General features: G+C 72.4%; 54 protein-coding genes (1 of these 54 running past the window's edge). 27 read left to right on the top strand and 27 right to left on the bottom strand.

The window, feature by feature from the left end; all coding sequences use genetic code 11:
• Window positions 1-365, top strand: partial view of a Crp/Fnr family transcriptional regulator gene (locus ACFYYR_RS06635; protein WP_388847647.1) — the 3' portion only. Its footprint begins 82 nt before the window's first position; only the last 365 of its 447 coding nucleotides appear in the window; its start codon lies beyond the left edge, outside the window; it ends in the stop codon at window positions 363-365.
• A gap of 93 nt (window positions 366-458) precedes the next feature.
• Here ACFYYR_RS06635 and ACFYYR_RS06630 read toward each other — a convergent pair whose 3' ends face one another.
• Window positions 459-1,448 (bottom strand): Lrp/AsnC family transcriptional regulator, encoded by a 990-nt coding sequence (locus ACFYYR_RS06630; RefSeq protein WP_388847645.1) that lies wholly within the window; start codon window positions 1,446-1,448, stop codon window positions 459-461.
• Window positions 1,449-1,560: 112 nt separating this feature from the next.
• On the opposite strand from ACFYYR_RS06630, the gene ACFYYR_RS06625 reads away from it, so the two are divergent.
• From ACFYYR_RS06625 to ACFYYR_RS06615, 3 genes are all read left to right on the top strand, one after another.
• Entirely contained in the window at window positions 1,561-2,967 is a 1,407-nt protein-coding gene (locus ACFYYR_RS06625; RefSeq protein WP_388847643.1) for an MFS transporter, read from the top strand.
• A gap of 180 nt (window positions 2,968-3,147) precedes the next feature.
• On the top strand, window positions 3,148-3,669 hold the full coding sequence (locus ACFYYR_RS06620) for a DUF402 domain-containing protein (RefSeq protein WP_388847641.1): 522 nt from the start codon (window positions 3,148-3,150) through the stop codon (window positions 3,667-3,669).
• Between the two features lie 129 nt (window positions 3,670-3,798).
• Window positions 3,799-4,680 (top strand): RNA polymerase sigma factor SigF, encoded by an 882-nt coding sequence (locus ACFYYR_RS06615; protein WP_388847639.1) that lies wholly within the window; start codon window positions 3,799-3,801, stop codon window positions 4,678-4,680.
• Between the two features lie 225 nt (window positions 4,681-4,905).
• Here ACFYYR_RS06615 and ACFYYR_RS06610 read toward each other — a convergent pair whose 3' ends face one another.
• From ACFYYR_RS06610 to ligD, 4 genes are all read right to left on the bottom strand, one after another.
• Window positions 4,906-5,274 carry an ATP-binding protein gene (locus ACFYYR_RS06610; protein WP_388847637.1) on the bottom strand — a complete coding sequence of 123 codons (369 nt, stop codon included), beginning with the start codon at window positions 5,272-5,274 and terminating at the stop codon, window positions 4,906-4,908.
• 231 nt (window positions 5,275-5,505) lie between these two features.
• The gene (locus tag ACFYYR_RS06605) at window positions 5,506-7,785 is read right to left on the bottom strand and encodes an MMPL family transporter (protein ID WP_388847635.1); all 2,280 of its coding nucleotides are present in this window, start codon (window positions 7,783-7,785) and stop codon (window positions 5,506-5,508) included.
• Window positions 7,786-8,105: 320 nt separating this feature from the next.
• The gene (locus ACFYYR_RS06600; RefSeq protein WP_388847633.1) at window positions 8,106-9,131 is read right to left on the bottom strand and encodes a PHP domain-containing protein; all 1,026 of its coding nucleotides are present in this window, start codon (window positions 9,129-9,131) and stop codon (window positions 8,106-8,108) included.
• A 108-nt stretch (window positions 9,132-9,239) separates the two neighbouring features.
• Window positions 9,240-10,244 carry a non-homologous end-joining DNA ligase gene (gene ligD, locus ACFYYR_RS06595; protein ID WP_388847631.1) on the bottom strand — a complete coding sequence of 335 codons (1,005 nt, stop codon included), beginning with the start codon at window positions 10,242-10,244 and terminating at the stop codon, window positions 9,240-9,242.
• 78 nt (window positions 10,245-10,322) lie between these two features.
• Between ligD and ACFYYR_RS06590 the strand changes: the two genes are divergently transcribed.
• From ACFYYR_RS06590 to gndA, 3 genes are all read left to right on the top strand, one after another.
• Window positions 10,323-11,384: an ATP-dependent DNA ligase gene (locus ACFYYR_RS06590; RefSeq protein WP_388847629.1), complete on the top strand. Its 1,062-nt coding sequence runs from the start codon at window positions 10,323-10,325 to the stop codon at window positions 11,382-11,384.
• A gap of 183 nt (window positions 11,385-11,567) precedes the next feature.
• A complete protein-coding gene (locus ACFYYR_RS06585) occupies window positions 11,568-12,041 on the top strand; it encodes a DUF5709 domain-containing protein (RefSeq protein ID WP_388847627.1) in 474 nt (157 codons plus the stop codon).
• A 404-nt stretch (window positions 12,042-12,445) separates the two neighbouring features.
• Entirely contained in the window at window positions 12,446-13,888 is a 1,443-nt protein-coding gene (gene gndA / locus ACFYYR_RS06580; RefSeq protein ID WP_388847625.1) for an NADP-dependent phosphogluconate dehydrogenase, read from the top strand.
• A gap of 273 nt (window positions 13,889-14,161) precedes the next feature.
• Here gndA and ACFYYR_RS06575 read toward each other — a convergent pair whose 3' ends face one another.
• On the bottom strand, window positions 14,162-15,127 hold the full coding sequence (locus ACFYYR_RS06575) for an LCP family protein (protein WP_388847623.1): 966 nt from the start codon (window positions 15,125-15,127) through the stop codon (window positions 14,162-14,164).
• 461 nt (window positions 15,128-15,588) lie between these two features.
• Between ACFYYR_RS06575 and ACFYYR_RS06570 the strand changes: the two genes are divergently transcribed.
• The gene (locus ACFYYR_RS06570; protein WP_388847621.1) at window positions 15,589-15,762 is read left to right on the top strand and encodes a CsbD family protein; all 174 of its coding nucleotides are present in this window, start codon (window positions 15,589-15,591) and stop codon (window positions 15,760-15,762) included.
• Window positions 15,763-15,871: 109 nt separating this feature from the next.
• On the opposite strand, the gene ACFYYR_RS06565 is transcribed toward ACFYYR_RS06570, so the two are convergent.
• Together ACFYYR_RS06565 and ACFYYR_RS06560 are read right to left on the bottom strand one after the other, a co-directional pair.
• Window positions 15,872-16,780 carry a helix-turn-helix domain-containing protein gene (locus ACFYYR_RS06565; RefSeq protein WP_388847619.1) on the bottom strand — a complete coding sequence of 303 codons (909 nt, stop codon included), beginning with the start codon at window positions 16,778-16,780 and terminating at the stop codon, window positions 15,872-15,874.
• 93 nt (window positions 16,781-16,873) lie between these two features.
• Window positions 16,874-17,119 (bottom strand): DUF397 domain-containing protein, encoded by a 246-nt coding sequence (locus tag ACFYYR_RS06560; protein WP_388847617.1) that lies wholly within the window; start codon window positions 17,117-17,119, stop codon window positions 16,874-16,876.
• 235 nt (window positions 17,120-17,354) lie between these two features.
• Between ACFYYR_RS06560 and ACFYYR_RS06555 the strand changes: the two genes are divergently transcribed.
• On the top strand, window positions 17,355-17,558 hold the full coding sequence (locus ACFYYR_RS06555; RefSeq protein ID WP_388847615.1) for a hypothetical protein: 204 nt from the start codon (window positions 17,355-17,357) through the stop codon (window positions 17,556-17,558).
• Between the two features lie 396 nt (window positions 17,559-17,954).
• Here the strand turns inward: ACFYYR_RS06555 and ACFYYR_RS06550 are convergent, their stop codons facing one another.
• Window positions 17,955-18,770: an SAM-dependent methyltransferase gene (locus tag ACFYYR_RS06550; protein WP_388847613.1), complete on the bottom strand. Its 816-nt coding sequence runs from the start codon at window positions 18,768-18,770 to the stop codon at window positions 17,955-17,957.
• A gap of 250 nt (window positions 18,771-19,020) precedes the next feature.
• On the opposite strand from ACFYYR_RS06550, the gene ACFYYR_RS06545 reads away from it, so the two are divergent.
• Both ACFYYR_RS06545 and ACFYYR_RS06540 read left to right on the top strand, forming a co-directional pair.
• Complete coding sequence (locus tag ACFYYR_RS06545) at window positions 19,021-21,030, top strand: SpoIIE family protein phosphatase (RefSeq protein ID WP_388847611.1); 2,010 nt, start codon at window positions 19,021-19,023, stop codon at window positions 21,028-21,030.
• A 106-nt stretch (window positions 21,031-21,136) separates the two neighbouring features.
• Entirely contained in the window at window positions 21,137-21,721 is a 585-nt protein-coding gene (locus ACFYYR_RS06540) for a GNAT family N-acetyltransferase (protein ID WP_388847609.1), read from the top strand.
• A gap of 35 nt (window positions 21,722-21,756) precedes the next feature.
• Here the strand turns inward: ACFYYR_RS06540 and ACFYYR_RS06535 are convergent, their stop codons facing one another.
• On the bottom strand, window positions 21,757-22,386 hold the full coding sequence (locus ACFYYR_RS06535; RefSeq protein WP_388847607.1) for a TetR family transcriptional regulator: 630 nt from the start codon (window positions 22,384-22,386) through the stop codon (window positions 21,757-21,759).
• A 116-nt stretch (window positions 22,387-22,502) separates the two neighbouring features.
• Between ACFYYR_RS06535 and ACFYYR_RS06530 the strand changes: the two genes are divergently transcribed.
• Together ACFYYR_RS06530 and ACFYYR_RS06525 are read left to right on the top strand one after the other, a co-directional pair.
• Window positions 22,503-22,658, top strand: a complete 156-nt coding sequence (locus tag ACFYYR_RS06530) for a hypothetical protein (protein ID WP_351504049.1) — start codon at window positions 22,503-22,505, stop codon at window positions 22,656-22,658.
• A 47-nt stretch (window positions 22,659-22,705) separates the two neighbouring features.
• Window positions 22,706-22,984, top strand: coding sequence for a DUF4190 domain-containing protein (locus ACFYYR_RS06525; protein ID WP_388847605.1), 279 nt, complete (start codon window positions 22,706-22,708; stop codon window positions 22,982-22,984).
• 94 nt (window positions 22,985-23,078) lie between these two features.
• On the opposite strand, the gene ACFYYR_RS06520 is transcribed toward ACFYYR_RS06525, so the two are convergent.
• From ACFYYR_RS06520 to ACFYYR_RS06465, 12 genes are all read right to left on the bottom strand, one after another.
• Window positions 23,079-23,480: an SH3 domain-containing protein gene (locus tag ACFYYR_RS06520; protein WP_388847603.1), complete on the bottom strand. Its 402-nt coding sequence runs from the start codon at window positions 23,478-23,480 to the stop codon at window positions 23,079-23,081.
• A 270-nt stretch (window positions 23,481-23,750) separates the two neighbouring features.
• Window positions 23,751-24,503: a beta-glucanase gene (locus ACFYYR_RS06515; protein WP_388847601.1), complete on the bottom strand. Its 753-nt coding sequence runs from the start codon at window positions 24,501-24,503 to the stop codon at window positions 23,751-23,753.
• 295 nt (window positions 24,504-24,798) lie between these two features.
• On the bottom strand, window positions 24,799-25,077 hold the full coding sequence (locus ACFYYR_RS06510) for a gas vesicle protein K (protein ID WP_388847599.1): 279 nt from the start codon (window positions 25,075-25,077) through the stop codon (window positions 24,799-24,801).
• A gap of 143 nt (window positions 25,078-25,220) precedes the next feature.
• Window positions 25,221-25,451 carry a gas vesicle protein gene (locus ACFYYR_RS06505; RefSeq protein ID WP_388847597.1) on the bottom strand — a complete coding sequence of 77 codons (231 nt, stop codon included), beginning with the start codon at window positions 25,449-25,451 and terminating at the stop codon, window positions 25,221-25,223.
• On the bottom strand, window positions 25,448-26,290 hold the full coding sequence (locus tag ACFYYR_RS06500) for a GvpL/GvpF family gas vesicle protein (RefSeq protein ID WP_388847595.1): 843 nt from the start codon (window positions 26,288-26,290) through the stop codon (window positions 25,448-25,450). Before ACFYYR_RS06500 ends, ACFYYR_RS06505 begins: the two co-directional genes overlap by 4 nt.
• Window positions 26,287-26,643, bottom strand: coding sequence for a gas vesicle protein (locus tag ACFYYR_RS06495; protein ID WP_388847593.1), 357 nt, complete (start codon window positions 26,641-26,643; stop codon window positions 26,287-26,289). The genes ACFYYR_RS06500 and ACFYYR_RS06495 overlap by 4 nt, the downstream gene beginning before the upstream one ends.
• A gap of 9 nt (window positions 26,644-26,652) precedes the next feature.
• Entirely contained in the window at window positions 26,653-27,630 is a 978-nt protein-coding gene (locus ACFYYR_RS06490; RefSeq protein ID WP_388847591.1) for an SRPBCC family protein, read from the bottom strand.
• 6 nt (window positions 27,631-27,636) lie between these two features.
• The gene (locus ACFYYR_RS06485; protein WP_388847589.1) at window positions 27,637-28,251 is read right to left on the bottom strand and encodes a hypothetical protein; all 615 of its coding nucleotides are present in this window, start codon (window positions 28,249-28,251) and stop codon (window positions 27,637-27,639) included.
• Between the two features lie 16 nt (window positions 28,252-28,267).
• On the bottom strand, window positions 28,268-28,519 hold the full coding sequence (locus ACFYYR_RS06480; RefSeq protein WP_388847587.1) for a gas vesicle protein GvpG: 252 nt from the start codon (window positions 28,517-28,519) through the stop codon (window positions 28,268-28,270).
• 1 nt (window position 28,520) lies between these two features.
• Window positions 28,521-29,279: a GvpL/GvpF family gas vesicle protein gene (locus tag ACFYYR_RS06475; RefSeq protein ID WP_388847585.1), complete on the bottom strand. Its 759-nt coding sequence runs from the start codon at window positions 29,277-29,279 to the stop codon at window positions 28,521-28,523.
• Between the two features lie 6 nt (window positions 29,280-29,285).
• Window positions 29,286-29,756 carry a gas vesicle protein GvpJ gene (gene gvpJ, locus ACFYYR_RS06470; protein WP_388847583.1) on the bottom strand — a complete coding sequence of 157 codons (471 nt, stop codon included), beginning with the start codon at window positions 29,754-29,756 and terminating at the stop codon, window positions 29,286-29,288.
• A gap of 36 nt (window positions 29,757-29,792) precedes the next feature.
• Window positions 29,793-30,104, bottom strand: coding sequence for a gas vesicle protein (locus tag ACFYYR_RS06465; protein WP_388847581.1), 312 nt, complete (start codon window positions 30,102-30,104; stop codon window positions 29,793-29,795).
• Window positions 30,105-30,317: 213 nt separating this feature from the next.
• Here ACFYYR_RS06465 and ACFYYR_RS06460 point away from each other — a divergent pair, with 213 nt between their 5' ends.
• Complete coding sequence (locus ACFYYR_RS06460; RefSeq protein ID WP_388848132.1) at window positions 30,318-31,124, top strand: polysaccharide deacetylase family protein; 807 nt, start codon at window positions 30,318-30,320, stop codon at window positions 31,122-31,124.
• 112 nt (window positions 31,125-31,236) lie between these two features.
• On the opposite strand, the gene ACFYYR_RS06455 is transcribed toward ACFYYR_RS06460, so the two are convergent.
• Window positions 31,237-32,079 (bottom strand): SDR family NAD(P)-dependent oxidoreductase, encoded by an 843-nt coding sequence (locus tag ACFYYR_RS06455; protein ID WP_388847579.1) that lies wholly within the window; start codon window positions 32,077-32,079, stop codon window positions 31,237-31,239.
• A gap of 117 nt (window positions 32,080-32,196) precedes the next feature.
• Between ACFYYR_RS06455 and ACFYYR_RS06450 the strand changes: the two genes are divergently transcribed.
• Together ACFYYR_RS06450 and ACFYYR_RS06445 are read left to right on the top strand one after the other, a co-directional pair.
• The gene (locus ACFYYR_RS06450) at window positions 32,197-32,658 is read left to right on the top strand and encodes a MarR family winged helix-turn-helix transcriptional regulator (protein WP_388847577.1); all 462 of its coding nucleotides are present in this window, start codon (window positions 32,197-32,199) and stop codon (window positions 32,656-32,658) included.
• A 621-nt stretch (window positions 32,659-33,279) separates the two neighbouring features.
• Window positions 33,280-34,851, top strand: coding sequence for a S1 family peptidase (locus ACFYYR_RS06445; protein WP_388847575.1), 1,572 nt, complete (start codon window positions 33,280-33,282; stop codon window positions 34,849-34,851).
• A 203-nt stretch (window positions 34,852-35,054) separates the two neighbouring features.
• On the opposite strand, the gene ACFYYR_RS06440 is transcribed toward ACFYYR_RS06445, so the two are convergent.
• The gene (locus ACFYYR_RS06440; RefSeq protein WP_388847573.1) at window positions 35,055-35,543 is read right to left on the bottom strand and encodes a glutathione peroxidase; all 489 of its coding nucleotides are present in this window, start codon (window positions 35,541-35,543) and stop codon (window positions 35,055-35,057) included.
• A gap of 321 nt (window positions 35,544-35,864) precedes the next feature.
• On the opposite strand from ACFYYR_RS06440, the gene ACFYYR_RS06435 reads away from it, so the two are divergent.
• From ACFYYR_RS06435 to ACFYYR_RS06400, 8 genes are all read left to right on the top strand, one after another.
• Window positions 35,865-38,738, top strand: a complete 2,874-nt coding sequence (locus ACFYYR_RS06435) for a discoidin domain-containing protein (protein ID WP_388847571.1) — start codon at window positions 35,865-35,867, stop codon at window positions 38,736-38,738.
• A 242-nt stretch (window positions 38,739-38,980) separates the two neighbouring features.
• Window positions 38,981-39,379, top strand: a complete 399-nt coding sequence (locus ACFYYR_RS06430) for a hypothetical protein (RefSeq protein ID WP_388847569.1) — start codon at window positions 38,981-38,983, stop codon at window positions 39,377-39,379.
• Between the two features lie 356 nt (window positions 39,380-39,735).
• Window positions 39,736-41,181: a DUF1996 domain-containing protein gene (locus ACFYYR_RS06425; RefSeq protein ID WP_388847567.1), complete on the top strand. Its 1,446-nt coding sequence runs from the start codon at window positions 39,736-39,738 to the stop codon at window positions 41,179-41,181.
• Between the two features lie 391 nt (window positions 41,182-41,572).
• The gene (locus ACFYYR_RS06420) at window positions 41,573-41,824 is read left to right on the top strand and encodes a DUF6400 family protein (RefSeq protein ID WP_388847565.1); all 252 of its coding nucleotides are present in this window, start codon (window positions 41,573-41,575) and stop codon (window positions 41,822-41,824) included.
• The gene (locus tag ACFYYR_RS06415; protein ID WP_388847563.1) at window positions 41,811-42,038 is read left to right on the top strand and encodes a hypothetical protein; all 228 of its coding nucleotides are present in this window, start codon (window positions 41,811-41,813) and stop codon (window positions 42,036-42,038) included. Before ACFYYR_RS06420 ends, ACFYYR_RS06415 begins: the two co-directional genes overlap by 14 nt.
• Window positions 42,039-42,389: 351 nt before the next feature.
• Window positions 42,390-43,337, top strand: a complete 948-nt coding sequence (locus ACFYYR_RS06410) for a lytic polysaccharide monooxygenase (protein WP_388847561.1) — start codon at window positions 42,390-42,392, stop codon at window positions 43,335-43,337.
• Between the two features lie 118 nt (window positions 43,338-43,455).
• On the top strand, window positions 43,456-44,700 hold the full coding sequence (locus ACFYYR_RS06405; RefSeq protein WP_388847559.1) for a pyridoxal phosphate-dependent aminotransferase: 1,245 nt from the start codon (window positions 43,456-43,458) through the stop codon (window positions 44,698-44,700).
• Window positions 44,701-44,897: 197 nt separating this feature from the next.
• A complete protein-coding gene (locus ACFYYR_RS06400) occupies window positions 44,898-45,908 on the top strand; it encodes a helix-turn-helix transcriptional regulator (protein ID WP_388847557.1) in 1,011 nt (336 codons plus the stop codon).
• A gap of 60 nt (window positions 45,909-45,968) precedes the next feature.
• Here the strand turns inward: ACFYYR_RS06400 and ACFYYR_RS06395 are convergent, their stop codons facing one another.
• Window positions 45,969-46,550 carry a GNAT family N-acetyltransferase gene (locus tag ACFYYR_RS06395; protein ID WP_388847555.1) on the bottom strand — a complete coding sequence of 194 codons (582 nt, stop codon included), beginning with the start codon at window positions 46,548-46,550 and terminating at the stop codon, window positions 45,969-45,971.
• A gap of 159 nt (window positions 46,551-46,709) precedes the next feature.
• Complete coding sequence (locus ACFYYR_RS06390; protein WP_388847553.1) at window positions 46,710-48,668, bottom strand: AMP-dependent synthetase/ligase; 1,959 nt, start codon at window positions 48,666-48,668, stop codon at window positions 46,710-46,712.
• A 373-nt stretch (window positions 48,669-49,041) separates the two neighbouring features.
• Here ACFYYR_RS06390 and ACFYYR_RS06385 point away from each other — a divergent pair, with 373 nt between their 5' ends.
• The 3 genes from ACFYYR_RS06385 to ACFYYR_RS06375 all read left to right on the top strand — a co-directional run bounded on the left by ACFYYR_RS06385 (window position 49,042) and on the right by ACFYYR_RS06375 (window position 52,786).
• Complete coding sequence (locus ACFYYR_RS06385) at window positions 49,042-50,565, top strand: glutamate synthase subunit beta (RefSeq protein WP_388848129.1); 1,524 nt, start codon at window positions 49,042-49,044, stop codon at window positions 50,563-50,565.
• Window positions 50,566-50,650: 85 nt separating this feature from the next.
• Window positions 50,651-51,412, top strand: a complete 762-nt coding sequence (locus tag ACFYYR_RS06380; protein WP_388847551.1) for an IclR family transcriptional regulator — start codon at window positions 50,651-50,653, stop codon at window positions 51,410-51,412.
• 345 nt (window positions 51,413-51,757) lie between these two features.
• A complete protein-coding gene (locus ACFYYR_RS06375; RefSeq protein ID WP_388848126.1) occupies window positions 51,758-52,786 on the top strand; it encodes a PP2C family protein-serine/threonine phosphatase in 1,029 nt (342 codons plus the stop codon).
• Between the two features lie 54 nt (window positions 52,787-52,840).
• Here ACFYYR_RS06375 and ACFYYR_RS06370 read toward each other — a convergent pair whose 3' ends face one another.
• Complete coding sequence (locus tag ACFYYR_RS06370) at window positions 52,841-55,327, bottom strand: SpoIIE family protein phosphatase (RefSeq protein ID WP_388847549.1); 2,487 nt, start codon at window positions 55,325-55,327, stop codon at window positions 52,841-52,843.
• Window positions 55,328-55,435 lie beyond the last annotated feature (108 nt).

Genomic DNA, 55,435 nt, shown 5'->3' with positions numbered 1-55,435 from the left:
TCCCCCAGGACGCCCGGATCTTCGACGAAGGGGCGCGGGCGGAGGGGTTCTGGGTGATCCGCTCCGGTGCGGTCACCCTCGACCTCACGCTGCTGAACGGGCGCCGTGCCACCGTCGCCACGCTGGGCCCCGGAGATCTGCTCGGCTGGTCGTGGCTCTTCCCGCCCTACGAGTGGGACTTCGGGGCCGAGGCGCTGAGCCCGGTCCGTGCCTACGTCTTCGACGGGATGGATGTGCGCCGCCTCTGTGACCGGGACACGGCTCTGGGGGTCGTGCTGATGCGCACCTTCGCGGAGATCCTGGCCCACCGACTGCAAGACGCGCGCGCCCGGCTGCTGGACCTGTCGCCCTACTCGGCGATCTAGCTCCGGATACAGGCAACGTTCGCCCTGTTGACGACGGCGCGCAGGCGTTGGTCGTCGCGCAACTGTTCCGCCCCGGTCCTGGCCTTGGCGGTGCTACGTGGGCAGGAGCAGGGTGCCGGCCCGTTTGAGGGTGCGGATGACGGGTGCCGTCTCGATCGTGCGGATCGCGTCCAGGGACGCGATCCGTTCCGTGAGGTAGCGGGAAAGGTCTTGCGCGGAACGGCAGTTGACGGCGGCGAGCAGGTTGGTCGGACCCGTGGTCATCGCGACCAGAGAGGCCTCCGGGTGACCGGCCATCGCGGCTGCCACGGCGGTGAGCTCCGAAGGCTGAACGGACATCCAGAGCCGGGCCTCGGCACGAAAGCCCAGAGCGGCCGAGGGGATGTCGACCAGGAAGATCAGGACTCCGGCTCGGCGCAGGGTGGCGATGCGCCGCCGGACGGTGGTGTCCGACCAGCCGGTGACAGTGGCGAGTTCGGCGTAGCCGGCCCGGCCGTCCCGGCCGAGGGCCTCGAGAAGGGCTCGGTCCCCTTCCTTCAGATCCATCGGTTCCTCCAGGTCCACCTCCGTGTCGACGGCAGGAGGCGGGGTGAGGAGCGCGGCCTGTTCCGGGGTGAGCCGAGCAGGTCCCGCCCAGTTGTTGGGCAGGGCGTAGTGGTTGAGCAGGAGATGCGCCGAGACCGAGGTGACGCGAGCGGTGCGGGGCAGCTGGTGCAGGAGCAGCGCGTCACTCTCGTCGCTGGAGCGGGTCTGCGTACTGAAGGAGATCTCCGTACCGCCGGACAGCAAATGCACAAAGGAGATGTCGTTGCGCCGGGCCAGTGCCGTGGCCATGGCTCCGGCCGCGTCGGGGGTGCAGCGCAGCCGGATCGTCCAGGCGCTGTAGCCGAGCCGGGCGCCGTTCAGCGTGCCGACCACACGCAGGATGCCGGCGGTACGCAGCCGCCGGTAGCGCCGGGCCACGGTGTTCTCGGAGACGCCGAGGGCCGCGCCGATGGCGCGGAAAGCGGCTCGGCCGTCGATCTGCAGAGCGTGCACCAGCCCTCGATCGACCTCGTCGAGAGTGACGGTATCTGCCTTCATCTGACCAACCTTGCCAGTATCCGGCACTGAATGGGCTATGGCTGGTGGAATCCACGCCTGCCATCGGACCGTGTGAGCGATTCCCCCCCCGCATCCCGTGAGAGGAAAGCTCATGCGCACATGGTGGCCGCTCGTGGCGATCTGCCTCGGCACCTTCATGTTCCTGCTCGACACCACTGTCCTGAACGTCGCCCTGCCCGACATCGGCACCGATCTGAACGCACCGCTGTCCGGGCTGCAGTGGGTGCTGAACATCTACACCCTCGCCCTGGCCGTGCTGACGCTCCCGTTCGGCTCCCTCGCCGACCGGTTCGGCGCCCGCAACGTGTACGTCGCGGGGCTCACGGTTTTCGCCCTCGCCTCCCTGACCTGCGCCCTCGCGCCCAACACCGGGCTGCTGATCGCCTCCCGTGCAGTGCAGGGCATCGGCGGTGCGGCCATGTCCGTGTCGACCTTCGCGCTCATCGGCGCCGTCTACCGCGGCCCCGACAGGGCCCAGGCGATGGGCGTCTTCGGCGCGGTCACCGGTCTGGGCGCCGCGGTCGGCCCGATGCTCGGCGGCGTACTGACCGAATGCCTCAGTTGGCGGGCCGCCTTCTTCCTCAACCTCCCCCTGGTCGCCGGCACCGTCGCCCTCACCCTGCGCGTCCTCGGCAACGACCGCCGACCGGAGGCCCACCGCATCGACCTGCCCGGCACCGCCGTGTTCGCACTGTGCACCGGCGCCCTCGTCTACGGTCTCACCCGGGCCGGTGAGGACGGCTGGACTCCCACGGTGTACGCCCTGATCGCCCTCGCGGCCGCCGCGCTGGTCCTCTTCGTCGTCGTCGAACGCCGCTGCGTGCAGCCGATGTTGGACGTGAGGCTCTTCGGCCGGGCCTCCTTCGCGGCGGTGATGGTGTGCGTCCTGGCCTCCGCTGCCGCTTTCGCGGCGCTCCTGTTCACTTCGGTGTGGCTGCAGTCGGACCTCGGCCTCGGCCCGGTACGCGCCGGGCTGGCCCTGATGCCCCTGGCCCTCGCCTCCTTCGCCACCTCACTGATCGCGGGACGGACCCTGCACGGCACGTCGCCCCGCCTCATCGTCGGCACCGGGCTCCTGCTCAGCGGTATCGGCTGCGCCCTGCAGAGCGGTCTCGACGCCCATTCCACCGCGAGCTCCGTGGCCCTCGGCCTCGCCGTCACCGGCATCGGCGTCGGCATGATGGGCCCGGCCATGGCGGGGGCCGTCTTCGCCGCCGTTCCCGCCGAGCGCAGCGGCATGGCGGCCGGTGCGATGACGACCTTTCGCCAGCTCGGTCCGACCCTGGGCATCGCGGTCTTCGGCGTCCTCTTCCGGACGGGTTCCGGCGCCGCACCGGTCGAGGGCCTGAACCGGGTATATGTCGCCGCCGCAGCCGTCGGCGTGATCGGGGCGGCCCTCGCCTACACCTTCGTACGCAAACCCGCACCCGTGCCGACGGCTCCCGTGCGGCGGGAAGTCAGCACGGCCGCGTCGGGCGTGAACAGCACGCAGCGGTAGAGACCACGCGCGGGGCGGTCCCCGTCTTCCGGGCCGCGTCCGGTGCCCCGTGACGGCTCCCCACTGCGGCGAAAACCCGTGGCCCGCGTGCACCTCCCCGGGCGAGGCTGGTCACCGCCGTCGCCGACGGCTGAGCCCGTCGGCCGCTCCGTCGGCCCCGAACGCAGATCGAGGACTCCCATGAACACCCCCGACACCTCCGGAACGCTGCCCGTGGGCGGCGAGGTGACGGTCCGGCTGGTGAAACAGCCGCGTCCGGACGTCCGGTATCCCGCTGTCGTCCGCCACGACGACGGCACCCGGCTCACGGTCCGCGCCCCCTGGGCCGGCGCGGGGACGAAGGACTTCGGCTTCGTCCGGTTCGAGCACGGCGATGTGTTCACCGAGCACTACTGGCGCGACCGCTGGTACGCCGTCAAGGAGGTGCGCGGCCCCGGAGGCACTCTCAAGGGCTGGTACTGCGACGTGACCCGGCCGGCCGTCGTGGCACCGGACGCCCTCGTGGTGGAGGACCTGGACCTCGACCTCTGGGTGTCGGCGGACGGCGGAACGGTCCTGCGGCTGGACGAGGACGAGTTCCTGGAGAGCGGTCTCCCCGAGCGCGACCCCGCCGCGGCGGCACGGGCCCGTGCCGCGCTCGACGAACTCGAACACCGCGCCCGCACGGAAGGGTTCGCTTCGCTGACCGCGGGGACGGACTGATCCCGCTCCCTCCCGCGGACCCGGCGCGGGCCGCGCAACCGGACGAGCAGGAAAAACGCAGGTATGGAGTCCCCAACTCCGGGTACACGGCCGAGCGTCCAGTGAAGCAAACCAGACAGGGAGGGCACAGTGAACAGCACGGCATCCACCGGTCCGGCCGGCCTCGAGCTGAGCGAAGACGCGCAGTCAGCCGAGGCGCCGCTCGCGGGCCTGCCGTGGATCGAGGACGCGACGTCGGTGGCGCCTCAGGACGCCCGGGCACTCTCGAAGGTCTTCTTCGGCCGGCTCACCGAGCTGGAGGAAGGTACCCACGAGTACCAGTACGCACGCAATACCCTCATCGAACTCAACCTCTCCCTGGTCCGGTACGCGGCGGCGCGGTTCCGCAACCGGTCCGAGGACATGGAGGACATCGTCCAGGTCGGCACCATCGGCCTGATCAAGGCGATCGACCGGTTCGACCTGTCACGCGAGGTGGAGTTCACCACCTTCGCGGTGCCGTACATCATCGGCGAGATCAAGCGGTTCTTCCGTGACACCAGCTGGTCCGTGCACGTCCCGCGCCGGCTCCAGGAGCTCCGGCTGGATCTCGCCAAGGCGACCGACGAGATGTCCCGCACGCTGGGCCGGGCGCCGACCACGGCCGAGCTGGCGGACCGGCTGGAACTGAGCACCGAGGAAGTCGTCGAAGGACTCGTGGCCAGCAACGGTTACGCCGCCGCCTCGCTCGACGTGCCGGTGGACGAGAACTCCGAGGGCGGGGGCGGCACCTACGCCGACCGCCTGGGCGATGTGGATCCCGCTCTGGAAGGCGTGGAGAATCTGCAGGCCCTCAAGCCGCTGGTCGAGGATCTGCCGCCGCGCGACCGGCGGATCCTGCAACTCCGTTTCGGGGCGGAACTGACCCAGGCGGAGATCGGCGCCGAGCTCGGCGTCTCCCAGATGCATGTCTCCCGGCTGTTGTCGAAGGTGCTGGCCCGGCTGCGCGCGGGGCTTCTCGCCCAGCAGTGAGGCGCAGGATCCGGGGGCGCCGTCCGCCCTCGCCTCCGCGGGGCCTGCCGGGCCGGTGCGGACGTGCCGCGTCCGGGGCTGTGGGTTCCCGGGCAGGTGGGACGCTCGTCGACTCGGCGGGTGCTCTCCCCGGGCCTGCGCGACGCGCGTCGCCGGCCGTCGGCGCTCCTGCGGCATCGGCGGAACCGGTGGCGCAGCATCTGCCCGCCACCGGTTCCGCCCGGCTCACTGCCCGGGCACCGCCTCCGCGCGCATCCAGATCGCGCACACGGTCTTGCCCTCGGCCCGCCGACGGACCTCGACCCGGGTGGCGAGCTGCTGGACCATGTGCCATCCCATGCCGCCGCCACCGTCCAGATTCGGGGTGCGCGGGGCGGGGAGCACCTCGCTCGTGTCGTCGATTTCGACCACGAGCCGGCTCTGAAAGGCCTGCACCCGCAGGCGCCACCAGCCGGCCGTGTGCTTCACGGCGTTGCTCACCAGCTCGGACACCACGAGCATCACGGCGTCGGCATCCACCCATGGACAGACCTTCGTCAGGAAGTCGGCCGTGGCATGCCGCGCCCGTGCGGCGCTTGCCTCATCGGACTCCATCACTACCATCCGCTGTCGCCTCCTCCGTTGCTCGTCGTCTGCCCCGAGAGCGGCGATCCATGGATCTCGCGGCACGCCCGGGCGCACCGGCCACCCTCGGCGCACCGCCACCTCCGGACGCATGTGGCCGTGCGGCCCCGTATGCCGCGCCGCCCGGCGCCCCGGGGAGCGCGCCGGCGCGCCCGGCGGATCCGCGCTGCGCATCCGGGGCGTACCGGGCGGCGCCGTGGCTCATCCGGCCGTCTCCGCCGACTCCGTACGGGGCCGCCGTGACAGTGCGGACGGCCACCAGTTCCAGCGGCCCAGCAGAATCACGGTGGCCGGCACCAGCAGCACCCGGACCAGGAACGTGTCCAGCAGAATGCCCATGGCGATCGACCCGCCCAGTTGCTTGATCTCCTCCGTGGCCCCGGTCAGCGCCGACACCCCGAAGGTCGCGGCGAGGATGAGCCCGGCGGAGGTCACCGTCGTCCCGGTGGCGTGCATGGCCAGGGCGACGGCCCGGCGCAGCGGCATCCGGTGGGCCTCCTCCCGGATCCGGCTCATCACCAGGATGTTGTAGTCCTCGCCCAGCGCCATCAGGAACACGAACATCAGGAACGGCAGCACGAAGTCGATGCCGGAGGCACCGGGGATCACGATGTACACGATGACGGCGAGCCCCAGCGCCGCGAAGTAGGACAGCGCGACGCTCACCACCAGGTACAGCGGCGCGATCAGGCTGCGCATCACCAGCGCCAGCAGGACGGCGATGAGCGCCAGCACGATCGGCACGATCTCCTCGAGGTCGTCGTCCGAGACCGTGCTGACGTCGTACGAGGCGGGGGCGAGGCCGTTCACTCCCGAGTCGGTGGCCCCGGTCGCCTTCTGCACCTCGGTCACCGCGTCCCGGACGCCGGGCACCGCGTCGATGGCCGCGGTCGATTCGGGCGAGCCCGCGGTGAGCGTGGTGTAGAACTGCACGGTCCGGCCGTCCCCGCTGACGAACTGGGAGAGCGCGCGGTACGCCGCGTACTGGTCCGGCGACACCGGGGTCCCCGCGGGCGGGGTCGCGGGCAGCTTGCCGGGCGGGCCGAGCTCGCTGTACAGGGTCGACAGCTGCTGGACGGAGAGAGCCTTGCCGTTCGGATTGAACAGCCCGTTGACCGAGGCGAACTCCGACGTGTCCGACGCCAGTCGGTTCTCGGCGTCCTGCACGGTGGCCAGATCGGTCCAGACCGAGTCCGGGTACTTGAGGAGCACGGAGGTGGGGGAGACCACGGCGGGCGGATAGTGCTCGGACAACTGCTCCTGTCCCGCGGCGGAGTCGCTGCCGCTGGGGCCGTTGGTGGTGCCGCCGAACCCGTCGGACTGATAGCTGAACACCCCCGTGGCCAGGGCGAGGAACACCAGGACCCCGACCACCAGGGTGGTCTTCGGACGGGTCAGCACATGGTCGACGACCCGCATCCAGCCGGTGTCCGGATCGTGTTCGTGCGCCCGCAGCTTCCGCGGCCAGAAGAGGACCCGGCCGGAGATGGCCAGCAGGGCGGGCAGCAGCGTCAGCGCGGCCAGCAGCATCAGCGCCACACCGATGGCCAGGGCCGGTCCGAGGCCCGCGTACAGGCCGAACGAGGCCAGCATCAGACAGAGCAGGGCCCCGATGACCGTCCCCGCGGAGAAGGTGATGGACTCGCCGACCCGCTCCACGGCCTTGACGACGGCGTCCCGTGGGGCGGCCCCCTTCTCCATCTCCTCGCGCATCCGCAGGACCAGGAAGAGCCCGTAGTCCGTACCGGCCCCCAGCAGCAGCACCGTCAGCATGGGGTGGGTGACGGAGGAGATGTCGATACCGGCCTCGGACGCCTCCGCGATCACCGGGCTCGCCATGGTGAGCACCAGCGCCGCGGGCGCCAGCGTGACCAGCGGCGCCAGCGCCGACCGCAGGATGATGTACAGCATCACCAGGATCACGACGTTCGACAGGATCTCCGTCAGCCGCTGCGCGTCGGCCTGCTCCCGCTGGTTGTCGACGGTGGCCGCGAGCTGCCCGGTCAGATGCTCGGTCACGCCCGGGCCCGGGTCGGACGAGTGGATCTCCCCCCGGATGTCGTCCACGATCCCGCCCGCCTCCGGACTGCCGGCGGCGACGTCCACCACCACCAGGGCCCGCTGCGCCTTGCCGTCCGTCGACAGGCCCTGGTCGCTCACCGAGGTGACGTGCGGCAGGCCCGCCACCTTGGTCTGGAGCTCCCGGAACGCCGACTGGTCGGACGCGTCGAGCGTGCCCTGGGAGGTGGCTCCGACGAGCGTGGCGCTGGACTGGCCGGGCGGTACGAAGGGGGCCGCGAGCCGCAGGGCCTGCGAGGTGCCGGTGTCGGAGGGGAGGAAGGAGCTGTTGTCCGGGTTGGCCACCGAGGCCAGCGACGGGAACACGACGACACACACCGCCGCCGCGGCGATCCAGACGGCCACCACGGCGTAGCGGAAGCGGACGGCGAAGGTGCCGATCCCGTGCATGAGAGCGAGCAAGGCTGCCTCCTGCTGCGGGTCGGCGCAGACCGTCCCGAGATGAAGTTCATCCAGGTTTGCACCACCCGACGGGCCCGGCAACGGGAGAAACGGCCGCGGACTCGTCAACACCCCGCTCGCGTCGGCCGGTCCGGCCCGGGCCGGTCACCCGGGTGCCGTAGTCCCGCCGGCCGGGCCCCACAGTGCCGCGTCCCACGACCGTGCTCCTCACCCGGCCGGCGTATCCGCCGAGTTCCCCTCCTCGGCACGGAGGGTCCCGAACGCCGTCGACCGGAGCAGTGGCACGCACCACCCGACGGAGGCGGGGGCGGACCGGTGACTCACCCGGAAGGCGCAGTCCGGTTGCGGGTCCAGTCCAGCAACTGGGGCGCCGTCCAGGTGTTGATGACCCGCTCGGCCGGCACCCGGCACTCCTCCGCCCGGGCGCACCCGTTGATCTGCCAGTCGAGCTGGCCCGGCGCGTGGGCGTCGGTGTCGATCGCGAAGAAGACGCCCGCCGCCACGGCCCGGCGCAGCAGCCGGCGCGGCGGATCCAGCCGCTCCGGCCGACAGTTGATCTCCACGGCCGTACCCGCCTCGGCACAGGCCGCGAACACCTCGTCGGCGTCGAACGTGGACTCCGGCCGGCCACGCCCCGTCAACAGCCGCCCCGTGCAGTGTCCCAGCACGTCGACCAGCGGACTCCGGACGGCCCGCACCATGCGCCGCGTCATCTCCGCCCGTCCCATCCGCAGCTTCGAGTGGACCGAGGCCACGACCACGTCCAGCCGGTCCAGCAACTCCTCCTCCTGGTCCAGCGAACCGTCGAGGAGGATGTCGCACTCGATGCCGGTCAGCAGACGGAAGGGCGTCAGTGCCGCGTCGACCCGGGCGACCACGTCCAGTTGCTCGCGCAGTCGGTCCGCGGACAGCCCGCCTGCCACCGTCAGCCGCGGTGAGTGGTCCGTCAGGGCGGCCCACTCGTGCCCGAGCGCCGCCGCCGTCCGCGCCATCACCTCGATCGGGCTGCCGCCGTCCGACCAGTCGGAGTGGGTGTGGCAGTCCCCGCGCAGCGCCGCCAGCAGGTCCTCACCGCCCGGTGTCCGCCCCGATCCGGCCTCGGACCGCAGCCGTTCGAGGTACGCGGGCTCCGTGCCCCGCAGCGCTTCCCGTACCACCTGCGCGGTCTTGGGGCCGAGCCCCTTCAGCGACTCCAGGGTGCCCGCGGCCGCCCGCCGTTCGACCTCCTCCGGCGGCAGCTCGGCCAGCACCGCAGCCGCGGTACGGAAGGCCCGCACCCGGTACGTGGGGGCCTGCTCGCGCTCCAGCAGGAACGCGATGGTCTCCAGTGCCGTCACCGGGTCCACGGTCCGCCCCTCTCCACCCGCCGCCCGTCACCGCGCGCACGCGGTGCTCCGTGCCGCGCCCGTCGCCGTCACCGCACCGCCCCAGTGCCTCCGGCCCGGGCCGGCGCCTCAGTGCTTGGCGCGGCTGGGCTGCACCCGCTTCGGTTCGCCGGCCGCCTTCGGATGCTCCGGCGGATACGGCAGGTCACCGAGGCCGTGGTCCCGCTCGTCCCGGGCGGCCAGCTCCAGCAGCGATTCGAGCCGGAACGCGTGCCGCTCCATGTCCGCGTGGACGTCGCCCAGATCGGCGTAGCGCACCGGCATGGTGGCCAGGTCGAAGTCCCGCGGCCGGGCGTCGGGCACCTCGTCCCACCGCAGGGGCGCCGACACCGGCGCATGCGGATGCGGACGCACGGAGTAGGCACCGGCGATGGTCCGGTCCCGCGCCGTCTGGTTGTAGTCCACGAACACCTTTTCGCCGCGCTCCTCCTTCCACCACTTGGTGGTGATGCGCTCCGGCGCACGGCGCTCCAGCTCCCGCGCGACCGCGATGGCCGCCCGCCGGACCTGGGTGAAGGTCCATTCCGGCTCGATCGGCACGAACACGTGCAGGCCCCGGCCGCCCGAGGTCTTCGGCCAGCCGCGCAGCCCCAGCCCCTGCAGCACCTCCCGCAGCTCCAGGGCCGCCCGCACCGCGTCCTCGTAGTCCGTCCCGGGCTGCGGGTCGAGGTCGATCCGCAGCTCGTCGGGGTGCTCGGTGTCCGCCCGGCGGACCGGCCACGGATGGAAGGTCAGACAGCCGAGGTTCGCCGCCCACACCACGGCGGCGGGCTCGGTGGGGCAGATCTCGTCCGCGTGGCGACCGCTGGGGAACGAGATCCGGCCGGTCGGGATCCACTCCGGGAGATTCTTGGGGGCCCGCTTCTGGAAGAACGATTCCCCCGCTACCCCGTCCGGGTAGCGCTCCAGCGTCGTCGGCCGGTCCCGCAGCGCGCGCAGCACACCGTCGCCGACCGCCATGTAGTAGCGGGCGAGGTCGAGCTTGGTGAACCCCCGCTCGGGGAAGTACACCTTGCCGGGATTGGACAGCCGGACCGGCCGTCCGGCCACGTTGAGCTCCACCGACTCTCCCATAGGGGCCACGCTAGGCCGCGGCCCGCCGGGCCGCCTCCCGGCGGGCGGGCCGCCCCGGCCGGGCCCACAATCGGGATCATGGACCTCCCGGTGATGCCGCCCGTGAAGCCGATGCTCGCCAAATCGGTGGCGAAGATCCCGCCCGGCATGCACTACGAGGCGAAGTGGGACGGCTTCCGGGCCATCGTTTTCCGGGACGGCGACGAGGTCGAGATCGGCAGCCGCTCGGGCAAGCCGCTCACCCGCTACTTCCCGGAGCTGGTCACCGCGCTCCGCGACCGGCTGCCGCCGCGCTGCGTCACCGACGGTGAGATCGTGGTCGCCCGCGGGGGCCGTCTCGACTTCGACGCCCTCCTGGAGCGCATCCACCCCGCCGACTCCCGGGTACGGCTCCTCGCCGAGACCACCCCCGCCGGGTTCGTCGCCTTCGACCTGCTTGCCCTGGGGGACGCCTCCCTCATGGACACTCCGCTGCGGGAGCGCAGGGAGGCGCTGACCGCTGCGCTCCGCACCGCGGCGGACCCGGTCTTCACCGCTCCCGCCACGTATGACATCGCCCTCGCCGAGCGGTGGTTCCAGCAGTACGAAGGAGCGGGCCTCGACGGCGTCATCGCCAAGGACCCCGCGCTCGGCTACCGCCCCGGGGAGCGCGTCATGGCCAAAATCAAGCACGAGCGGACGGCCGACTGCGTGGTGGCCGGCTACCGGCTGCACAAGTCCGGCCCCGTCGTCGGCTCACTCCTCCTCGGACTCCACGACGACCGGGGCCGGCTCCAGCACGTGGGCGTGTGCGCCTCGTTCCCCATGCGGCGCCGGGAAGAGCTGATGACCGAGCTGGAGCCGCTGCGCATGCCCTCGCTCGACGGGCACCCCTGGGCGGACTGGGTCAGCGAGGAGGCCCACGCCGACAGCCGGATGCCCGGTGCGCCCAGCCGCTGGACCGGGACGAAGGACCTCTCCTGGGTACCGCTGCGCCCCGAACGGGTGGTCGAGGTGGCCTACGACCACATGCAGGGCGACCGCTTCCGGCACACCGCCCAGTTCCGTCGCTGGCGGCCGGACCGCGAACCGCGGGAGTGCACCTACGCCCAGCTCGAGGAGCCGGTCCGCTACGACCTCGCCGAGGTCCTGGGCGGCTGAGCCGGGGACCTCGCCCTCCGGGTGGGCAGAGACCGCGCCGTCCCCGCGGTCCGCGCCCCGTCCGACCCGTGTGGACCCGCGGCGCGGTCTGCGCGATGCTGGATGCGGGGGACCGACAGGCGTCGTGACCGTGCGGTCCGACACGACTGGCCGCGCCGCTCACACATCAGCGAGGCCGGAACGATGAGCGAGAACATGATGGGCGACGAGGTCTATCAACCGGACGGATCCGAGGTCCAGGACGACGCGGGTCTGCTGGAGCCGGAGGACACGCTCGACGACCGCGGGGTGCGCGAGGTTCTGGACGAGGGGTACTCGCCCCCGGAGAGCCCGTGGGCGGTGGAGAGCCGGGGCACCACGGCGGGGGAGCAGCACCGGGGCGAGCCACTGGAGGAGCGGCTGGCCCACGAAATGCCCGACGTGACGGAGCCCGAGGGCGACGGGATCGGGGATCTGCCGGGCGGCGACGGCGAGTTGTGGGACGACGAGGTCGGCGACCGGCGCGCCGGACGGCTGGTCGCGCCGGACGAGGGCGCCCACTCCGACGAGGAGAAGGACATGGTCGCCAGCGACATGGGCATCGACGGAGCGGCGGCGTCGGCCGAGGAGGCCGCGGTGCACATCGTCCCCGAGAGCGGACCGTCCGAACGCGCCTGACCGTCACCCCCGTCGGGAGCGGACACCGGCGCTACCGACCGGCCACGCGAACCGCCCCGACCCCCGGCGGGACTGCCCCGAGCGGGGACAGCGGCAGCCGGGCGTGTCACGGCGGGGCCGAGCGGCACCAGGTGGTACCCGCACCGGCCACGCACCCGGCGCGTACCCTGCCACTACGGCGCTCGGGCAGCGCCGCACACCCCATCGAGCCGCCCCGCGCGGCCGGTCTCCGAACGGATTGAGCGCCGGACCCCACGCCTGCGTATCCACAGTCCGAACGGCGGCTGCGCCCTTCGGCCAGAATGTGGGCGAGGCGCTGCAGCAATCGGGCTTCGGAGCACGTCCCCGAGCGGAGGCCACGGCGGACGACCGTGGACGCTCCGCCACCACTTCTGGAGTTGAGCATGGACACGTTGGCACAGATCGGCGTCACCGGACTCGCGGTGATGGGCCGCAACCTGGCCCGGAACTTCGCACGGCACGGCCACACCGTCGCCGTCCACAACCGCACCCCGGCCCGGACCCGGTCCCTCGTCGAGGAGTTCGGCCACGAGGGGACCTTCCTGCCGTCCGAGACCGCCGAGAGCTTCGTCGCCTCGCTGGAGCGGCCCCGCCGGCTGGTCATCATGGTCAAGGCGGGCGGTCCGACGGATGCCGTGATCGACGAGTTCGCGCCCCTCCTCGAAGCCGGCGACATGATCATTGACGGCGGCAACGCCCACTTCGAGGACACCCGCCGCCGCGAAGCCGCCCTGCGCGACCGGGGCATCCACTTCGTCGGCACCGGCATCTCCGGTGGCGAGGAGGGCGCCCTCAACGGCCCCAGCATCATGCCCGGCGGCTCCACCGAGTCGTACGCCGCGCTCGGCCCGCTGCTGGAGGACATCGCCGCCAAGGCCGACGACGGCTCCCCCTGCTGCACCCACATCGGTCCGGACGGAGCCGGACACTTCGTGAAGATGGTGCACAACGGCATCGAGTACGCCGACATGCAGCTCATCGCCGAGGCCTACGATCTGCTGCGCCGCGTCGCCGGATACGAACCGGCGCGGATCGCCGAGACCTTCCGCACCTGGAACACCGGCCGGCTCGACTCCTACCTCATCGAGATCACCGCCGAGGTCCTCGCCCACACCGATCCCGCCACCGGCAAGCCGTTCGTGGACGTGGTCGCCGACCGCGCCGAGCAGAAGGGCACCGGCCGCTGGACCGTCCAGACCGCCCTCGACCTCGGCGTTCCGGTCTCCGGTATCGCCGAGGCGGTCTTCGCCCGCTCGGTGTCCGGCCACGCCGACCTGCGCCGGGCCGCCCATGCGCTGCGCGGCCCGGCGGGGCAGCCGATGGGCGCGGACGACGCCGAGCGCTTCGCCGCCCAGGTCGAACAGGCGCTGTACGCCTCGAAGGTCGTGTCCTACGCCCAGGGCTGGAACATGATCAGCGCTGCGGGCCGGGAATACGGCTGGAGCATCGACCAGGGCGCCGTGGCCGCGATCTGGCGCGGTGGCTGCATCATCCGGGCGGCGTTCCTCGACCGGATCCGGGCCGCCTTCGCCGCGGACCCGCAGCTGCCGACCCTGCTGGCCGACAAGGAGTTCGCCGAGGAGATCGGGAACGCCCAGGAGGCCTGGCGCACCGTGGTGGCCACCGCCGTGGGCCACGGGGTGCCCACCCCCGGCTTCTCCGCGGCCCTCGCCTACTACGACGCCCTGCGCGCGGACCGGCTCCCCGCCGCACTGACCCAGGGCCAGCGCGACTACTTCGGTGCCCACACCTACCGGCGGACGGACCGGGAGGGCAGCTTCCACACCCTCTGGGGCGGCGACCGCAGCGAGGAGCAGACGGACTGACGGGCGGCCGGTTGGCGCCGGACCGCACCGCCGGTCCGGCGCCAACCGGCCACGTCTCGCCTGCCCCGGGTCGGCGGGGTCCACGCGTGCGCCGTCCCCGGACACGCCGCGTGCCCACGTCCCGCACCTCCGGAGCCGCCCCGGCGCCCGGGTCCGGCCCAACCTCCGTGCGGAGCACCGGAGGCGGGCGGGGGAGCAGGTCCGCACCGCCCCTGCCCGCGGCGTTCCGGTCCGGCCGCCACGGAACCGCGCAGCCCCGGTCCCACCGAGGCGTCAGCGCACCACGGGCCCCAGACGATCGCCCGGATGGCCCGCCACATACCGGTCCATGGTGCCGCCGCGCAACGCCTTCCACAGCGCGGCGGAGTCCCGGCCGTCGAGCAGGACCACGGACTGCCCCTTGATCGTGCCGGTGCGCGCGACGGGGGCGTTCAGGAACCTCAGGTCCGCGGGGCGGATGTTCCGCGCATCCCAGAGCAGCGCCCGCAGATCGCCGTCGGAGAGCCGGTCGTCGACGCTCACGCTCTCGGTCAGGGTGTCCAGCAGCCGCTTGGCCTGTGTCGGATGCCGGAGCCGGTCGCCGGACAGCGTCTTGGACAACACCGCGCGCAGGAAGTTCTGCTGGCGGTGCGTCCGGTCCAGGTCGCCGCGCGCCAGCCGGTGGCGTTCCCGGACGTACGCCAGGGCCTGCTCGCCGTTCATCCGCTCGGGCGCCCCGTCGCCGACGGCCAGTTCGACACCGCCCACCGCGTCGGTGAGCTTCCGGAAACCGCTCCAGTCGATCACCGCGAGGTGGTCGACCCGCACCCGGGTGAGGCGCTGCACCGACTCGATCAGCAGCGGTGGTCCGCCCCAGGAGAACGCCGCGTTCAGCTTCGCCTTCCCGTGACCGGGGACCTGCACCCAGGAGTCCCGGGGCAGGGAGACGACGTACCCCTTGGAGTGGTCGGCGGGCAGGTGCACCAGCATCATCGTGTCACTGCGCTGCGCCCCCGGCCGCCAAGACGGAGCCTCGGCTCCGGTCCCGGTGGTGGGCAGCGCCGAACGCGAATCGACCCCGACGAGCAGGAAGTTCTGCCCGTTCCGGCCGGCCGCGGGCTGCTCGCCGGCGGGCACGTCGGCGGGGAAGGCGTGCGGGACGCGGTGCACGCGTCCGGTGTAGTGCGCCACGGTCCACCAGCCTGCCCCGCCCACCATCAGCACGCCGGCGCACAGCAGCGCGAGCGCCCCCCACAGCACACGCCGGGTACGCCGCCCGCGCCGCATCTCCGGCCCCGACGGTCTCTTCTCCCGGCCCGACGGTCTCGGCCCGGAGCCGGGGCCGGAGTCGGAGCCGCCGTCCGGCCCGGAGCTCTCCGACCGCCCTTCACCCGCCTCCCCGCGCGTGCCGGACCGGCGTCTCGCAGTCTCCGCCCCATCCATCCGAGTCATCAGCGGCCCCCCACTGCTCAGTTTTTTGCTCAATCAGCCATGGATGAACGGTTCTACGTCAGTTGAGGCCACGGCGGGGCAGTTTCAGTGAAAGTCGAATTACATTCCGCCTGTCAGACCTGATTCCGGACCTGTGCCGGATCGGTGCGCGGCGCGGTGGTCCGCGGGGAGCCGCGCCCCGCCGATCGGGGGACACGCTGTTTGTCCCGGAATCCGTCGGGCACACGGACCGTCAGCCGAAGAAACCGATGACCAGGGAGTACGTCACCATGAGCACCGGAAACAAGGCGAAGGCGAAGACCGAACAGGCCGAGGGCAAGGCCAAGGAGGTCGCCGGACGGGCACTCGGCAACGAACAGTTGGAGGCCGAGGGCCGTGCCGAGCAGTCGAAGGGCGACGCGCGGCAGGCAACGGAGAAGGCCAAGGACGCCTTCAAGCACTGACGGCTCGTTCCGCACCCCGCGCCGCGGGGGCGCCCGTCCCTGAGGGTGACGGGCGCCCCCGCGGCGCGTCTGCGTCCGTGGCCCGGCGACCTCACCGGGCCACGGCTCCTCACCCGAGCTCGGTGAGGATGCTCTCCAGGAACCGCACGGTGGCGGCCGGCGGTTCGGCTTCGGCACAGAGCCGGTCCATGACGGAGAGGTAGTTGTCCACGTCCTCCTGCTTGTCCAGATAGAGGGCGCTGGTGAGCTGTTCGAGATAGACGACGTCCGGCAGATCCGGCTCCAGGAACCGCAGAATCGTCACCGGTCCGCCCGCCGCGGCGACGCCGCCCAGACTGAACGGCGCCACCTGGACGGTCACATGCGGCATCCGGCTCATCTCGATGAGGTGCCGGACCTGCTCGCGCATCACCTCCGGCCCGCCGAGCGGCCGGCGCAGCGACGCCTCGTCCAGCACCGCCCAGAAGCGCGGCGGGTCCTCGCGGCGCAGCAGCTCCTGCCGGGCCTGACGCAGGCTGACCCGGCGCTCGATCTCCCGGGCCGTGCCGTGCGGATGCCCGAGCTTGATCACTGCCCGGGCGTACCCCTCGGTCTGCAGCAGCCCGGGGATGAACTGGCTCTCGTAGGTACGGATGACGGAGGTGGCCTCTTCCAGGCCGATGTGCGTCTCGAACCAGCTGGGCAGGATGTCCGAGTACTGGTGCCACCAGCCGGGAGCGGTGGCCTGGCGGGCGAGCGCCAGGAACTCCTCCCGCTCTCCGGCGTCGGTGACGCCGTAGAGGGTGAGCAGGTCGCCCACGTCCCGCTCCTTGAAGCCCACCCGGCCCAGTTCGAGCCGGCTGATCTTCGCGTGGGAGCCCCGAATGGCTTCCGCGGCCGCCTGCGTGCTGACGCCTCGGGCCTCCCGCAGCCTGCGCAGCTGGGTGCCGAGCACAATGCGCAGGGCGGTGGGCCCGCCGCGCGGCTGCTCGAGATAGCGCCTTATCGACGGCTCGCGGCTCTGCTGAGCGGCGGTCATGCTGACTCCCCTGAGTGCTGAGGTGAGTGCTCAGTGTTCCATCGACGGGGCCGCCGCGTACAGCGGCGCAGCGGTCGCCGCCGTTCCGACGGTTCAGATTCCGCCGTCGGCCAGTCCGTCGAAGTCACCGTTCCGTGCGCCGTGGAGGAACACGGCGATCTCCTCCCGGGTGTAGATCAGGGCAGGTCCCGCCGGGTCCCGGGAGTTGCGCATGGCGATCTCCCCGCTCGGCAGCCGAGCGAGTTCGACGCAGTTCCCGCTGGGGTTGCTGTACGAACTCTTCTTCCATACCGCGCCGTGGAGTTCCGTGGCCGGGATGCCGTTCTCACACTCGTGCACGTCGTCTCTTCCTCACCCGGAACCGGTTGTGCGTGTCCTTCAAGCACTCAAGCCGCCGCCGCGTGCAATTGCAAGTGTTCTTGCAGATGTACTTGCAGAGCTGCCGGTCGGCGAGGATAGTGGTCACCGGATTCGGGGGCTTCGGCAACTGTCCGTGTGCGGGGAGAGCTGGCCCCGGCGCGCCGTGAGGGAGTGGAGAGCCGTCAGAGGGATGCGGAGGCCGGCGGGCTTACCGGTGGTCGGGGAGCTCGCGCTCGACGCCAAGCGGGGCAGGGTGGGGATCGTCATGGACGCGCAGGGCGGCCGGGTGTTCCTGCGGCGGCCGGAAGGCGGGCGCGAGTGGGAAGCGCCGCCGGAGGACGTTCGCCCGGTCCCCGTGGTGAAGAAGGTGCAGCGGACGAAGTCCGGGACAGGCGGAGCGTCGAGGAGGGCGCTGTGAGCGTGTACACGGCCAGGAGTACAGGGGGTTGGGTGGTGGTGCGAGAGCCCGCGCCCGAGGCTCCGTCGGTCGTCTTCGAGCTGGAATGCACCACGTGCTGCCACTCCTCCGGCGCTACGGAGGACCTCGAGGCCGCTCAGGCCTGGGCGGTGCGGCACGTCACCGCATCTCCGACCCACACCGGGTTCCGGGAGATCGCACATCGTTTCTGGCGAGCCTTCCCTACGGCCGGGGGGGCCGGGGAGGGCTAGCCCGCCCTGGGCCGGGGGGCCGGGGAGGGGGCAGGATGAACGCGCTGGGCCCGAGCCCAGCGCGTTCATCCGTGTTCGGGGCCTTTTCCGCCCTCGCACGGGTCCCGGCGGACCGCGGGGCCGGTGCGAGGGCGGTCGGGGCCGGTCAGGGCAGCCGGGCGGCGCCGCCGAACTCCAGCCACTCCCGGGTGAGCTGCTTCGGACCCAGGTCCGAGTCGGGGCGCCAGGTGGAGACCTCGACCAGGCCCGGCTCCAGGATCTCCAGGCCGTCGAAGTACTCCAGGACCTCGTGCGCCTGCCGGACCCGGCCCCAGTTGCCGTGCGTGCTGCTGTCCATGAAGTCGGTGACGAACTGCCGGGTCTTCGCATCCTCGCTGACCAGTTGGCAGATGACGAAGAAGCTGCCCGGGGCGAGCCGGTCCGCCACCCGCCGGATCAGGCCGGCCGGGTCGTCGCTGTCGGGAATGCAGTGCAGCACCGACACGAAGAGGGCCGCGACGGGCCGGTCGAAGTCGATCAGCCGCTTGACCTCGGGATGGCCGAGGATGCCGTCGGTGTCCCGCATGTCCGCCTGGATGACGGAGGTGTTGTCGTTCTCCGCGAGCAGCGCCCGGCCGTGCGCCAGGACGATCGGGTCGTTGTCGATATAGACCACGCGGGACTGCTCGTCCACCCGCTGTGCCACCTGGTGCACATTGTCCTGGGTCGGCAGGCCGGATCCGTGGTCCAGGAACTGGCGGACCCCGTACTCCTCGGCCAGGTGCCGCACCACGCGCCGGAGGAAGCGACGGTTGTTGATCGCCAGAGCCTGGGTGCTCGGAACGACCTTGAGCAGCTCCTCCGAGGCTTCCCGGTCGACCGCGTAGTTGTCCTTGCCGCCCAGGTAGTAGTCGTACATCCGGGCCACGCTCGGAACCGTGACGTCGACCTCGCTGGACAATGGCTTGCTGCCCTGGCCCATCGGACCCCTCACTGTCTTCCCGGCACGGCCGGGATGTCGGCTTTGCTGAGCATCGTAGAAGTAATGTCCGCGCCGGGCCGGACTTCCAACCAACGGGTGAAACAAGGGTGTTCGGCTCTGCGACGGAGGTCCGGCCGGCGCCGTCGCCCCGGCAGCCGCAGGCCCGGAACGGCGCCGCTGGCACATGTGCTCCGGGCGGCGGATAGTGGGGTGGGGGATCGATATCCCGCTGGCCGGGAGGAGCGGGGTAGTGGAAGAGAAGGCGCAGGTCGGACCAGAGATCTTCGAACCGGCTCAGGTCGTGGTCGGCATGACGCGCGGGCCAGGGCACGAGCTCGTCTACATCAATGCCGCCTACCGCCGGGTCTTCGGCGACCGCACGCTCCGGGTGCCGCTGCGCGACTCCTTCCCCGAACTCGTCGGCAGCGGCTTCATCGCGCTGATGGACCGGGTGTACGGCGCGAAGCAGGCCGAACAGGTCTCCGGGGTGCGGGCCCCGGCGTGGACGGAGGACGGCTCAAGGGACCGCTTCTTCACCTACAACTGCTCGCCGACGGTGCTGCCCGACGGCACCGACGGGGTGCTGATCGTGGCGATGGACGTCACCCAGTCCGTCCTCGAGACCCAGCAGGTCCGGGAGCACTCCGAGGAGCAGCAGCGGGAGCTCAACCGCTACCAGGCCCTGCTGGAGACCGTGAGCGAGGGGATCTGGCTCGCCAACGCGGACGGCACCCGGTGGTGGTCCGCCATGGACCCGGAACTGGAGAACCGCGACCCGCTGCAGTGGCTGGCGGAGACCGTCCACCCCGACGACCAGGAATCGCTGCGGCGGGCGTGGGTGTCGGCGATGCGGAGCACGCCCGCCGTCTTCGAGCACGGCTTCCGGCAGCGGTCGGATGCAGGGGAGTACCGGCACGCCGTGGCCCGCGCGGTGCCCATTCTCGAGCAGGGCGAACTGGTCGAGTGGGTGGGAACGACCACCGACGTGGAGGAGGAGTGGCGCGCCACCCGGCGGGAGCGGCTGCTGGCCGCCGCGGCGGCGTCCACGGAGGCGGCCTCGCTCGAGGCGGCGCTGACCGCCCTGGCCAGGACCATCGTCCCCGAGCTCGCCGACGAGTGCGGCATCTACATCGTCTCCGAGCTCGGCGGACACGGCCGCGGGCCGACGGTGGCCTCGCGGATCGTCGGGATCGCGCGGGCGGGGCTGCCCTCCCTGCCGGTGCCGCGGCGCACCGAGCACCCGATCGGCGAGCTGACGGCGCAGACCCTCGCCGAGGGGCGGCCCCGGCTGCTGACCTTCCCGCCGGGACTGCCGCCCCACCATGTCGTCCCCGAGGAGATCGAGACCTGGCTCGCGGAGGTCCAGGCGACCAGCCTCGTCCTGCTGCCGATCGACGTCGGCGGGTCGGTCACGGCCCTGGCCACCCTCTTCACCTGCGCCCCGACGGCCTCCCTGGGGCCCGAGACCATCAACCTGCTGCGCGAGATCCTGGACCACGCCCACGCACCGCTCCACCGGGCCCACCGGTTCCAGCGCGCCCAGCGGGTGGCGCTGACGCTGCAGCGGGCGATGCTCACCGACCCGCCCGAGATCCCCGGCGCCGAGCTCGCCGTGCACTACCAGCCCAGTGCCCTCGCCGCCGAGGTCGGCGGCGACTGGTACGACGCCTTCCCGCTCCCCGACCACTCCTACGCCCTGACCATCGGCGACGTGGTCGGGCACGACCTGGCGGCGGCCTCCGCGATGGGGCAGCTGCGCAGCATGCTGCGCACCCTCGCCTGCCACTACCCCGCCGATCCCGCCCGCGCGCTCGCCCACCTCGACGTCACCATCAACGGTCTCTCCGTCACCGAGCTCGCCAGTGCCATCCAGGCACGTCTCACGCCCGGCCCGGGCGGCTGGCAGGTGCTCTGGTCGAACGCCGGCCATCCGCCCCCGCTGCTGATCCACGGGGACGGGACGTACGACGTCCTCGGCGAGGCACGGCACGGTGCCGACCCGCCGCTGGGCGTCGATCCGTCCGTGCCCCGGCGGAACCAGCGCACCACACTGCGCCCGGAGGACACCCTGCTGCTGTACACCGACGGCCTGGTGGAGACCCCGGGGGAGGACCTCGAGGACGGCATCGGGAAGCTCGCCGGGATCGCCACGGAAGCCCGGCACCTCTCCGCCGAGGCGCTCTGCGGCCATCTGATCAGCCACGCCCCGCCCACCGGGGACGACATCGCGCTGCTCGCCCTGCGCCCGGCCCCGCACTGAAACGGTCCGCCCGGAACCGCCCGCCGGCCGCGGCCTTCTGTACCCTCGGTGCACCGCCCGGGACCCGCCTCCCGGCGGACGGGCGCGAGGGACGAGGGGGGATCCCGTGGAGACGGCCCGGGAGCCGCGGATCGAACAGTATGAGCAGGCCGCCGTGCCACCGGAACTCCGCGACAGGATCAGGGAGCTGGAGGAGCAGGCGTGGCCGTCCGCGGACGGCCACGCCGAGGGCCCCGCCCACGATCCCGCGCTGCGTCCCCTGGTGCTGGCGCTCGTGGACCGGGGCACCGCGGTGGCGTCGCTGTCCGTCCTGACGAAGGAGCTCACGCACCGGGGCCGGAGCTTCGTCGCCAGTGGCCTGAGTGCCGTCGTCACCGACCGGGCCGAGCGGGGCCGGGGGCACGGACACCGGCTGGTCACCGCGGCCCGCGAGGTCATCCGGAGCAGTGGAGCGGACCTGGGGCTGTTCACCTGCGACCCCCCGCTCCGGGGGTTCTACGAGAAGGCCGGCTGGCGGGTGCTGCCCGGTACCACGCTGGTCGGCGGCACACCCCAGGCGCCGTTCCCCAGCGACCGGTTCGACAAGGTGACCCTGGCGGCCTTCTTCACGCCGCGGTCCGTCCGGTACGCGGAAACGTTCGAGCAGGCCCGCATCGAGCTCTACCCCGGGGAGATCGACAAGCTCTGGTAGCGCCCGGCGGGCGCGGGGCCGGGCGGCGGTACCGGTCAGCCCGTCCGCCACTGACCGCAGCCCAGGCTGATCAGCCGCAACTGCCTGCGGGCGGTACACGCGATGCGTTCCTCGGCCTCGGGACTGCCGGGCGGCGCCTCCAGGAACGCGGCGGCCGTCGTCACCATGTGGTCGACGTAGAGCTGCGCCAGCATGGCCATGTCGTCCGGGCTCCAGTCCGCGTACTCCGGGCGGGCGGCGAGGGCGGCGGCGACCTCGTCGGCGAACCGGTCCAACTCCGCCGCGATCGCGGCACGTACGGCGCGGACGCCGCCGTGGCGCTCCCGGGCGATGAACCGGATGTGGGCGTGGTGCTCGCGCACATGGGTGGCGATGGCCTCGACGACGAGGGCGATCCGGCCGTCGGGCCGCTCCTGCTCCGCGAGGATCGCCCGGATCATCGTGTGCAGGCTGCCGAGCGACTCCTCGACCAGGGCGACGCCGAGATCGCCGATGTCGCGGAAGTGCCGGTAGAAGGCGGCCGGAGCGACGCCCACCGCGCGGGTCACCTCGCGCAGCCCCAGGCTGCTCAGGCTCTGCTCCTCCAGGAGCACCAGCCCCGCGTCCAGCAGGGCCTGACGGGTCTTCTGTTTCTGGGCCCGGCGGACCCCGACGGTGTGGCTCATGTCATTCAGTAAACAACCGTTCTCCGATGAGGGCTACTGTACTCTGGAGTCAGTGAACAACTGTTGTTCCAGTTGTTCACTGAACACTCCGTTCGAGGTCCACAGAAAGGCCGGACATGCTTTTCATCGTCGCCGCCCTCCTTCTGCTCGGGATCCTCCTCGGTGCGGTGGCTCACCTTCCGCTCCCGGTCACCCTGATCGCCTCCGCCGTCATCTGCGGCTGGTTGCTCGTCTTCGGCGTCCGTGAGCGCATCGCGCACAGGAACCGCTGACCGGCGCGTCGCCGTCACCCGGCGCATCACATCAAGGGAGCTGAATCATGGATCTGTCGGTACCGACCCGCCCCCGCCCGGCCGTGCCGGGCCGGGACGCCGACGGCATGGCCGTCGCCTCGTTCGTGCTGGGGCTGCTCGGTCTGCTGGTCTTCAATCTGGTGCTCGGCCCGTGCGCCCTTGTGCTGGGCGGCATCGCCCTGGCCCGGGGCACCGGCCGGCGTACCCGGGCGCTGCTCGGGCTGGCGCTGGGCGTCGTCGACCTGGCCGTGCTCGCGGTGCTCGCCACCGCCGACGGCACCGTCAGCTGGCAGCTGATCGGCTGACGCCCGGTCATCGGAACCGGGCCCCCGGAGCGAACGGGCCGCGGCACGGCGGGAAGCCGTGCCGCGGCCCGTTTCATTCCGGCCGTTCCGAGGCTCAGCCCCTGGCGGACGGGTGTCCGCTGTTGTTGTAGTTGCCGCGCTGGACGTCCTTGCAGTACTTCACGAATCCCGTGTTGTCGACGTACTTGGCGGACACCCAGGTCTGCCGGTCGCGCAGCAGGTACCAGATGTCGTTCCCGTCGATGTTCTGTGCACGGACCTTGCACTTCAGGCCGACCTGGGCCCGGTACCGCAGGAAGCCGAGCATCGAGGAGTCCGTGCTGGGGTACTGCCGCTCGTTCACGCCGGACTGCGCGACCACGGTGCCGTACGGCTGGGCGGGGGCCGCCTGGGCGGGACCGGCCGCGAGCAGCGTTCCGCCGAGGGTGATCGCCGCCGCGGTGGCGCCCGTCCCCACGGCCAGTCGTCTGGTGTGCATCTTCAGGGTCTTGCTCATGGTCTTCTCCTACTCCTCGCGCCTTGTGGCGCAGGATCACATTCCATACCCAAAGGGGGCATAAACCGCTCATCAGTTTTCAGCACTCCTGCGGCGCCAAGGGGCGCGTTCTTCCGTGTGGTCCGGAGTGCCGACGGACCGCGGGAGGGCCGGTGGTCCGACGGGTGTCCTCGGGTGCCGTACCGGCCCTGGGGTGCTGCCGTCCTGAGGGAGGGTCACGGGTCCGCCGGGAGCCGGAGCGGGGGCGGCGGCCGCCGGGGACGGCCCGGGTCATGGCCGGTAGACCGTCAGCTGGTCCACCGCGAAGGCCAGGGACGACACGGAGCGGTCCGGCGCCGGATGGCGCACCCCGTCGCAGACCGACAGGTTCACGATCAGGTGGGCGGACCAGTTGCTGCCCACGCCGGTCCGGTCCGCGTGCGCCCGTACCCCGTTGACCCACCAGGTCAGCGACGACGCGCCGAAGTGGACCGTCAGATGCACCCGTCCGCCGGGTCTGATCGACCGATGCAGGTAGGACATGTAGGAGCGGCCGGGGCTCTGCGCGTGGTTGGACAGCTCCAGCAGGTGCGGGTTGTCCGGGTGGTACTCGAAGACGTCGACCTCGTTGCCGCCGTCCCGCCAGGTCCAGATCGCGGGCCACGCGCCGTGGTGCACGGGGAGGCGGACCCGGGTCACCAGGACGTCCCCGGTGCGCACCCGGAAGTCCCGGGCGCTGCCCTCGGTGGTGAGCAGCCCCGTGTTCCAGAGGCCGTCACCGCGCCGGGTCGCCAGGAACCGCCCGGTGCGGGAGTAGGAGGCGTCGGGGACCAGGTGGTCGAGCTTGTGGTCCGGCCGGTTGGTGGGCCCTCCGTTCGGGTAGGCCCAGGTCCTGCCCGCGACCCACTGGCTGCGGGAGGTGAAGTTGGCGATGAACACCGGGGCCATGCCGGGCAGTCTGCGGTCCGTGGACGCCGCTGACCTGGTGCCGGTTGCGATGCTGCGCCAGAGCCGTCCGATCAGGGCGGATGAGAATTCGGTCATGGTGCCCATTCGTCGCCGTATTGTCGATGGAGCGAGAATGCCGGATGAATGCGGACAAATAAACGCACCGCGCCGCATCTCGGGTATGAAGTCCCGGCGCGGGCAGGCCACTTGGGCAACCGTTCCGGGAACGTACTCTCGAACCGCGGGATGCCCGGGAGAGCGGCGTGCGGGCGGCGGCGTCGAGCGGTGCGGCAGGACTGCGCGCGCCGGACGCGGGGCGGGGCACCCGGGGAGGGGCGGGCATCGGGGAGGCCGGGGCCGTCGGCACCGGGCACGGCGGAGCCGTCCGGAATCAGGCGCGGGGGAGCAGGGTGCCCAGCGGGCCCAGATCCAGGTTGAGGTCCTCGGGCCGCAGCCCGTACTGGTCCCGCAGTTCGGTCATGCGTTCGTCCAGCAGCATCAGGGTCGTCCCGACGCGCTCCACCTGGTCGTCGGTGAGGCGGCCCTCGTCGACCTGCCGCAGCGCCTGGCGTTCCATCAACTGCCGCAGGAGTTCGATCACGGTGAGGACCAGTGCCACCAGGTCGCGGGCGACGGTGTCGCCGTCCACGTCGAGCCGGTTCGCGGGCACGGAGGAGCGGCCCCCGGGCGCGGAGTGCTGGTCCCCGGCATCGGAGGTCCGGATTCCAGGTGCCGCGGGGCGGTGGCCGGGTGCGGAGAACCGGCTCCCGGAGCGGGTGGGCCGGCGGTCGGTTGCTTCCGGAGGCTTCCCGGTCACAGGGGCCCCGAGTCCGGCCAGGGCGCGGGCACCCGCTCGTTCACCGAGGACAGCAGGGCACGGAGGGACAGCCGGACCAGCGGCACCTCCGCGATAGCGATCACCACGTCCCCGCTGATGACCACTCCGGTGGCGAGCAGCCGGTCCAGCAGATCCACCAGGGGCACGCCGAGGGGACCCAGCGCCTCGGCCGGGGCCGTGCCCCACTCCGCTCCGGCCGCCGTCATCCGTCGCCCCCCTCATGGGTGAACGAATAGGGCACCCAGGGGCCGGTGACCTCGATCCGGAGGCCGGGGTCACGGCGGAACGGTTCGATGGCGGCGGCCAGTTCGCGGTCCGCTCCCCGCTCGGCGAGGTAGGCGGCGTTCAGCACCTGGGTGCGGCGTTCGCCGTCCGTCTCCGGCCCGTGCAGGCGCAGCCGCCGGCCGGCCACCACATGCCGCCGCAGCGCGGCGTCCACCTCTTCGGCGGTGCGCAGCGCCGTGTCGTACCGCACCTGGCGGGCCTGCTGCCGGCCGCGGATCCGGTCCAGATAGGCGCGGCCCGCGCCCGGCGATGGTGACGCGGGCCCGGCGGCGGTCACCGCCACGGGGGCGGGCCGCTCCGCGGTCGTGCCCGGCCCGGCGGGGGCGGCCGGTTCCGGCAGCGCGTACACCTTGACGCCCCACTCGACACGACCGGTGATGCGGTCCAGGGCCGCGCGGAACCGAGGTTCGCGGTCACCGAGCGCCGTCCGGGCCCGCTCCTCCCCGAGGTAGAGCGTGGCCAGGGGGAGCGGCACGGTCGGTACGGCGGCGGCGAGCGCGGTGACCACGCCGTGGTGTGCGCGGACGCAGCGTTCGAGCTCCTCGCGGTCCGAGAGCCGTTGCTGCAGGACGCTTTCGGAGAACCCCGCCGCGGGGACGTCCTGGACGACGGCGGTCAGGGAGCCGGCGAGCAGGGAGCGGACCGGACCGCCCTCGCCGTGCCCGGCCAGCCCCTCCAGCACTGCGGGATCGCACTCCCGGGACACCGCGAACACATAGACCGCGGTGTCGGCGCCGCTCCGGGTGGTGACGGCCGTCATGTGCCCAGCCTCTCCTTCTCGCCGGCCCGGTCCGGCTGGTCCGAGCGGCCTTCCAGGGCCTTGATCCGGGCCCGCAGCTCGTCGTTCTCCGCGGCCAGGGCGGAGCGGGCGGCGCGGGAGGAGAGCGCGGGGTCGGTCTCCCACCAGTCGATGCCCGCCTTCTTCGCGGTGTCGACCGAGGAGACGTACAGGCGCAGCCGGATGGTGAGCAGCTCGATGTCGAGCAGGTCGATCTTGATGTCACCCGCGATGACGATGCCCTTGTCGAGAACCCGTTCCAGGATGTCGGCGAGGTTCGTGGTGGAGGAGCCGTACGTGGTGGGCAGGCTCTGCTGCGTCTCGTAGTGCGTCATGGCGCCTCCTCACTCCTCTTCCTCGTCCTCTTCTTCTTCCTCGTCGTAGGCGCCCTCGGGCTCTTCCTCGTCCTCCTCGTACTCCTCTTCGTCCTCGGGTTCCTCCTCGCCCTCCTCTTCGTCCTCCGCTTCCGCTCCGGGCTCCTCGTCCTCGCGCTCCTCGTCCTCCATCGCCTCCTCGTGGCTGCGCACGACCTCGCCGTCCCGGATCTCGCCGCGCCAGCCCTCGACCTCCTCGTCGGCCGCGAGCGTGACGTACCGCTGGAAGAGCTTGAGGTCCAGGCGCAGCCGGCGCCCCTGGGCCCGCCACAGGTTGCCGGTCTTCTCGAAGAAGCCCGACGGGTAGTACTCGACGACCACGACGATGCGGGTCAGCCGCGGTGCCAGTTCGTGGAAGCTGACGTCACCGCGGGTCGAGGCCTTGGCGCCCTCCGAGGTCCACAGGATGCGCTCGTCGGGCACCTGCTCCAGCACGGTGGCGTGCCAGCTGCGGTTGGAGGGGCCGACCTTGAGTTTCCAGTCCGATTCCAGCTCGTCGGACTGCGACACACTGGTCACGCCCTTCATGAAACTGCTGAATTCCTCGTACTGCGTCCAGTGGTCGTAGACCATCCGCAGTGGCTGCCCGATGTCGAGGACTTCGACGATGTTGGTGACCTTGACGTCGGACGGCTTCCGGCCGCCGCCCCCGCCGTTGTCACTGCCCCCGCCGCCGAGCTTGTCCTTGATCTTGCCGAAGGCGTCCTTCGCCTTCCGCCCGGCCCCGCCCTTTCCCGGTGACTCCGCGCTCATGATGAGCTGACCCACCGCCAGAAGTCCCCCGGCGCCACCGAGGTCACCGAGACGGCCGGTGAGGTCCGTCAGCCTTTCGCCGGCCGCCTCCACCATCCGCTGTGCCCGGGCCTCCAGATAGTCGTTGACTTCCGCACGCAGCCGGTCCATTCCGGAGCCGTTCTCCGCCGGGGTGTCCTTCTCGCTCGTGGGCATCGTGGGTCACCTCCGGCGACTGGGGCGGGCGGACGATTTCTTGGCCGCTGCTTTCTTGGACGAAGCGGTCTTCTTGGAAGCCGCCTTCTTCGCCGGGGCGCCCTGCTTCTCGTCGGCCTTCTTCGGGGGCGTTTTTTTCGCGGCTTTCTTTCCCGCGGTACCGGTCTTCTTCGCGGCTCCGGCCTTCGCGGTACCACGCCCGGAGGGGGCCTTCGCCCGGGCCGGCCGGCGCTCCGGGGGCTCCTCCTCCTCTTCTTCCTCCTCCGGTTCCTCTTCCTCTTCTTCCTCCGGTTCCTCCTCCGCTTCGCCTTCCTTCAGAAGGCGGGTGCGCTCATGGAGGGTGTCGGACAAGGAGTCGATGCTGCGCCCGGCCGCCGAGGCGAGGGCGGAGCGTCCGGTTTCCAGGAGTTCCCCTCGCACCTGCTCGCTCAGCCGCTCGAACTGCGGGGTGTCCGCGAGCTTGCGCAGGCCCTGGGTGAGCAGCTCCTGAGGGTTGAGCGGCAGTTTGCGGCCCGCCACGATGGAGATGACGGCGAAGGCGAGCTTGGCCTTCTTGGTCCGGCCGAGGACGTAGCCGCCCACGACCGCGACCGCCACGGCGGCCTTTGTGCTGTCGTTCATCAGGAGTGCTCCCCGGTCAGTTGATGTAGGCACGTGGTGCGGCCTGTCGCTGCTCCAGCAGGTCGAGCAGCTTCTCTTCCTCGCGTTCGAACTCCTCGATGCCGATCTCTCCGGCTTCCAGCGCCTCGTTCAGGGCCACGAGCCGTGCTCGGACGACCCCGGGGTCCCGCAGTTCTTCATCGGCGGCTTCAGCCATCCGCTCCGTCACCCACATCACGCCCCGCACGGGGGCCAGCGGCAGCAGGAGCAGTTCGGTGAAGAGGCCCATCTCAGGCTCCGGCCGGTACGGGACGGGGCTGTGGACGGGGGTCGCAGTCGACGAAGCTGTAGCAGGGCAGCGGACCGGTGACACGGAGCTCGACGCGGTCCCGCAGGGCGGCCGTACCGCGGTTCACCACGTCGTGGAACCGGCCGGTGTCCGACCGGGGGACCAGGAACGACGCGTTGAGCACACACCCGGTGACCTCGGGGCCTCGGGTCCAGGTACCGGCGACCGCCCGCAGCTCGTCCAGGATCCGCGCCGCGGCCTCGGCCGCCCGGCGGGTCAGCCCGGCCGCCACGGCCTCGCCCAGCCGGAGGTCGGCCTCGTAGCCCGGGTGCCGCCGGGCCTGCTCGCGCAGCCGCCGGACCTGCGGGTCCTCGCGGATCAGCGCTGCCAGGGAGTGCTCCACCGGAAACGCCTTGAGGTTCATTTCGAGCCGCCCGTCGAGGAGCTCCAGCGCCGCCAGATGGATCCGCTCCTCCGAGGCCAGTTGCCGGAGCACCGACGCCTCGTCCGGCGCGATCATGCCGAAGCGCATCGGCAGGACGGGACCGGCCTCCGCCAGCGCCAGCAGCAGGTCCTGGTGCGCGGTCAGGTCGCGCCGCCTCGCCCGCAGCCCCGCAGGGGCGTCACTGACGACGGCGGTCAGCCGGCCCGCGGGGAGCAGCCGCACCGGAGCGCCGGATCCGCCCACGCCGGACTGCCGACCGGGCAGCGGGTGGCCGGACCGGGTGATGCCGTAGACGTACAGGCCGTGTGCGGCCATGGGTCACTACTCCTCCTCGGAGCGGCGCCGGGTGCGGGTCGCCGTGCTGCTGCGGCGCCGTGGCCTGGCTTCCCTCTCCTCGCCGTTGCCGTCCTCGTCCTCGTCCTTGCCGGAGCCGACGGCTGTCCGGACCTTCTCTCCGACGGATTTCGCCGCCTTCTTGGCGGTCTTCTTGCCGATGCTGGCTGCCATGCCGCCACCACCGCCGCCGGCGCCGAACAACTCGGGGACGGTCCTGCTGCCGGAGTCGTGCTCCAGATCGAGGCGGTTGCAGGCCTCGGCGAACCGCAGATAGGTGTCGACACTGGCGACGACGATGCGGACGTCGACCTTGAGGATCTCGATGCCCACCAGGGAGACCCGGAGGAAGACGTCGATCACCATGCCGCGGTCGAGTATGAGTTCCAGGACGTCGTAGAGGGTGCCTGCGCGGGGAACGCAGACCACCTCATCGGTGTAGGTGGTGGTCGTCTGCATGGCGGGGGAGTCCTCTCACGGGCGGAGCACGTGGGTTCAGTCGTCGGACGCGCCGCGTCGGTAGCGCCGGACCCTGCGGTACTGGAGCAGTTCACCGTCCCGGTCGAGCTCGACCTCGTAGGTGGCGAGCAGACTGGTGGTGTCGGGGATGCGGGGCACCTCCAGGACGTCCACGCTGACGAGCCAGCCCTCATCGGTCCGGCGCACGGCGGAGACACTCTCCGTGGGATGGCAGATCAGACCGGCGAGCCGTTGGCCGGCCCGGGTGGCCGCTTCCTCCGGTCCGCGCACTCCCCGCTTCTGCGCAGCGACCGTCGCGGCTCGCGTGCGCTTCTCTCGCTCTGCCATGCACAGCAGTCTTGTCGAGGGGACGGCACGGCGCGCGCTGTGCTGGGCCGATGGAGGGGCCGGCCCGCGGCCCGCGTGGCCGGGAGACAGGGCGAGGCACCCGCACGCCCCCGGCGGCCGTCACTCCGATGGCCCGCCCGGCATGCCGGGCGGAAGGGGCGACTCTACGTTCGCTCCCGGGGCCCTCGGACCGGAGCATGGGGAGCCGACGTGATGATACGGACAGCCGGACTGCTCGCGCTCGCGCTGGCACTGGGCCAGATCACGGCCACCTCGGCAGCCGCCGCACCGCCCTTGCGGACCGCCGCCGCGCCGTCGTTGTCGGAACGGGCCGCACTGTCGTCGGTGCGAGCGGCGGCCCCTTCCTCGGCAGGCGGCATATCCTCGTCCTCGGCCGCCGGTTACGACATCACGCGCTGCGGGAACACCTCCGGCCGCGTCCTGCTGACCCTCGACGACTGGTCCTACAGCGACCCCTACCGGGCCACCCGCGTCGGCACCTATCTGCGCGACCGCGGGGTGCGGGCGGCGTTCTTCCTGGTCAATGAATTCGCCCGGGACTACCCCGACATCGTCACCACCCTGCGGGAGCAGGGCCACTGGGTGGCCAACCACTCGTACGCGCACCGGCAGCTGACCGGCCTCTCGGACGACGAGGTGGCCTACGAGATCGAGAACGGGCTGCGCAGCAATGTCCTGCGGCCCCCCTACGGGGACTTCGGGGCGCGGGAGGAGTCGATCGCCGAGACCCTCGGGTACCGGATGTGCACCTGGACGGTCGACACCCTCGACTGGGAGCGGACCGGCGACGACTACCGGAGTGTGACCGGCATCCGCTCGATCGTGCGGGACGCCTCCCCTGCGGACAAGCACGGCGGGGTCGTCCTCGGCCACCTCGACTACCACTTCCCGGACGCACTGCCCGGCATCATCGACGACCTGACGGAGGAGGGCTACGGTCTCTGTCTCAACGACGGGGCCGTGGGCGCGTCGATGCCGCTCCCGCTCGACTGCGACTGAAACCGCCCGCCGGACCAGGCACGCTCGATGCGGGTCCGCCCTGCGGCGGTGGGGCGGAGGCCGGATGGTCCGGGAAGCCGGCGGACAGCGGCCGGTCACACCAGTCCGGAGGTCAGCGCACCCAGCCGCCGGTCATTCCCTGGACCGCCGAGCCGTCGACATCGGCCAGCTTGGTCCCGGTGAACGTCCGGGCCCAGTCGGAGGTCTGGATGCGGAACGCGGGCTGCTCCGCGTCGAGCGCCAGCATGACCGCTGCCGCCGCTTCGGCGGGAGTCTGGGCGGACGAGCTGGAGAACTGCTCCACGGTGCGGGCGATGTAGGCGCGCAGCGCATCCCCGTACGGCCCGGCAGCGGCCACCGCCTGCTCGATGTCGAAGCCGATGTTGTTCACGAACTCGGTGGCCACGGCGCCCGGTTCGACGACCGACACGGTCACCCCGGTCGTGGCGGCGACCGGGGCGAGGCTCTCCATGAAGCCCTCGACCGCGAACTTGGCGGCGCAGTAGGCCTCGTTGAAGGGCTGGCCGACGACCCCGCCGACGCTGGAGACCGTGATCAGACGGCCGCCCGTGGCGCGCAGATGCGGCAGCGCCGCCTTCGAGGTCTGGACGACGCCGAAGAAGTTGACCTCCATCACCCGGCGCACGTCCTCGACCGTCTCGTTCTCAAGGGTCCCGACGTGGCCGGCGCCGGCGTTGTTGACGAGAGCGTCCAGACGGCCGTAGTCCGCGATGACGCCGTCGATGGCGGCGGTGACGGAGGCGGGGTCGGTGACGTCGAGCCGGCGGATGTCGAGCTCGGCCCCGGCCGCGTCGGCGGCCTTCCGCAGGGCATCGGCGCGGGCGGGGTCGCGGAGCGTCGCCACGGTGCGCCGGCCGGACTGTGCGGCGGCGACGGCGGCTGCGAGGCCGATGCCGGAGGAGGTGCCGGTGATCAGAACAACCTGAGAGGACATGGCGGGGCCTTTCTGGGGAGGGGGGCGGGCAGCGGGGCGCGTCGCCGGGGTGCACTCTGTGCGTGCACACACACATTACTTTTATGTGTGCGTACACGCAACCGCTAGAATCGCCGCATGGCGACCAACAAGCTCACGCAGGCGGAGATGCCCCCGGCCGACCGCGCCTTCTACGGCCTGGTGTGGGCCGGGACGGTGCTCACCGAACGGGTCGACCGCGCCCTGATGAAAGCCCATGATCTCCCCGTGTCCTGGTTCGAGGTGATGCTGTGGCTCTCCTCCCAGGGTGCTCCGGTTTCCGCCTCGGCGCTGGGCAACAGCACGATGCTCAGCCGCAGCCAGGTCTCCCGGGTCCTCGACGCGCTCCAGGAGCGCGGGCTGGTCCGGCGCACTCCGTCGGCCCGTGACGCCCGGTCGGTCGAGGTCGCTCTCACGGAGGAGGGGCGCCTGCTCTTCGAGCGGGCCGACGCCACGCGCCGCGACTGCCTGGGTCCCGTCTTCACCGATGTGCTCAGCGAGCAGGACCTTCAGGCGCTGGCGGCGATCTGGCGGAAGCTCAAGCAGTACAAGGACGCCTGACCGCGCCCGGACCTCCCACCCCAGGGGCAGTTCAGCGTTAAATATCGCTGGTTGTCGTGGGTGAGGCCGCATGAGTGCGGCGCACCCCTCCTCGTGGGTACATCCGGTGACGCCCTGGGCGGCGCGAGATCCCGGGGAGGCGAGGGCCCCTCGGCATCCGGTACGGCCCCGGCCGGGTCCCCCCGTCCCGGCCGGGGCCCTTTTCCGTTCGCGCCGTGGGCGGTCCGTCCGACGCCGATTGCTGCGCCGAAACCCCTGGCCGGCCCGGTGTCATCCCGCCCCCGGCGTCCGCACGGTGGGCGCCGGATCCGCTGCTCCCGGGCGAGGCGATCCGGAACGGCACGGCAACCTGCGGACCTTACCGGTGCCGGACCGTACTGCGGGCCGAAGAACGAATATCGGTTCCCATTGAGCGAGTTGGCGGTCGGCGCCCGTATGGGTGGGGGCACGAGACGCTGGGCCGCCGGGGAAGCACGACACACGTCCCCTCCCGGCACGACCAGTTCAGCGGTCTCGCGCACCAGTTCTCGCACGAGCCGGGCCGCGTCCCCGTAAGACGGCCCGCCCCCACTGGAGGTCAGTGAGTTGAACCACCGACGTGTAAGCAAGCGGACTGGCGCCATGGTCGGGGCAGGCGCGGTCGCCGTCGCAGCAGCTGCCATCCTGCTCCCCAACGCCAACGCGAGCCAGGACAAGAGCGCGACCCCGCGGACCTTCGCGGGCCCGGCGGCCGCGGAGCTCGGCACCACGCTCGCCTCGGACCTCGGCAAGGACGCGGCGGGCTGGTACTTCGACGCCAAGTCCGAGCGGCTCGTGATGAACGTGCTGGACGAGGAGTCCGCGGAGAGCGTGCGCGCCAAGGGCGCCGTGGCGAAGATCGTGGAGAACAGCACATCGGAGCTGAAGGCCGCCACCCGGACCCTCGGTGACAAGGCTTCGGTGCCCGGCACCGCGTGGTCGATCGATCCGAAGACCAACAAGGTCTCGGTCATCGCCGACCGGACGGTCACCGGCGCGAAGATGGCCACCCTCAACCAGGCCGTGGACGGCATGGGCGGCATGGTGAGCGTCAAGCGCTCCGCCGGGGAGTTCAAGAAGTTCGAGGGTGAGGACCCCGCGGCGGCCGGCGGGGCGGGCGGGGCGGCCGACCCCGGTGCCGCCGCCGGTGGCGCGGGTGACGCGGGTGCGGGTGACGCCGGTGCCGGTGGGGCCGGCGACGCGGGTGCGGGCGGTGCCGGTGACGCCGGTGCCGGTGCCGGTGCCGGTGGCGCGGGCGATGCGGGTGCCGGGGGTGCCGGTGACGCGGGCGCCGGTGGCGCAGGCGATGCCGGTGCGGGCGGTGCCGGTGGTGACGCCGGCGGCGCGGCGGCCGGTGAGGGGCTCCAGGGCGGTGACGCGATCTTCGGCGGCGGCTCCCGGTGCTCCCTCGGCTTCAACGTCGAGGTGCAGGGCGCGCCCGCGTTCCTCACCGCGGGCCACTGCGGCAACGAGTCGGAGAAGTGGACCTCCGACCAGGGCGGACAGCAGGCCCTCGGAACGGTCGCGGACTCGAAGTTCCCGGAGAACGACTTCGCCCTGGTGAAGTACGACGACGCGAATGCCAAGCCGGAGAGCTCCGTCGACCTGCAGAACGGCAGCAAGCAGGAGATCACCAAGGCCGCCGAGGCGAGTGTCGGCATGAAGGTGACCCGGAGCGGCAGCACCACCGGCACCAGCGACGGCACGGTCACCGGCCTCGACGCCACCGTGAACTACGGCAACGGCGACATCGTCAACGGCCTGATCCAGACCGATGTCTGCGCCGAGCCGGGCGACAGTGGCGGCTCGATGTTCTCCAAGGACTCCGCGGTGGGTCTGACCTCCGGCGGCAGCGGCGACTGCACCCAGGGCGGCGAGACCTTCTTCATGCCGGTCACCGACGCGCTCAAGGCCACCGGTGCCGAGATCGGCGCGGGCGGCGGCGGTGCGGCCGACGGCGGTGCCGGCGCGGGCGGTGCCGATGACGGTGCCGCCGGTGCGGGTGGCGCCGACGCGGGTGCCGGTGCCGCCGGTGGCGCGGAGGAGGGCGGCGCCGGGGGCGGTGCCGAGGAGGGCGCTGCCGGTGGCGATGCCGGTGCCGCCGCGGGCGGTGCGGCTGCCGACGGCGGTGCGGCCGCGGACGGCGGTGCCGAGGCCGGCGTCGAACAGCCGTAGCGGGGCGGCCGGTTCCGGCCTCCCTTCCCCACACTGAAGCCTCGGGCACCTTCTGCGGGTGCCCGAGGCTCGGTGCGTCCGGGGCGGGTCATCCGCCCGGGTGCCCCGGCCGGTTCCGGGTGTCCGGTCGTCGCGCCGGATCCGGCGAGTGGCGCTCCCGCCGGACGTCAGCCGCTTCGGCGCCGCCGGTTCAGCGGATGCGGTCAGCGGGGGAGATGGGCCTCGATCGACTCCACGAGCTCGTCGGAGCCGGGCTCGGTCCGCGGACGGAACCGCCCCACGACCGAACCCGCCGGAGAGACGAGGAACTTCTCGAAGTTCCACTGGATGTCCCCGGCCTCGCCGGAGGCGTCCTCGGCGCGGGTCAGCTCCGCGTAGAGCGGGTGCCGGTTCTCGCCGTTGACCTCGGTCTTCTCGAACAGCGGGAAGCTCGTGCCGTAGGTGGTCGAGCAGAAGGTGCGGATCTCCTCGGCGGTGCCGGGCTCCTGGCCGGCGAACTGGTTGCAGGGGAACCCCAGCACCGTGAACCCGCGGCCGGCGTAGCGCTGCTGCAACTGCTCCAGCCCCTCGTACTGCGGGGTCAGGCCGCACTGCGAGGCCACATTGACGATGAGCAGTACGTCCCCCTTGTGATCGGCGAGGGAGACGGGGTCGCCGGCCAGGGTGCGCAGCGGAATGTCGTACAGACTCACGGGAATCCTCTCGGGTCGAGTGGCGCCTTCGCTTCTCTGCCCCTGATTCTGCCGCGCGACGCCCTCCCGAACCGGCCGGTTCACCGCCGGATCGAGCCGTTCTCGGACGGTCTCCGTCCTCGATCACCCGAGTCCGCCGGCACACCCGCCGGGCCCGCCGGCACACCCGCCGATGCCGACGGCCGTGCCCAAGCACCATGAATGTCGTTCAACTTGTGAAGGTGGATTTACATCTGTTGACCCTCTCCGTTCAGCTCTTTTATCGTCGCTGAACCTTTGGACATGGCCCGACGACCGGCGCGCCGGAACGGAGATCGATCGATGCAGCCACCAGGGCGGGACGACCGCGCCGCAGGACCCCGCCGCTTCGTCCGGCCCACCGTCCTCCTCGTCACCTGCGGTCTGCTCGGCGCGGTACAGCCCGTCTCCGCCGCCGTGACCGACCGCCCCGCCCCGTCGCGGAACGGCGGGCGATCCTGTGCCGCCGGACCGGGATCCGCTTCCGGCGCCGCCGCGCGGACCGGCGCCGGCCGGGCCGGTTCCGCGGGCGGTTCCGCGTCCGCCGGGGCCGCCGACGCAGCAGGGCGGGAGCCGGGCTGGTCGCTCACCTCCTCGCGGTTCGATCCGCGCCGGGGGCACCACGCCTACGTGGGCAACGGCTATCTCGGGCAGAGTCTGCCGCCTGCCGGCACCGGCTACGCGGGCACCGGCGAGAAGACCGGCTGGCCGCTGTTCACCCCGCGCTACGACGGGGCCTTCGTCGCGGGGCTCTACGCCCACAACAAGAAGACCGCGGAGAACCGGCAGGCCGTCGCGGCGCTTCCGACCTGGTCCGGGATGACGGTCTCGGCCGGAGGGGATACCTTCAACTCCTCAACACCGGCCGACCGGATCTCGCACTACCGGCAGACCGTGTTCCTCCGCTGCGGTCTCGTCCGCACCTCGCTGACCTGGACCACCCGGGACGGCCGTGCCATGGACCTGGTGCAGGACGTCGTCGCCGACCGGCGCAACGCCCATGTCGGTGCGGTACGGCTGCGGGTCACCCCGCACTGGAAGGGCGACGCCACCGTCACGGATGTGCTCGACGGGCGCGGGGCGCGGCGGATGTCCGCGACCGCCGGCCCGGTCGGCGACGGGCGGGACGGCCGGGGACCGGTCGGTGTCGGCTTCCGGACCGACGGCACCCGCGTCGACGGTGCGCTCGTCTCCACGCTGCGCCACGGCCCGGGAGTACGGGTCCACGACCGCACCCGCGCCGGCAAGGGGCTCACCGCCCGCCAGTCCCTGGACTTCCGGTTCCGCGCCGGACGCAGCTACGAGTTCACCAAGTACGTCGGCGTCGACACCGAACTGACCTCCCGGGCGCCCGGGAAGGACGCGGCGCGGGCCTCGCACCGCGCCGCCGGCCGGGGCTGGCGGCAGCTCTTCGCCGACCACAGCACGGCCTGGCGCGCGCTGTGGCGCAGCGACATCGAGGTGCCCGGCCGCCCCCAACTCCAGCGCTGGCTGCGGGCGAGCCAGTACGGACTGCTGTCCAGCGTCCGCCGCGGCTCGCCGAACAGCATCGGCCCCACCGGGCTGACCAGCGACAACTACGCCGGGCTGAAGTTCTGGGACGCCGAGACCTGGATGTTCCCCAGCTTGCTGGCATCCCATCCGAAACTGGCCGAGTCGGTCCTGGAGTACCGCTACCGGACCATGCCGGGCGCCCGCGCCAACGCCCGGAAGCTCGGTCAGCAGGGGCTGTTCTACGCCTGGACCAGTGGCAGCAAGGGCGACCTGGCGTCGGAGTGCCACAGCGTCGACCCGCCGCACTGCCGCACGCAGATCCATCTGCAGAGCGACATCGCCCTCGCCGTCTGGCAGTACTACCTGCAGACCGGCGACCGGGACTGGCTGCGCACCCGTGGCTGGCCGATGCTCAAGGGCATCGCCGACTTCTGGGCGGGCCGGGCGAGCAGGAACGGTGACGGCAGCTACTCCCTGAAGAACGTCGCCGGGCCGGACGAGTACAGCAACGGTGTCGACGACGGGGTGTTCACCAACGCCGGCGCGGCCACCGCGCTGCGGAACGCCGGCAAGGCCGCCCGGCTGCTGGGCCGGTCCGCGCCGCGCGAGTGGTCCGCCTTTGCCGACGGCCTGCGCATCCCGTACGACAAGGACCGCAAGATCTTCCGGCAGTACGCGGGATACCAGGGCTCGAAGATCAAGCAGGCCGACACCGTGCTGCTGATGTACCCGCTCGAGTGGCCGATGCCCCGGGGCGCGGCCTCCCGCACGCTCGACTACTACGCCGCGCACACCGACCCCGACGGTCCCGCCATGACCGACTCCGTGCACGCGATCGACGCGGCGGCCATCGGTGAGCCCGGATGTTCGGTCCACACCTATCTGAAGCGCTCCATCAAGCCCTTCGTCCGTGGCCCGTTCTCCCTGTTCTCCGAGGCGCGCGGGGAGAAGGCCGGCGCCGAGGACCCGCTCGCGGGCTCGCCCGCCCAGGACTTCCTGACCGGCAAGGGAGGCTTCCTGCAGACCTTCACCGGAGGCCTGGCGGGGCTGCGCTGGCGTGCCGACCGGGTGCACCTGGATCCGACGCTCCCGCCGCAGCTGTCGGACGGCGTGACCCTGCGGGGGCTGCGCTGGCAGGGCCGTACCTATGACGTGGCCATCGGCCCGGAGCACACGACCGTCCGGCTGACCCGCGGTGAGCCGTTCACCGTGGAGACGCGGCAGGGTCCGCAGGTGGTGAGTGCCGGGGCGCCGGCGGTCCTGAAGACCCGGCGGCCCGATCTGACCCCGACGGACAATCTGGCACGCTGCCGGACGGCGAAGTCCGGCTCCGAGGAGCCGGGGCAGTACGCCAACGCCGCGGTGGACGGCAACGCGGCCACCGCCTGGGTGGCGAACGGCGCGCGCGGCGCGCTGACCACCGACCTCGGCCGGCCGGCCCGGATCTCCCGGATCTCCGCCGATTGGGCGGGCCGTGCCCCTGCGTCCCACCGGGTGCTGACCTCGCTGGACGGACGGCACTGGCGCCCGGTCGCCTTCGCCGACGGGAAGCCGGGCGACCTCGCGAAGCCGGCCGTGGCCCGCTACACCCGTATCGAGGTGCGCGGCGCGAGCCCGAAGCAGCATCCCGGCATCCGGGAGTTCCGGGTGACCCGGGCCCCGGAGGGTGAACGGAACCGGTAGGCCCGTGCGTTCGGGTCCGGTGGGTGCGTGAGCCGCCAGGACCCGAACGGACATCCCCGGGAGGGACCACCGAACGGATCACGGGCGGCGACGGCTGTCCGTGATCCGTCCCGTGCCCGGTGCCCTGCATTCCCCCGGACCGGTCCGGAGCAGAGGTGCCGCCACTACCGCACCGAGACGTCGGCCACCGTTCACGTCCAGCCCTATGCCTGGCCCAGGACTCGACGGCATACTGCTCCGGCATGACGCTGATGGCCGAAACAATCACCCTCGAACGGCTGGAAACACTTCTTGCCGACGACTCCATCGCCACGGTGCACCGTGCCCTGTGGCTGCTCCTGTGGGAGGGCGATCTGCGGGTCCTCGATCTGCTCGCCCTCGACGTCCGGGACGTCCACCTCACGGAGCGCGAAGTGACCACCTCCTCGCGCGGGAACCAGCCGGCCGGTGAGGTCGACTTCAGCGAGCGTGCCGCCGGGCTGCTCGGCGAGCTCATCGGAGACCGGGAGGAGGGGCCGCTGTTCGCCGTCGGCGGCCGGGCGCTGTCCTGGGAGTCCGCGATGCAGGTGGCCCAGGAGCAGGGGCACGTCATCCACGCGTTCCGGACGGGCGGCAAGCGCCACCGGCAGAGCGCCGAGTAGGCCCGCCGGGCACCGCTCGGGGAGGTCCGCGGGCGCGCCGCCGATCGCCTCTGTCCGGCGGAGGCCCCGGGAGGCGGCGACGGCCCTTCACCGACCGGGTTCGACGTGTCTGCCGCAACTCCGTGAAATCTTCTCGAAATTCTTTCCGGCGCCGTTGAACACACCCCTGCCGCCGTCCGTATCCCCCTGTGCGTTGAGCCTTCCTTCCGGGTGAAACGCGTTCCGCCCGCGATGACGCACAGCCCGTTCTCGCAGGCCGGGCGTGTGGGACCGGACGGAGGGCCCTTTGCGTATCCGGCCGGGGCGCCTATCGGGGGCCTGCCCGCGGCGAGGAACGACCATCGGAAAGGGGCCCCGTGAAGAACAAGGGCCACAGACGTTCTCGTGTCATCGGCACGACGGTCGCCGCGGTGACCGCGCTGGCACTGGGGGGAGGGGGCATCTTCCTGGTGACCAGCAATGCCTCCGCCGGATCCGGAGCGAACGCCGCTCCGTCGGCACAGGCCGCCCAGCGGCTGGCCACCATCGACTGCCCTGATGTGGCGGAGCGGCTCTCGCAGGTGCCCGAGCGGGCCCGTCCCGTGGTGGACGCCCAGCTCGCGCAGCTGGACACCCAGGTGGCGAACGCCTACAAGCGCTGGGCCTCGTGGGGGGCGAAGGCCGGACAGCAGAAGGTGGACGACTCCGTGCTGCGGCCGCTGACGGACCAGCGGCGCACCACCATGGACCGGATCGTCGCCGAGGTCGACCGCGTGGGGAAGCGGCCCGACTGGCTGAACTCCATGGTGAAGTGCACGGTCAAGCAGGAGAGCACTGCCGCGCAGGCCGGGGACGGCGCGGCACAGAACCCGGCGCAGGGTCAGACGCAGGCGCCGCAGCAGGGCCAGACACAGGCGCCGCAGCAGGGGCAGGCACAGGCCGCGGGCCCGCGCCGCTCCGACTTCGTCGACATCCGCTCGGTGCGCCCGAACGTGGCGAAGCCCCGGGCCGGCGGGAACGCCTCGGTGGGCACGTTCCGTTCACGCTGCGGACGCAACGAGAACAAGCACTTCAACCCGGACAACGTCATCGTCGCGCCCGGTGTGAGCAACGGTGCCCATCACATGCACGACTACGTCGGCAACCTGGACACCGATGCCTTCTCCAGCAACGAGGGCCTGGCCGCGGCCGGCACCACGTGCAGCAACGGGGACCGCTCCACCCACTACTGGCCCGTGCTGCGGCTGCGCGACGGCCAACGGGAAGCCGACGCGAACGCCCCGGGCGGCGGGCAGGACGGCAACGTGGGCAAGATCCTGCAGCCGGCCTCGGTGAAGCTGACGTTCAAGGGGAACCCCACCGCCAAGGTCGCGGCCATGCCCCGCTTCCTGCGCATCATCACCGGTGACGCCAAGGCCTTCACCAACGGCCCGGCCAACGCCAACGCCTCCTGGAGCTGCACCGGCTTCGAGAACCGCCAGCTCAAGAACAAGTACCCGCTCTGCCCCTCGGGCAGCAAGGTGGTGCGGACCTTTAACTTCCAGAGCTGCTGGGACGGTCGCAACATCGACAGCGCCAACCACCGCACGCATGTGGCCTTCGCGCGCTCCGACGGTTCCTGCCAGGCCGGCTTCCGGGCCATTCCGCAGCTGGTGCAGCGCATCACGTACAACGTGAAGCCGGGCTCGGTCTTCGCCGTGGACAGCTTCCCCGAGCAGCTGCACCAGCCGGTGACGGACCACGGGGACTTCATCAATGTGATGTCGGGCCGCCTGATGCGTCAGGCCGTCTCCTGCATCAACACCGGCCGCCGCTGCGGCTGACACCGGGCTCCGCCGCCGTCTCCGGCCGGAGGCGGAGCACCGCCCGGACGCCCGGACCGGCCGGCCCGCCGGGTGCGGCCCGGGCCCCCGCTGCGCGGGGGCAGGCCGGAGGGATACCGCCCCGTACGGCGCCGCTGTACGGGGCGGAACGGCGTCGACCGGTGTCGGGCAGCCCGGACCGGGGTGAAGTGCATCACATGGCACTAAGCGTGCATAACGGGCATAGTTCTCAAAATGCTGCGCTTTATTTCCTTTATTTCCGTTAATGACTGCGGTGGGTGGACTGCTCGGTATCTCCCTGTCATGGTCGCCTTCGGGCTGACGCTTCCTCGGTCCGGCCGCCTTTGATACACAACTCGGACGCGTCCGTGAGCCGACCAGGAAGCGCACCATGAGCGACCGCAGCACCGCAGAGCACCATGTCTTCGAGCTCGACCTCACCCTCGAAGAGGCACGCCGCCGGGCGGAGGTCGTCGCCGCGCTCGGGGACGACTGGGATCCGGCAGCGGCGCTGCAGGCCGAGGAGGACGCCTACCGGCTGCTGTACTCCGGCCTGGACGCGCAGCAGGAGGAGACCTACCGCAGGCTCGTGGAGGCCGGTGTCCTCCCGCCCCGGGACGGTGACGGCCGTGCTGCCCCTTGATCCCAGTGCCGACATCGGGCGCCGGGCCTGGGTGAGCTGTCCCCGTTGCCGGGACGACCGGGACTGCGGTGTCTGCCGCGCCGGACGCACCTGCCGCGACCACTGGCGCTACCTGCTCGCGAACTCCGGGAGTCTGGTCCACCTGCAGTGCCCCAACTGCACCCACCTGTGGGCCGAGCAGACCGGCTTCGGCGCCGGGGGCGCCGGGCGCTGAACGTCCACGGGGCCTCCGACGGCCCGTGGTGTCGCGGCGTGCGGTGACCCATGCGCGGACGCCCCTGCTGTGGCGTTGCGCGGGTCCGCTCTCCGGCCGCCCCTTGTCGGCGAGGGTCGGGCCTCCCCGCCCCCTCTCGCCTCTCCACCCCTATCGACGCGCCTCGCCGCGTCCGTCCGACGCCTGCGCACATGGCCTCCACGGGACCGTCGACGGGGGGCCGGGGCCGCGGGAGCGGCTTCCGCCGCTCGCTGATCATCCATCCCGGCGCGGGTGAACGCGCAGCGGGACCGGCCCGTATAACACCGCAGGCGGACCTGCCGCCGGACCGGTGAAGGAGGTCTCCCGCGGATGACTGTGCACCGCAATGCCGCTGTGGCTGCCCTGGTCGGCGGCGTTCCGCTCCTGATGACGGCCGTGACCGCGGGGCCGGCGGCGGCGCACGGCGCGCCGACCGATCCGGTCAGCCGGGCGGCCGCGTGCAGTCCGGTGGGGGAGGAAGCCGCGCGTTCCGCCGCCTGCGCGGCGGCCGTGAAGGCCAACGGTGGCCGGCTGTTCGAGGACTGGGACAACCTGCGGGTGGCCGACGTCCGCGGCCGGGACCGGCAGAGGATTCCCGACGGCGCGTTGTGCAGCGCCGGGCTCGACGGCTACCGGGGCCTGGACATCGCCCGGAGCGACTGGCCCGCCACGACGCTGAAGGCGGGCGACGACTTCACGCTCACCTACCGGTCCACCATCCCGCACCAGGGGAGCTTCAGCCTCTACCTCACCAAGGACGGCTACGACCCGTCCACGCCCCTGACCTGGGACGACCTGGAGCGGAAGCCCTTTCTGACCTCGCGGGACCCACAGCTCGACGGTGATGCGTACCACCTGAGGGGCAAGCTGCCCGCATCGACGACGGGTCGTCATGTCCTGTACACCGTCTGGCGGAACACCGACACCCCGGACACCTACTACTCCTGCTCCGATGTCGTCCTCAAGGGTGGCGCCGGGGCCGCAGGCGCCGGGACGGGCCGCGAGGCCGCGGGTGCGGACGAGGGCTCTCCGGGCGCGGCTGATTCCCGGCCCGCCGAGGACGCCCGGGGCGGACGGAGCTCCCGGGCCGCGGCGAGTACCGGGAGCGGAGCGGACTCCCGGCAGGCCGCGGACCGGCAGGAGTCCGCCCCCGCGCAGCCCGCGGCCGCCGATTCGAGCTCCACGCCCGTTTCCCCGCTGATGGCCGGTGTGGCCGGGGCGGTCCTGGCCGTCGCCGCGGCGGTCGTCTTCGCCGTCGTCCGACGACGGCCGTTCTGAGGGCACGCAGGGCGCGGCAGGGCCCGTCCCCGGCCCACTGCTTCACGAACCATCCCCCACCGGTAGCTCGGAGGCGGGCCCGCGGATGCCGCGCGGCCGCTCCGGAAGGAGTTCAGCCGTGTCCCAACCCATCGATGCGGCACTGCGCAGCACGGCGCACAGTCCCTCCTGGGCCATGCTCAACCGCCTGGCGCCGGACGTCGCCCAGGAACGTCCCGAACGGACCGAGCTCTCCACGCCGTACGCCTACCAGCAGCCGGAGGCGGAAGAGCGGATCGACTTCTGCATCCCCTGCAACCCCTACTTCCCCACGCCGGACATGTTCGGACGGCTCCAGGGGGCGCTGGAGTCGATCCTGAAGTACTACCCGAGCGACGCGGGGACGATCACGGCCGAACTCTGCGGGGTGCTCGGTCTCAACCCGCAGACCGTCGCCATGGGCAACGGCTCCACGGAGCTGATCACCTGGATCGACCACCTCCTGGTGAAGGAGAGTCTGGCGATCCCGATCCCCACCTTCGGACGCTGGACCGACCAGCCGCTGGAGACCGGGAAGCGCGTGGACATGTTCCCGCTCCGCGAGGAGCAGGACTTCGCCCTCGACCTCCAGGAGTACGCCGAGTTCATCCGGCGGCGCGGCTCCCGGGTGGCCGTGGTCTGCAACCCCAACAACCCCGACGGGGGCTATCTGAGACGCCAGCAGATCCTGTGGTTCCTCGATGAACTCGTGGACCTGGACCTGGTGATCGTCGACGAGTCGTTCATCGACTTCGTCGACGCCGAACGCTCCGCCTCCGTGGCCGACGAGGCCGCGATCCGCCCGAATGTGGTCGTCCTGAAGAGCCTGGGCAAGAACTTCGGTCTGCACGGCATCAGATTCGGCTACCTCGTGGCCAATCCCGCCCTCGCGGCCAAGGTCCGTGACGCCCTGCCGAAGTGGAACCTCAACTCCTTCGCCGAGACCGTGGTCTTCATGCTCAAGGAGTACGGTGCCGAGTACCGGCAGAGCCTGGCCCTGCTCTCCCGCGACCGCGCCAACATGTCCCTCGCCCTCGCCGGGCTGCCGGGCCTGGTGGTCTTCCTCTCCCAGGGCAACTTCCTGCTGGTCAAGCTGCCCGACGGGGTGGACGGTGTCCAGCTGCGCGACTACCTGCTGAACGAGCACAACCTGTTCGTGCGCGAGTGCGGCAACAAGCTGGGCAGCAGCAGCCAGTTCCTGCGGCTCGTCGTGCGGCCGTACCCGGATGTCGAGCGGCTCCAGTCGGCCCTCCAGCGGTATCTGTACGGCGGCTCCGCCGGCTCCATGAGCCAGCCCCGGGCGGCCCTGCCGTCCCCCGTCACCCCGCTGCCCGGCACGGCCTGAGCCCGCGGCCCGTCTGGTGCGTCCGGCTCGTCCGGTGCGGCCCGCGGCACGGCTCCTCCAGGGCTGCCGGAGTACGGGGTGCCGCCCCGGGCCGCCCGGCTCCCGGGGAGCGGGGTGCCCCGGGAGCAGACCTGACGGGCAGCGGACCGTCGGGAAACAGGACGGAAGCTGTCCGCTATGCGTGGCAGGCTGCCCTCATGACCGACACTCCGGCACGTCTGCTCCGTCTGCTCTCCCTGCTCCAGACCCCGCGCGAGTGGCCCGGCAGCGAACTCGCCGAGCGCCTGGTGGTCAGCCCGCGCACCATTCGCCGGGACATCGACCGCCTGCGGGAGCTCGGTTATCCGGTCCAGGCGACGAGAGGGTCGGTGGGCGGATACCGCCTGGTCGCGGGCACCGCCATGCCGCCGCTGCTGCTCGACGACGAGGAGGCGGTGGCCATCTCCGTCGGCCTGCGCGCCGCCGCCGGGCACGCCGTGGACGGCATTGAGGAGGCCGCCGTCCGCGCCCTCACCAAGATCGAACAGGTCCTGCCGTCCCGGCTGCGCTACCGGGTGGGCTCCCTGAACGCCGCCACCGTCCCGCTGTCCGGCTTCGGCTACGGGCCGACGATCGATCCCGAGCGGCTGACCGTCCTGGCCGCGGCCGTCACCAACCGGGAGCGGCTGCGCTTCGGCTACCGGGCGGGCAACGGCGCGGAGAGCCGGCGCCGGGTGGAGCCGCACCGCCTCGTCGCCGCCGGACGGCGCTGGTACCTGGTCGCCTACGACAACGACCGGGAGGACTGGCGGCTGTTCCGGGTGGACCGGATCCGGGATCCGCAGCCCACCGGGGTCCGCACCGAGCCGCGTGAGCTGCCCGCGGAGGACGCGGCGGCGTACACGGCGGACAAGCTCAGCAAACTCGCCCCCAGCTACCGGGCGGTGGCGACGCTCCACGCGCCGCTGGAGGACGTGGCCGGGCGCCTCGGGGAGAGCCCCGGGGACCTGGAGCGGCTCGACGAGCGGAGCTGCCGGCTGCACAGCGCGGCCGGTTCGCTGGAGTGGCTGGCGTTCCGGCTCGCCGCGCTGGGCTGCGAGTTCGAGGTGCACGACCCGCCGGAGCTGATCGCGTACCTGGACGCGCTGGGCGCCCGGGTGAGCCGTTCCGTGGGCGGTGGCGCCCGGCGGCCGGCGGCGCCGGAAGGGGGGCCGGCGCCGGAGGAGTGACCGACCGCCGTAGGGGACCGGCCGCCGCAGGGGTGACGGCCGGCGGCCCGGCCGGAGCCGTCAGGCCAGCACCTTCTCGAACCAGTGCTCCGCGTACGGCCCGTCGTTGTACGCCGGGATCTCGGCATAGCCGTGCCGGGCGTAGAGACTGCGTGCCTCGACGAGATCGTGACGGGTGTCCAGCCGTACCGCGGTGGCGCCGAGGCCGCGCGCGGTCCGTTCGGCGGCGGCCAGCAGCCGCGCACCACCGCCCCGGCGGCGGGCCCCGGGGAGCACGAACACCCGGGTGAGCTCGGCGGTGTCCGGGCCGAGCAGCCGCAGACCGGCCGAGCCGACGGTGACGCCGCCGCACCGCGCCAGCAGCAGCACACCCGTCGGCGGCACGAGATCGTCGTGTGCGTCCTCGGCGACCGCGGCCTCGGTCTCCGCCACGGTGGCGGTCCGCCCGTAGTACCGGCTGACGATGTCGGCGTAGTACGCGTACAGCACGGCGACGGCATCCGGGTGGTCCGGCGCCGCCGGAGCGATCTCCCAGTCCGCCGCCGAAGGATGCTCCGGCGCGGACCCTTCGTCCGGCGTCCGGGGACGCTCCGGCGACGGGAGGCGATCCGCGATGGCGGGAGGTGCGGACGGCTTCTTCATGCGGCCCATTCTGCCCCGGTGACGCCGGCCTCTCCGGTGAATCCCGGCCTCCGCGGCGCCGGCCTCCCCGGAGCGGACCGGCCATGGACATGATCCGCAGGCGATCGCCGTCCCGGAGAGACCGGGCACCCAGGGGAACGCGATCCGTGCCGGAGCCCGTCACGGCTCGTACAGGGCCTCGATCTCCTTCTCGAAGTCCCGGGCGACGGCCTCACGTTTGATCTTCATCGTGGGCGTGAGATGCCCGCTGTTCTCGGTGAAGTCCACCGGCAGGATGCTGAAGCGGCGAATCGATTCTGCTCTCGACACCAACTCATTGGCGTCCGCCACCGCTTGCTGCATCTCGGCGCAGAGCACCGGGTCGAAGGCCAGCTCGTCCCGGGTCATCTTCTGCTTCTGGTGGATCACCTGCCAGTGGGCGAGCCCCTCGGGGTCCAGGGTGATCAGGGCCGTGACGTAGGGGCGGTTGTCCCCGATCACGATGCACTGGCCCACCAGCGAGTGGGCCCGCAGCCGGTCCTCCAGCGGGGCGGGAGCGACGTTCTTGCCGCTCGCGGTGATGATGATCTCCTTCTTGCGGCCGGTGATCGTGAGGTAGCCGTCGTCGTCGAGGGACCCGATGTCCCCGGTGGCGAACCAGGTCCCCCGGTCGGCCCACGGATCGGACTCGTAGTCGCCCGCCGGGGGCCAGACCGGGGGAGGGCTGACCGCCGCGGGTACCACCGCGCCGAGGGAGGAGTCCCAGTACCCGGCGAAGACCTGCCCGCCGCGCAGCAGCACCTCGCCGTCGCCCGCGATCCGCACCGAGGTGCCCGGCAGCGGCCAGCCGACCGTGCCCAGCCGGGGTTTGAGCGGGGGCGTGACGGTCGCCGCGGCCGTCGACTCCGTCAGCCCGTACCCCTCGAAGATCTCGATGCCCGCGCCCGCGTAGAAGGCGGCGAGCCGGTGGCCGAGCGGGGAGCCGCCGCAGATGGCGTACTGGACCTTGCCGCCGAGGGCGGCCCGGATCCGCCGGTAGACCAGCGGGTCGTACAGGGCCCGGGCGGTGCGCAGGGTGAGGCCGGGCCCCGGGCCGGTGCCGTGCTCCTCGGCCTCGTGGGCCTCGCCCCAGCGCTGGGCGATGGTGGCGGCGCGGTCGAAGGAGGCGATGCGGCCCATGTTCTCCGCCGTCGCCCGCGCGGTGTTGTAGACCTTCTCCAGCACATAGGGGACGACGAGCAGGAACGTCGGCTGGAACCCGGCGAGATCGGCGAGCAGGGACTCCGTCTTGATGCTCGGCGCATGACCGAGCCGGACCCGCGCCCGCAGGCAGCCGATGGCGACCATCCGGCCGAACACATGGGAGAGCGGCAGGAAGAGCAGCGTGGACGCCGGCTCGTCGGAGACCGTCTTGAAGCACGGGTGCAGCAGCTCGATCGCGTTGTCGACCTCGGCGAAGAAGTTGCCGTGGGTGAGCGCGCAGCCCTTGGGGCGGCCGGTGGTGCCGGAGGTGTAGAGGAGGGTGGCGATGGAGTCCGGCGAGAGCCGGGCGCGGCGGGCGGTCACCTCGGCCTCGGGGACCTGCTTCCCCACCTCCACGAGCTCCGCGATCGCTCCCGCGTCGAACTGCCACAGGTGAGCGAAGTGCGGCAGCCGGTCGAGCTCCGCGTCGATCAGCAGCGCCTCGTCGACGCCCTCCACGGCACAGCCGACGGCCCCCGCGTCCTGGATGATCCAGCGGGTCTGCTCGGCCGAGGAGGTGGGGTAGATGGGGACGGTGACCAGGCCCGCGGCCCAGGCGGCGAAGTCGAGGAGGGTCCATTCGTAGGTCGTCCGGGCCATGATGGCGAGCCGGTCACCGGGCTGAAGCCCGTGGGCGACGAGCCCCTTGGCGGTGGCGAGCACCTCGGCGGCGAACTCCACGGCGGTCACGTCCCGCCAACTGCCGTCCGGCTGCTGCCGGCTGAGCACCACGGCGTCCGGCGCCTCGGCCGCGTTGTGGAACGGGATGTCGGCCAGACTCCCCTGGGCCGGCGGTACAGCCAGTGGCGGGACGGAAACCTCCCGCACTGATCCATCCACCACGGTCTTCCTCGGCTCCACCAGGACGGGTGGTGCCGGGATCTGCTGTACGGACACGAGCGGCTCCTCCTTTTCGGCCACGGGTGGTCGGCCCGTTGGCGCGCAGGAAGTACGAGGACAGGCGGCTGTGAGGAAGTACGGCGCCGGGCCGCGAGATGCTCAAGGGACGGCAAAATCGTCTCGTGGCCGTTCCCCGCCGGTGCTTCAGCGGCCGGGCGGCGCGCCCGCTCCCGGCCCGGTGCCGGTCGGGGACGGTGGCGCGGAGCCGTGCGGGGCACCTCCCTGTGCCGCTTCCCGCGCTGAGATCCGGGAGAAGCCGACGTATGGTGGCAGAACGGCGCCGTGCGCCCTGCCGTGAGCCGGTGCGCTCCGGCCGGGAGCGGTGGACCGGTGCCGCACCGAGGCCGACGAGCAGGTGCTGGAGGCCGTCATGGCCGACCCGCAGGGGTTCATGACCACCCCCCGCCGCACCTGCCCCCGCCGTCCCGTACCGGAGCGGGTCGAGGACTGGAACGAGGTCTACGTCGGCCAGGGGCTGCTGCCGATCATCAGCGAACAGGCCGGGCGCTGCATGGACTGCGGCATCCCGTTCTGCCACAGCGAGTGCCCCCTGGGGAACCTGATCCCCGAGTGGAATGTGCTGGTGTCGCGGGAGGACTGGGACGCGGCGAGCGACCGGCTGCACGCGACCAACAACTTCCCGGAGTTCACCGGCCGCCTCTGCCCGGCCCCCTGCGAGACCGCCTGCGTGCTGGCCATCAACGCGGACCCGATCACCATCAAGAACGTCGAGGTCGCCATCGCCGACCACGCCTGGGAGCACGCCCGGGTACCGCCCCGGCCCCCGGACCGGCTCTCCGGCAAGACCGTCGCCGTCGTCGGCTCCGGTCCGGCGGGACTCGCCGGCGCCCAGCAGCTCACCCGGGCCGGGCACACGGTCGCCGTCTACGAACGGGACGACCGGATCGGCGGGCTGCTCCGCTACGGCATCCCGGAGTTCAAGATGGAGAAGGTGCACCTCGATCTCCGCCTGGAGCAGATGCGGGAGGAGGGAACCAAGTTCCGCACCGGTGTCGCGGTCGGCACCGACATGGACGCCGCCCGGCTCGCCGAGCGCTACGACGCGGTGATCGTCGCCGTCGGCGCGCACGCGCCCCGCGAACTGCGGGTCCCGGGCCGCGAACTGGCCGGGATCCACCAGGCGATGGAGTACCTGCCGCTCGCCAACCGCGTCCAGGAGGGCGACCTCACCGAGCCGCCGATCACCGCGGAGGGCAAGGACGTGGTGATCGTCGGCGGCGGGGACACCGGCGCGGACTGTCTGGGCACCGTGCTGCGGCAGCACGCCTCCTCCGTCGTCCAGCTCGACATCAATCCGCAGGCCGGCGACGAGCGGACCCCCGACCAGCCGTGGCCCACCTACCCCAAGGTGCACCGGGTGTCGCCCGCGCACGAGGAGGGCCGGGAACTCGCCCTGCTGCGCGGCTCCGACCGGTACGGCCACGACGTGCCGGTGCCCGGACCCGAGGGCGACGTCCGGGTCTACTCCTCCGCCACGCTCCGCTTCGAGGGCGACGCCACCGGTCACGTCCGCGCGCTGCACCTGGTCGGCGTGGAGCCGACCGAGCGGCGGCCGCAGCCGGGGACCGAATGGGTGCTGCCGGCGCAGCTGGTCCTGCTCGCCCTCGGCTTCTCGGGCCCCGAGCGGGACACCGGCCTCATCGACCAGCTCGGACTCGGGCTCGACCCCCGCGGCTGCATCGCCCGCGACACCGGCTTCGCCACCACCGCCCCCGGCGTCTTCGCCGCGGGCGACGCGGGCCGGGGCCAGTCGCTGATCGTCTGGGCGATCGCCGAGGGGCGCTCCGTGGCCGCGGCCGTGGACCGCTACCTCGCCGGCTCCACCACCCTCCCCATGCCCGTCCGGCCGGCGGACCGGCCGCTGGTCGTCTGACCGGCCCGGCACCGCCCGTTCCCTTGGTCGCCGGCCGCTCCGGACGGCCCTTGCTTCCGTCACACCGCTGACCCAAGCTGGGGGTATGGGCTCTCCCCCCAGCAGCCCCACGCTCATCACATCCGTGCAGCGCGCGATGCGTCTCATGGAGGCCGTGGGTGCACACGAGAACGGCGCGCCGGCCAAACAGCTGGCCCGGGAGACGAGTACGCCGCTGGCCACGACCTATCACCTGCTGCGGACCCTGGCCCACGACGGTTACGTCCGGAAGCTGGACGACGGGGGCTACGTCCTGGGGGACCGGCTGGACTCGCTCCACTCCGGCAGCCGGGGCCAGGCCCTGGTCTCCCGGGTCCGTCCGGTGCTCGCCGCGCTGCGGGACGAGCTGTCGGCCGCGGCCTACCTGACGTTCTACGAGGACGGCGAGATCCGCGTCGTGGAGGTCGTCGACGGACCGCGGGCACCCCGCGTCGACCTCTGGGTCGGGTTCGAGGACGCCGGACACGCCACCGCGCTCGGCAAGTGCGTCCTGCGGGACCTGGACGAGGAGGCGCGCGCCGACTACCTCTCCCGGCACCCCCTCGCCGATCTCACCCCGCGCACCATCACCCGTCCCGAGCAGCTCCTCCGCGACCTGGAGGCGGTGGCCCGCCCGGCCGCGGTGCTGGACCGCGAGGAGTACATCCTCGGCACCGCGTGCGCCGCGGTGCCCGTCCACGACGGGACCACCCTGGGCTCGCTCGGGGTCTCCGTCCGGGTCGACCGGTTCTCCCGGATCCAGGACGCCGAGGCCCGGCTGCTGTCGACGGCGAACCGGGTCAGCCGCGCCCTCTCGCTCACCATCTGAAAAACCGGCTCTTGTCGGTCCCGGCCGCCGGCCGGTTCTCTGGATGCACAGTTCCGCTGGACGGACCGCGACGGCACCCCGCACGACCTGCGGCTGCCGACCGTCCGCCCCAGTGACCGTCCACGAGTGAGAGAGCGGCCCATCAGGGACATGAGCCAGGCCAGAAGCCCTCAGTGCGACAACCCGCAGCCGTGGCGGGCCGCGGCCGGACCCGACCCCGGCCGGACCCGCCGCCCCGCCACCGGGGGCCCCGGCCGCGCCCGCCGCGCGGTGGGCGCGGCCGGGCGGAGCGCCACCGCCCTCGGCGCCCGGCTGCGCGCCGACGACCTCGCCGCCGGCCTCCCCCTGCTGATCGTCACGGCCGTCGCCCTCCTCGGCCTCGTCAGCGGCGGAACGGCCCCCTACTGGCTGCCGCTGCTCGCCGTGGGGCCCGCCCTCGCCGCCGTCACCGGCTCGCCGTGGGGCATCATCCGGGTCGGCCTGCTGGCCGTGGGCCTGGGGGCCGGGCTCGCGGCCCGCAGCGGCGGCCCCGGCATCCGGGAACAGCTGCTCGTGCTGGGCGCGGTGGCCGCCGTCACCCTGGCCAGCGCGCTGGCCGGCGCCCGCCGCCGGGGCAGGGAACAGGTGCTCGCCGACGTCCGCTCGGTCGCCGAGGCCGCCCAGCACGCGCTGCTCCGGCCGGTGCCCCCGACCGTGGGCCCGTTCCAGGTGGCCGTCCGCTACAGCGCCGCGGCCGCCGAGGCCCGGATCGGCGGGGACCTCTACGCCGTCGTCCCCACGCCGTACGGGGTGCGGCTGATCGTCGGCGACGTCCGGGGCAAGGGCCTCCCCGCCGTCGGGACGGCCGCCCTCGTCCTCGGCGTCTTCCGCGAGGCCGCCTACGACGAGCCGGACCTCGTCGGGGTGGTCGGCAGGATCGAGCGGAGCCTGGCGCGCAACCTCGGGTCGGACGACTTCGTGACCGCGGTCGTCGCCGGCTACCCGGGTGCGGGCCGCCTGGAGCTGGTGAACTGCGGGCACGCGCCGCCGCTGCTGGTCGGCGAGTCCAACGTGGTCTCCGTCGGCCCCGTCCGTCCTGCCCCGCCGCTCGGGCTGAGCGGGCTCTCCGACGACGTGCCGGTCCGCCAGGTCCTGCCGTTCGCCGACGGCGACCAGCTGCTGCTCTACACCGACGGGGTCACCGAGGCCCGGAACCACCGCCAGGAGTTCTACCCGCTGGCCGAACGGGTCGCCCGCCATGTGTCGCCGGAGCCCGCCCGGACCCTGTCCGGACTCCACGACGAACTGCTCGCGCACGTCGGCGGCCGGCTGCGCGACGACGCGGCCCTGCTGCTGCTCCGGAAGCCGCCGGTGGCCGCGGTGCCCGCCGGCTGACAGCTGACGGCACGGTGACCGCCCGAGCCGGGAGGAGCCCGCCGCGCGAAGCGGTCACTCCTCCTTGGGCTCTGCCGGTGCGGGCGGCAGCGGCTGCTCCGCCCAGATCGTCTTGCCGCCCGCCGTGTACCGCGTGCCCCACCGCTGGGCGCACTGCGCCACCAGGAACAGGCCCCGGCCCCCCTCGTCCGTGCTGCGCGCCCGGCGCAGGTGCGGGGAGGTGCTGGTGCCGTCGGAGACCTCGCAGATCAACGTCCGGTCCCGGATGATGCGGAGGCTGATCGGGGGAGTGCCGTAGCGGACGGCGTTGGTCACCAGCTCGCTGACGATCAGCTCGGTGGTGAACACCGCGGCCTCCAGCCCCCAGTCCGCGAGCTTCCGGCCCGTCATGTGCCGGGCCTCGGCCACGATGGCGGGGTCGTCGGAGAGGTCCCAGGAGGCGACGTCGTCGTCGTGCAGCGCCCGGGTGCGGGCGATCAGGAACGCCACGTCGTCCCGCGGACGGTCCGGCAGCACCGTACGGACCATGGTGTCGCAGATCTCCTCCAGCGGGCGGTCCGGATGGGCCAGCGCGAAGAGCAGCCGTTCGAACCCGACGTCGACGTCCCGGTCGCTCGCCTCGATCAGGCCGTTGGTGTAGAAGGCGACGACGCTGCCCTCGGCCAGCTCCATCTCCGCGCACTCGAACGGCAGGCCCCCGAGCCCGAGCGGCGGTCCGGCGGGAACGGCCGGGAACTCGACCGGCTCCACCAGATGCGCGATGGCGGGGCTGGGGTGGCCCGCCCTGGCGACGGTGAACTTGCGCGAGACCGGGTCGTAGATGGCGTACAGGCAGGTGGCCCCGATGACGCCGATGCCGGCCCCCTCGGCCGAGTCGCCCATCGCTTCCTCCTCCTCGTTCGACAGCCGGATCACCAGGTCGTCGAGGTGGGCCAGGAGCTCGTCCGGGGGCATGTCGAGGTCGGCCAGGGTGTGGACGGCGGTGCGCAGCCGCCCCATGGTGGCGGCGGCGTGCAGCCCGTGGCCGACGACATCGCCGACCACCAGCGCGACCCGGGCCCCGGACAGCGGGATGATGTCGAACCAGTCCCCGCCCACCCCGGCCTGGGCATCGGCCGGCAGATAGCGGTAGGCCGCCTCCACGGCGCTCTGTTTCGGCAGGTCGTGCGGGAGCAGGCTGCGCTGGAGCATCAGGGCCGCGTTGTGCTCCCGGGTGTAGCGGCGGGCGTTGTCGATGCAGACGGCGGCCCGCGCCACCAGCTCCTCGACGAGCAGCAGATCCTCCTCGCCGAAGGACTCCGGGTTCTTCCACCGGGCGAGCGTGGCCACCCCCATCGTGATCCCCCGCGCCTGCAGCGGCATGACCAGGGCCGAGTGGATACCGAGCTCGCGCATCTTGGCGGCGCGTGCCGGGTCCTCCGCGAGCCACGGGGCGGAGAGATCCACGACAGGCGTCAGGGTCGGCCGGCCCGTGGCCAGACAGCGCGCCGGGGCCGACCCGGGGGCATAGCTCGTCTGCTCACCGGGCTCGACCACGGCCTCCGGAAGGTCCTCCTGGACCGACCGGTGCGCCGCCCGGCGCAGCAGCGCGGTGGGCGCCACCGGCCCCGGTAGCTGCTCCTGCCCGCGGACCACGGCGTCCAGCAGGTCGACCGAGACGAAGTCGGCCACCCGCGGCACCAGCACCTCGGCCAGCTCCTGCGCCGTGTGCTGCAGGTCGAGGGTGGTGCCGATGCTCCCGCTGGCCTCGTTGACCAGGTCGAGGCGCTGCCGGGCCCGGTAGTGGCTGGTGACGTCCAGCACGGTGTGGCACACGCCGAGCACCTCGCCCGCGTGGTCCAGGAGCCGGAAGGCCGAACCGGACCGGACGCGGTCGCGCCCCGGGTGGGTGGCGGAGTCGGCGGGGGAGGGGGTCAGCTGCTGGAAGGTGAGCATGGGCTCGCCCGTCTCCAGCACCTGCTGCGCCTCCCGCTCCAGGGCGGCGCCGTCGAGACCGGGGACGGCCTCCCCGAGCCGCCGCCCCAGCCGCTGCCCCGCGGACACCCCGTCGAGGCGTTCCATGGCCGGATTGATCGCCAGGTACCGCAGCCGGGGGTCGACGACGGCCATGCCGATCGGGGACTGGCTGAACAGACCCCGCAGGACCGCCTGGTCCCGCTCCCAGCTCCGCAGGCCGACGACATCGGTGACCGCGACCAGCCAGCTGACCTTGCCGGACGCCTCCCAGAGCCGGCAGGCCCGCAGCCCCAGCTCCAGCCGGTGCCCGTCGCGGTGGCGTACGGCTGCGACGGCCTCCCAGCCGTCGCCCGTCTGACGCCGCTCGGAGAGGGGCGCGGCGGCGTCCCCCGCTTCACCGCCGACTGCGAGCAGTGCGGTGACCGGGCCGCCCACGACCTCCCCCGGGGCGTAGCCGAGGAGCGTCTGCGCGCCCCGGCTCCAGCGTTCGATCACACCGCGTGAGTCCACCACCACGGTCGCCGCATGGGCCACATCGAACGGGCTGTCCGCGCTCGCGCCGTGACCCGCCTCGGGTGTGCTCATCGTCGCCTGTCCATCCTGGGACGTTTTCGACCCAATAGACCCATACCCGATCCATTGTTCTGCGACCGCCCCGGGGAGGAAAGTGGCGAGCGGAGACGCCGCCGGGGA

This window comes from Streptomyces sp. NPDC001922, from assembly GCF_042891165.1.
Lineage (GTDB): Bacteria > Actinomycetota > Actinomycetes > Streptomycetales > Streptomycetaceae > Streptomyces.
This window is presented reverse-complemented; position numbering and strand designations above follow the sequence as displayed.

Coding starts and splice junctions, on each gene's coding strand:
- ACFYYR_RS06625 (WP_388847643.1), top strand. CDS start 1,561: ATGCGCACATGGTGGCCGCTCGTGGCGATCTGCCTCGGCACCTTCATG.
- ACFYYR_RS06455 (WP_388847579.1), bottom strand. CDS start 32,079: ATGTCCTCTCAGGTTGTTCTGATCACCGGCACCTCCTCCGGCATCGGC.
- ACFYYR_RS06520 (WP_388847603.1), bottom strand. CDS start 23,480: ATGAGCAAGACCCTGAAGATGCACACCAGACGACTGGCCGTGGGGACG.
- ACFYYR_RS06550 (WP_388847613.1), bottom strand. CDS start 18,770: ATGGGCCAGGGCAGCAAGCCATTGTCCAGCGAGGTCGACGTCACGGTT.
- ACFYYR_RS06530 (WP_351504049.1), top strand. CDS start 22,503: ATGCTTTTCATCGTCGCCGCCCTCCTTCTGCTCGGGATCCTCCTCGGT.
- ACFYYR_RS06515 (WP_388847601.1), bottom strand. CDS start 24,503: ATGACCGAATTCTCATCCGCCCTGATCGGACGGCTCTGGCGCAGCATC.
- gvpJ (WP_388847583.1), bottom strand. CDS start 29,756: ATGCAGACGACCACCACCTACACCGATGAGGTGGTCTGCGTTCCCCGC.
- ACFYYR_RS06435 (WP_388847571.1), top strand. CDS start 35,865: ATGCAGCCACCAGGGCGGGACGACCGCGCCGCAGGACCCCGCCGCTTC.
- ACFYYR_RS06630 (WP_388847645.1), bottom strand. CDS start 1,448: ATGAAGGCAGATACCGTCACTCTCGACGAGGTCGATCGAGGGCTGGTG.
- ACFYYR_RS06620 (WP_388847641.1), top strand. CDS start 3,148: ATGAACACCCCCGACACCTCCGGAACGCTGCCCGTGGGCGGCGAGGTG.
- ACFYYR_RS06480 (WP_388847587.1), bottom strand. CDS start 28,519: ATGGGCCTCTTCACCGAACTGCTCCTGCTGCCGCTGGCCCCCGTGCGG.
- ACFYYR_RS06610 (WP_388847637.1), bottom strand. CDS start 5,274: ATGGAGTCCGATGAGGCAAGCGCCGCACGGGCGCGGCATGCCACGGCC.
- ACFYYR_RS06420 (WP_388847565.1), top strand. CDS start 41,573: ATGAGCGACCGCAGCACCGCAGAGCACCATGTCTTCGAGCTCGACCTC.
- ACFYYR_RS06385 (WP_388848129.1), top strand. CDS start 49,042: ATGGCCGACCCGCAGGGGTTCATGACCACCCCCCGCCGCACCTGCCCC.
- ligD (WP_388847631.1), bottom strand. CDS start 10,244: ATGGGAGAGTCGGTGGAGCTCAACGTGGCCGGACGGCCGGTCCGGCTG.
- ACFYYR_RS06500 (WP_388847595.1), bottom strand. CDS start 26,290: ATGACGGCCGTCACCACCCGGAGCGGCGCCGACACCGCGGTCTATGTG.
- gndA (WP_388847625.1), top strand. CDS start 12,446: ATGGACACGTTGGCACAGATCGGCGTCACCGGACTCGCGGTGATGGGC.
- ACFYYR_RS06410 (WP_388847561.1), top strand. CDS start 42,390: ATGACTGTGCACCGCAATGCCGCTGTGGCTGCCCTGGTCGGCGGCGTT.
- ACFYYR_RS06380 (WP_388847551.1), top strand. CDS start 50,651: ATGGGCTCTCCCCCCAGCAGCCCCACGCTCATCACATCCGTGCAGCGC.
- ACFYYR_RS06490 (WP_388847591.1), bottom strand. CDS start 27,630: ATGCCCACGAGCGAGAAGGACACCCCGGCGGAGAACGGCTCCGGAATG.
- ACFYYR_RS06585 (WP_388847627.1), top strand. CDS start 11,568: ATGAGCGAGAACATGATGGGCGACGAGGTCTATCAACCGGACGGATCC.
- ACFYYR_RS06565 (WP_388847619.1), bottom strand. CDS start 16,780: ATGACCGCCGCTCAGCAGAGCCGCGAGCCGTCGATAAGGCGCTATCTC.
- ACFYYR_RS06400 (WP_388847557.1), top strand. CDS start 44,898: ATGACCGACACTCCGGCACGTCTGCTCCGTCTGCTCTCCCTGCTCCAG.
- ACFYYR_RS06475 (WP_388847585.1), bottom strand. CDS start 29,279: ATGGCCGCACACGGCCTGTACGTCTACGGCATCACCCGGTCCGGCCAC.
- ACFYYR_RS06525 (WP_388847605.1), top strand. CDS start 22,706: ATGGATCTGTCGGTACCGACCCGCCCCCGCCCGGCCGTGCCGGGCCGG.
- ACFYYR_RS06495 (WP_388847593.1), bottom strand. CDS start 26,643: ATGACGCACTACGAGACGCAGCAGAGCCTGCCCACCACGTACGGCTCC.
- ACFYYR_RS06395 (WP_388847555.1), bottom strand. CDS start 46,550: ATGAAGAAGCCGTCCGCACCTCCCGCCATCGCGGATCGCCTCCCGTCG.
- ACFYYR_RS06535 (WP_388847607.1), bottom strand. CDS start 22,386: ATGAGCCACACCGTCGGGGTCCGCCGGGCCCAGAAACAGAAGACCCGT.
- ACFYYR_RS06450 (WP_388847577.1), top strand. CDS start 32,197: ATGGCGACCAACAAGCTCACGCAGGCGGAGATGCCCCCGGCCGACCGC.
- ACFYYR_RS06590 (WP_388847629.1), top strand. CDS start 10,323: ATGGACCTCCCGGTGATGCCGCCCGTGAAGCCGATGCTCGCCAAATCG.
- ACFYYR_RS06570 (WP_388847621.1), top strand. CDS start 15,589: ATGAGCACCGGAAACAAGGCGAAGGCGAAGACCGAACAGGCCGAGGGC.
- ACFYYR_RS06505 (WP_388847597.1), bottom strand. CDS start 25,451: ATGACGGCGGCCGGAGCGGAGTGGGGCACGGCCCCGGCCGAGGCGCTG.
- ACFYYR_RS06460 (WP_388848132.1), top strand. CDS start 30,318: ATGATACGGACAGCCGGACTGCTCGCGCTCGCGCTGGCACTGGGCCAG.
- ACFYYR_RS06430 (WP_388847569.1), top strand. CDS start 38,981: ATGACGCTGATGGCCGAAACAATCACCCTCGAACGGCTGGAAACACTT.
- ACFYYR_RS06445 (WP_388847575.1), top strand. CDS start 33,280: ATGGTCGGGGCAGGCGCGGTCGCCGTCGCAGCAGCTGCCATCCTGCTC.
- ACFYYR_RS06370 (WP_388847549.1), bottom strand. CDS start 55,327: ATGAGCACACCCGAGGCGGGTCACGGCGCGAGCGCGGACAGCCCGTTC.
- ACFYYR_RS06485 (WP_388847589.1), bottom strand. CDS start 28,251: ATGAACGACAGCACAAAGGCCGCCGTGGCGGTCGCGGTCGTGGGCGGC.
- ACFYYR_RS06465 (WP_388847581.1), bottom strand. CDS start 30,104: ATGGCAGAGCGAGAGAAGCGCACGCGAGCCGCGACGGTCGCTGCGCAG.